Origin of the sequence: Kribbella sancticallisti (assembly GCF_039530625.1) — a bacterium.
Lineage (GTDB): Bacteria > Actinomycetota > Actinomycetes > Propionibacteriales > Kribbellaceae > Kribbella > Kribbella sancticallisti.
Genome location: NZ_BAAAOS010000018.1, coordinates 470,175 through 526,435 on the forward strand (window position 1 = coordinate 470,175; position 56,261 = coordinate 526,435).

The window sequence follows — 56,261 nt, forward strand, 5'->3', positions numbered from 1 at the left end:
CCTGGCTGTTGTTCCGCAGAGTGTTCAGCACGATCGTCACCCGGTCGGGAGCGTCGTTCCCGCGGCGTGAGTCGGAGGACTCGCCGTCGAAGTGGTCGCGGACCGACCCGCTGCCGAGCACGATCCCGGCACCGCTGATCCCGCCGACGTAGTTGTTCACGATCAGGTGGTCGTTGCCGTAGATCCTGATCCCGTTGCCGCCGGCCAGCAGATAGTTGCCTTCAACCCGGTTGTCGTTGCCGTGCCGCAGCACGATGCCGCCCGCGGACGAGCGGAGCGTGTTGTACCGGATCGTGTTGCCGGAGGCCTTCACCGAGATCGCCTCCGGGTCGCCGTCGACCCGCTCGAACAGGTTGTACTCGACGGTCGCGTCGGCGTCGCTGAGCGCGCGGCTGCTGACGCCGAGGCGGAGTGGCTCACCGCCGTTCGACCCGGAATAGCTGTGGTCGCGGAAGTGGTTGCGCAGGACATGCGTCCGCTGCGCCATCGCGTCGCCGGACGGCCCGTCGATCACCAGGTAGCAGCCGAGCGTCGACTTGTCGTGGAAGGCGTTACGGTCCACCTTCGCGTCGTCACCGCGGACCACCACCCAGTGCCCGGTCGCCGGCGCGAGCGCGAAATCGTTGCGGGTCAACCGGATCCGGGGGCAGTCGGCCGGGATCTCCAAGGTCGAGCTCTGCTTGAACACGAACCCGCTGATCACCACGTCCGACGAACCTGCCAGCACGAAACTGTGCGGACCGGTGAGCGTCACCCCGCCACGGCTCTCGGCGACGATCGTGATCGGCGCCGAACTGCTGCCGTGCCTGCCGGTGATCCGGATCGGCGAGCCCGACGGTACGGCGTACGAACCGTTGGCCAGCACGATCCTGCTGCCGGCCGTGGCACTGTTGATCGCCTGCTGGAGTGCTGACAGCGAGGTGACCGTGGCCGTCCTACCCGTCAGCCGGGCCACGGCGGCCCGCTGGCTGGTCCACGCGAGGGCGACGGCGGCGGCACCGACCGTGCCGCCGGTCAAGAAGGTACGACGATCCATGGCGAGACTCCTAGCTGTGGGGGCGGTACATCCTTCGGTACTCGCTGGGTGTCACAGAACTGACCTGGCGGAAGACCTTCGAGAAGTAGGACTGGTCCATCCCGACGGCCGCGGCGATCTCCTCCATCGGCCGGGAGGTCGCCGCGAGCTCGCGCTGGGCCCATTCGATCTTGGCCCGCTTGATGTACTGCTTCGGCGACAGCCCGAACTCCGTCCGGAAGTGCCGCATGAACCCGGCCAGGTCGTAGCCGAACTCGGCAGCCAACTCCTCCACGCTGAGCAGCGTGGCGAGGTTCTGCTGGATGTACTGGACGATCCCCGACTCGGTCGTCTGCTGGGGAGAGAGCCGGACCGAGCCGGGCGGTGCGCTGTCCAGGTAGTGCGCGAACAGTGCGGTCAGGGCCGAGCGCAACCTCAGCGGCGTCGCAAGACCGGGCGGATCGCGGTCAGCCGCGCCGACCTGCTCGAACAGCGCCGCCGCTTCCTCGGGCGCCTTGCTGCGGACGATGTACGGCAGCGTCAGCACCTCGCCGATGTCCCGTTCGCCGATCAGCGCGGAGAAGTGCAGCCAGTGCTTGCGGAACGTGTTGTCACTGATCGCCTCGTACGAGACCGGAACCTCGGCCGGCAGGTAGCAAAGATCACCGGACTCCGGGTACAGCTCCTGATCCCGTACTACGAGCCGGCCCTCGCCCTCGAGGATCAGATACAGCCGGGAGAACGGGTCCGGCTGCAGCGGACGGGCCCACTCGCGGTGGACCTTGGTGATCCGGGCGGCGACGACGAGGTCCAGGCGAAGCCGATCGAGATGGGTCCGGATGATCTCCTCGTCCCGCCGGGTCGTATCGCCATCCGGCGCGGTCGTCTGCCCGGTCGTCGTCTGCCCGGCTGTCGTCAGCCCGGTCTTCCGGGTGGTCTTTCGCGCGGCCTTCTGGGCTGTCTTCTGGGCCGTCTTCGGGGCCGTCGCGTTCTGAGGTGTCACGAGGCGTGCGGCCCGACCTCGGTCGCCGTCAAAGGGCGAAGTCTGGGGCGGCGGGTCGAGTACTCGTCCGCGCCGACATCCGCTCGGCGCGCGCGGGGCTGCCCGTCCAGATCGAGCCCGACGCCCGGGTACGAGCGGGTGGCCGCGTTGATGGCCGGACTGCCCGCGGTCAGGCGCCTGATCCCGTCCGGCCCGGCGGCCAGCCTCGGATCGACGCGGGTGGCGGCCGGTGCGTTGCCGTCGGCTGCCTGTCCCCAGTGGATGTTGCCCGACCAGCCGATGCCGTCCTGGAACGGCATGTTCACCAATTGCCCACTGTCTGCCATCAACAGATTGTCTGTCACCGTGCAAGCCAGCGGTGGCAGGGTCCGGTGACTCTCGCCGCTGATCGCCGTCACGCAGTCGAGGACGGTGTTCAGCGCGATCTCCACCCGGTCCGGCGCGTCGTTGCCGCGGCGGGAGGCTGCCGACTCCCCCACGAAGTGGTCGCGGACGTTGCCGCTGCCGAGCACGATGCCGGAGCCACTGATCCGCTCGAGGTAGTTGTTCACGATCCGGTGGTCGTCGCCGTAGATCCTGATCCCGTTCGAGCCCGACAGGACATAGTTGCCCTCGACCCGGTTGACGTTGCCGTGCCGGAGCACGATCCCGCCGAAGCTGTCGCGGATCGTGTTGTGCCGGATGGTGTTGCCCGACGACTTCACCGAGATCGCCTCGGGGTCGCCGTCAGCCCGCTCGAACAGGTTGAACTCGACCACGGCGCCGGCGGTCGTCAGCGCCCGCGGGCTGACCCCGAGCCGGATCGGCTCGCCGCCGTTGTCGCCGGGGAAGGTGTGGTCGCGGAAATGGTTCCGGGTGATGTGTACGCCTTGGGCCATCCCGTCGCTTCCGGCGCCTTCGATGCCGAGATAGATGCCCAGCGTGGACTTGCCGTGGAAGTCGTTGCGGTCGACCGTCGAGTGATCGGCCCGCACCATCAACCAGTGCAGCCCCTCGATGTCGGCGAGCTGGAAGTCGTTGCGGGTCAGCCGGATCCGCCGGCAGTCCGGCGGGATCTCGAGGGTGGTCCGCTGGCGGAAGGCGAAGCCGCTCAGGGTGAGGTCCGACGAGCCGGTCAGGACGAAGCTCTGCTCGCCGGTCAGCACCACTCCCCCGATCGTCTCCGCCCGGATGGTGATCGGGCGGTCCGGCGTACCCCGGAGGCCGGTGATCGCGATCGGCGCCCCCGCCGGTACGTCGTAGTTGCCGTCGGCAAGCGCGATGACGCTGCCGGGGGTTGCCCGTCCGATCGCCTCCCGCAACTCGCCCAACGACCGAACGAAAGTACAGCCGGAAGGCGCGCGGGATCCGGCGGGTGCTGTTCCCGCCGCCGGCCACTGCGCGGCGCCGGCCGCGGCCGGTCCGGCGACGCCCGCTGTTGCGGCGACGCCGCCTGCGGCGGCTGCGGCGAGGAAAGTACGACGATCCATGGTGTGTCCTCCGGATCAGGCGGATGGGTGCTCGATGACGGGTGTCGTCGGGATCAGGCGGATGGGGCGAGGAACAGTTCGATGACGGGTACCGCGGTTTCGGGGCGGCGGACCGGGAGCGCGAGGGTGAGAGTTCCAGCGGGCTGAGCACCGGGCTGGGTGTTCTCGGCGACCCGGTTCGGGTCGGCCTCCTCCAGCCGGATCTCGGAGGCGTCCGAGAGCAGTTGCGCGTAGCGGACCTTCCCTGCCAGTTCGGGCAGGTGCACATGCTTGAACGGCCAGCTGAACAAGTGCAGATAAAGCCGATCGCCGTTCTGCGTGTAGCGACAGTCCGCCGGCGCCACATACTCCGACGCGCCACACCCGCGGATCGACCGCTCATGCAGCCGCATCCACTCACCGATCGCCGCTAACCGCGTCTCGGCCTCGGGATCGATCTGCCCTCGCCCGGTCGGTCCGACGTTGAGGAGCAGGTTGCCGTCCTTGGACACTCCGTCCACCAGCATCCGCACCAGCAGTTCCGGACTTTTGTAGTCGAAGTTGTCCCGGTCATACCCCCAACTCCCGTTGAGCGTCTGGCACGCCTCCCACGCCGTACCCATCGGACCGGACGGCTGGTACTGCTCCGGGGTGACGAAGTCGCCCGGGATCCCGGCCCGGTCGTTGACCAGGATGTCCGGCTGCAGCTCGCGAACCATCGCCAGCAGTTCCTCCGCACCCCAGTCCTCCGCCCCCTTCCCACCCCATGTGTGCGAAGTACCGGGATAGGAGAAATCGAAGAACAGATAGTCGATGGTCCCGTACCGCGTGAGCAACTCCCTCACCTGCCCATGCAAATACTCCCGGTACTGCGAGATGTCGCGCGGCGCCGCTTTCGCCTCCTCGTCGTCGCGCTGCGGATGGATTCCGTCGATCGGGAACGACGGGTGATGCCAGTCGATCAGCGAGTGGTAGAAGCCGACCTTCAACCCTTCGTCCCGGCACGCCTCGACGAACGGCGCCAGCAGGTCCCGGCCATGCGGCGTGTTCGCCACCGTGTAGTCGGTCAACGCGCTGTCCCACAGGCAGAAGCCGTCGTGGTGCTTCGTGGTCAGGACGACGTACCGCATCCCCGCGGCGCGCGCCGAACGCGCCCACTCGCGCGGGTAGAACAGGTCCGGGTCGAACCGGTCGACGTACCGCTGGTACTCCGCGTCCGTCATCCGCTCGCGGCTCTTCACCCACTCGTGCCGGGCGGCCAGCGAGTACACGCCCCAATGGACGAACATCCCGAACCGGTCGCGCCGGAACCACTCTGTCGCAGTCATCAGCTCAGCCCTTCAGCGCACCCGAGGTCAGTCCCCGGGCGAACGAACGTTGGAAGAACAGGAACACCAGCACCGACGGCAGCAACGCCAGCAGTGACGCCGCCAGTACTACACCGGGCGTCACCACCGGGTCGATCCGCAGCGTCCGCAACGCGAGCGGCAGCGTGAACGCCGACGAGTTGGTGGCCACCAGCAACGGCAGCAGGTACTGGTCCCAGATCATCGTGAAGCCGAACACCCCGATCACGCCCAGCGCCGGCTTGCACAGCGGCAGGATGATCTGGGCGAAGATCCGCAACTCGCCGGCGCCGTCGATCCGGGCCGCCTCCTCGAGTTCGCGCGGCACGTCCTTCATGAACTCGGTCATCACCAGGATCGAGAACGCCCAGGCGCCGAGCGGCACGATCATCCCGGCCAGCGTGCCCATCAGGTTGACGTGCAGCAGCGGCAGATCGGCCAGCACCAAGGTCAGCGGCAGCGCCAGGACCTCCTCGGGCAGCATCATCGTGGCCAGGATGGCGACCATCACCAGCGTCATCAGCGGGAACACCTTGCGCGCCAGTGCGTACCCCGCGAGCACCGACACGGCGACCTGCAGCAGCAGGCCGAACCCGACCACGAAGAACGAGTTCAGCAGGTACCGCAGTACGCCGTGGTCGAAGGCGATCCGGAAGTTGTCGAGGGTCGGCCGGCTCGGTACCACGCTCAGCTGGGTCGGATCCGACACGTGGTTGAACGAGCTGACCAGGAGGGCCAGCAACGGCCCGGCGAAGACGACGAACAGGCCGGTGTAGACCACGAGCTTGCCCAGTCGGGCGCCGATCCCCTTGCTCTCGGTGAGACCGAGCGCGGTCTCGGTGGCGGCGCTCATGCGGTTCTCCTCCGTCGCAGCAACTGGACACACACGGTCAGGACGAGCGTGGCGGCGAAGAGCAGCACCGCGCCGGCCGAGCCGACGCCGAGCCGGTTCTGTTCCAGCCCCAGCTTGTAGATCAACGTCATCACGACTTCTGTGGAGCCGTTCGGCCCGCCGTTGGTCAGCAGGAACACCTCGGTGAAGCTCCGGAAACCGCGGACGGCGGCAAGGACGAAGAGGATCGCGAACACCGCCCGGAGCCCGGGCAGGGTGACGTGCAGGATCCGCTGCCGGGTCGAGGCGCCGTCCACCGTCGCGGCCTCGTACAGCCCGCGGTCGATGCCGGCCAGCCCGGCGAGGAAGATCATCATGTCGTACGGCGCGCCGCGCCAGATGCCGGTGACGACGATCGACGCGAGCGAGGTGTCGGGGTGGTTGATGAACCCCGACGGGCCGAGCCCGACCAGGCCGATCACCTGGTTCATCAGGCCGTCGCTGGTCGGGTGGTACATGATCCGCCACAGCTCGGCCACCACGGCCATCGGTACGACGACCGGGAGGAACGCCGCGGACCGGATGAAGCTCAGCTTCCGGGTCTGGCCCTCCACCAGCAGGGCCAGGCCGAACCCGAGTGCCATCGAGCCGAAGGTCGTCCCGATCGCCAGCACGATGGTGTTCCAGGTCGCGGACCGGAAGCCCTGCGAGCTCAGGATCTCGGTGTAGTTGGCCGTGCCCACCCAGGTGTTGCCGAGGTACGGCTGGACGTCCTGTACCGACATCACCATGGCCTGCGCCATCGGGATGAACTTGAAGTACAGGAAGAGGATCAGCGCGGGCGCCAGGAAGAGCCACGGCACCCACCACTGACCGCTCCGGGCCGCGCGCTTGCGCCCGCCGCCGCTGTGCACGGCCTGCCCGGCACTCCGCCGGCGCGGTTCGCCGTCGCTCACCGCCTCTTCCGACGCCGTCAGCGGCGCCTCCCGGATGCTCACGACGCGCCGATACCTTGCTGGCTGAGGGCTTCGGCGAGCTTGTGGTCGAGCTTCTTCAGTTCGGGCTCGACCTGCAGGCCGCAGTCGGCGATCAGGGCATTCACCGTGTCGGCCGTGCTCTGCCGGACCGCTGTCCAGTTCGGGATCGACGGCGCGTACCGGCCGTGCTCACGATAGGCGTCGGCGTACACCGTCCAGCGCGGGTCCTTGCGCACCGAGGCGATGTCGACGGTCTTGTTCACCGGCAACTGCACGATGAAGGCCTTCTCGCCCTCCATGCCGATCTTCTGACCGTCGGCGGAGATCGCGAACCCGGCGAACGCGTTCTGCCCGGCCTGGTTCTCCGACCCGGCCATCAGGTAGACGCTGCCGCCCTCGGCGAGCACCGTCGCGTCCTTCGGTCCGGTCGGCACGGGCACCACCTCGTACTTGTCCTTGCCCAGCGCGCCGTCGAAGCGCGGCAGCAGGTACGGACCGACGACGTACATGCCGGTCCGGCCGGCCTCGAACGTCTCGTTGGCGGGCGGAGTGTCCATGGTGGCCGCGCCGGGCTGGATCACCTTGGCCGTGCAGGCGAGATCGCGGAACCACTTGGTCGCGGCGACCGACTCCGGAGTCGACATCGCGGGCTTGAAGGTCCCGTCGGACTGCTTGGCGATGAAGTCGCCGCCACCGGCCCAGAGGAAGTTCGAGAAGTACCAGGACGCGTAGCCACGCTTGGTCGAGCCGGGAACGGCCAGACCGTACGTGTCGTTCTTACCGTTGCCGTCGGGGTCCTGGGTGGTGAAGGCCTTCGCCAGGGAGATCAGTTGATCCCAGTTCGTGGGTGCGGGCAGGCCGACCTTCTGCCGCCAGTCCTTGCGGATCAGCAGCGCGGTGGCCTGCGCGGAGTACGGGAGGCCGTAGGTCTTGCCGTCGCGAGCCTGGCCGGCGGCCAGCGCGGGCTCGAGCAGTTGGTCGCTGCCCTTCACCGCGGCCAGGTCGACCTCGCGCACGATGCCCTGGGTGACCATCGTGCCGAGCTGGGACGAGTCGTTCATCACGATGTCCGGCAGGTCCTTCTGCGCGGCGCGCTGGGACAACTTCGTCTCGAAGTCGTCGAAGATCGCCGTCACCTCGACCTTCTGGCCGGTGGCCGCCTGGAACGCGGCGGCGAGCTTCTTCATCCCCTTCTCGCCGTCGCCACCGGGCGTGGTGCGGGCCCACAACTCCAGCGGCGCCGACGGGTCCTGGGCGACCTCGCCGGCACCGCCGCCGGTACCGCAGGCCGCCATCGTCAGGGCCACGGCCGCACCGGCGGCGATCATCCTCAGGGACCCGGATCTGGACACGCTCATGCCATCTTCTCCTGTCGACGAAGAGGCGAATTTGTACTTTTTGCGCCTCATTTCGTCGGAAGATAGCGCTTTCCAAGCGTCAGAGTCAATGACTCATCGGATGTCTACCGCCGAAGTTCGCTCGCCGCCGCGATCTGGTTCTGCTCCGCGATCCGTACGTCGCGTTCGGCCGCTGCCGGGTCGATCGTCGCGATCGCCGCGCCCTTGGCGACCACCTGGCCGACCTTCACCAGGATCGTGGTCACCGTTCCCGGCGTCGCGAACTGCGGCGAGGCCGTCTGGCCGCTCTGCAACGTGCCGCTCGACGTGACGCTCGCGGTCACGTCGCCACGAGCCACCGCGACGCTCGGGCGGGTCGTACCGGCAGCTTCCGAGTCACTGCGGAAGAACAGCAGATAGGCGGTCACCGCGATGGCCAGAACGACGGCCACCAGGCTCACGTTGAGCAGGCTGAGGCCGCGGAGTTTGGAGCGTGGGAGGACCCTTGGGTTGATCACGGATGTGGACGCTAGAGGCGGTTGCTGAGGAATGGATGCCGGGTTCCTGGCAACTGGCTGTGAAGATGACGCGCCGAAGGCGTTGTGGTTTGCGACACACAGTGATTTGTGAATGGGTGATGACAGGGCGTGATGACGGTGCTGTCAGGTGCGTACCTGGGGCTCGGGCATGCCAAAATGGGAATGATCCGGGTCGGCCGACCGTTGGCACGGATGACGAATCTCGGAGGTTTGACATGTCTAATCGCGTTCTGCGTGGTTCGGGGCTGGGTGGGGTCAGCTTCGAGGATGACCGCGGCGTCGAGTTCGCGCCGCGCCAGATGATCACTTACGACTGCCCCCGCGGCCACGTGGTCGAGGTCACGATGGCGCACGACGCCGAAGTGCCCGCGATCTGGGAGTGCCCTCACTGCGGCAGCGAGGCCGCTCGGTCCACCGGTGAGAAGCCGGAGCCGAAGCAGGAGAAGCCGGCCCGCACGCACTGGGACATGCTGCGCGAGCGTCGCAGCATCTCGGAGCTCGAGGAGTTGCTGGCCGAGCGCGTCCAGCTGCTCCGGTCGGGCGAGATCGGCCCGGCACACCTGCACCGCACCCGCTCCACCGGCAAGCGCAGCGCCTGATCCACGACGAACGGGCCGTCACCGCACCCGCGGCGACGGCCCGTTCGCTGTGTCAGAAACCCTCAGACCACAGGCGGCCGGTCAGGAAGACTTCGGATTGTCTTGCGGCTGGTCGGGGTCGATGACCTCGCCTTGGATGACGTCGTCGGAGGCCGATTGGCGTTCGCGGTGGGCTCGGTCGGCGTCTTCGGCGGTGGGTGGGCGGTAGGTGCCGGGCATGAAGCCGGTGATCGGGTTGCCGCCGAGCTGGCCGGCGATGCGGCGGCTCAGGAACCCGGCCAGCACCTTGCGTGCCAGCGGCCGGGTGAACGGCAGCACGAAGAAGAACCCGAAGATGTCCGTGATGAACCCGGCCGTCAGCAGCAGCGTGCCGCCGACCAGTACGAGCGCCGCGTCGGCGAGCTCCTTGCCGGGCATCCGCGCCGTCTCGGTCGCGGTCCGCAGTGCGTTCCACGCCCGCCGGCCCTCGCGCTTGATCAGCCAGGCGCCGAGCGCGCTCTCCAGGATCAGCAGGCCGACCGTCGGCCAGCCGCCGATCACCTGTCCGATCTGGATGATCACGTAGATCTCGATGACCGGGACCACCAGCAACGCGACCGCCACGAACCAGGGCATGATCAGACCTTCTTACCCGTGACGAGACCACGCAGCTGCTGAGCCCGGTACGCCAGACCCCAGCGACCCACCCGCGCCATCGCCTCGATCACGATCGACTGCGACATCTTCGACTGCCCCCGCTCCCGCTCCACGAACGTGATCGGTACTTCGACCACCCGGAAGCCGGCCTTGATCGCGCGCCAAGCCAGGTCCACCTGGAAGCAGTACCCGGCGGAGGCGACCTGGTCCAGCCCGAGGCCCTCCAGCGTCTCCCGCCGGAACGCCCGGTATCCCCCGGTCGCGTCCTGCAGCGGGACACCCAGCGCGAGCCGGGTGTAGATGTTGCCGCCGCGGCTGAGGATCTCCCGCGACTTCGGCCAGTTCTGCACCTCGCCGCCCTTCACGTACCGCGAGCCCAGCACCAGATCCGCCGTACGCAGTGCCTCCAGCAGCCGGTGGAGCTGCTCGGGCTGGTGCGAGCCGTCCGCGTCGTGCTCGACCAGTACGCCGTAGCCGCGGTCCAGGCCCCAGTGGAAGCCCGCGATGTAGGCGGCGCCGAGTCCTTCCTTGCCGAGCCGGTGCAGGACGTGCACCTGGTCGTCGTTCGCGGCCAGCTTGTCGGCCAGCTCACCGGTACCGTCCGGCGAGTTGTCGTCGGCGACCAGGACGTGCGCCTCGGGCACCGCGGCCCGGATCCGCGTCACGATCGGTTCGACGTTCTCGGCCTCGTTGTACGTCGGGACGATGACCAGGATCCGGCCCAGGTCGGCGAATACCTGCTCGGCAGACCCCTTCTCGGCGGCACCCTGCTCGGACGGTCCTTCGGGCGTAGACACGGCTGTCGGTACTCCTAGCTCCAGTGCCTAGGCCGGCACTTTTTCGCGGCTTTCCGTCGCGGCCGGCGGGGTCCCGGGCTCAGCAGCGCGTGGCTTGCGCCGAGCCAGCAGGGCGAGCACTGCTCCCATGATGCCCAGACCGGTCAAGATCCACTGCGGCCAGCCACCCAGCGTGGTGGCCAGCGTCTTGGCATCGCGGACCGGCACCGAGGCGACGTACACGTCGGGCACGAACTGGCCCGACTTGTGCTCGATCTTGCCATCCGGGTGGATCACTCCGGAGATTCCGCTGGTGGACGCGACCAGCACCGTCCGGCCGGTCTCGATCGCCCGCATCCGGGTGATCGCGAACTGCTGCTCCGGCTGCCCGGTGCCGCCGTAGGTCGCGTTGTTCGTCTGCACCACCAGGATCTGCGCGCCACCCTTCATCACGTCCGAGACGATGTCGTCGTAGGCGACCTCGAAGCAGATCACGTCGCCGTAGTTGACGCCGTTGATCGGCAGCACGCCGACGGTCTTGCCGGGCGCGGTCTGCCGGCCGACCATCTCCAGCCGCTTGATGTAGGGCAGCAGTTGCTCGCGGAACGGGATGTACTCACCGAACGGCACCGGGTGCCGCTTGGCGTAGACATCGCCCGGACCGGTCTTCGGGTCCCAGACGATGCCGGTGGTCTGGCGCTCGTTCGGGCCGGGACCCTCGAGGACGGCGCCGACCAGGATCGGCACGCCGACCGCCTTCACGGCCTGCTCAATGTCCTGCCGCGTCGCGGCGTCCTTGTACGGATCGATGTCGGTCGAGTTCTCCGGCCAGATCACGATGTCGGGCTTGAGTTGCGCGCCGGCGTCGACGGCCTTCCGCAGGTCGAGAGTGGCCGTCAGGTGGTTGCGGGTCACCGTGCGGGCGCGGCCGAGGAACTCCAGTCCCTTGCCGGGGACGTTGCCCTGGACCATCGCCGCGGTCACGGTCTTGCCGTTCCCCTCGGTCGACAGCGTGACCAGTGAACTGACGCCGACGATCGCGATCCCGGCGACCAGCGCGACTGCCCGCAGGCTGAGGGCGCTGCGGCGCCGCAGTACGGCGAAGACCAGAACGCCGAGCAGGGCGATGACGAAGGTCAGGCCCGGTATGCCGACGAGCGAGGCGAGCTTGCCCAGCGGCAGGTCGGCGAACGCCCAGGCGAGCCGGCCCCAGGGGAAGCCGCCGAACGGTACCGAGGCAGTGGCGTACTCCGTGGCGACCCACAGGCAGGGCACCCAGAGGATCCAGAGTTTGTGCTTCAGGGCCTGGCTGGCGAACATCCCGAACACGCCGTAGAAGAGGCCCTCGAGGACCGCCAGCGCGATCGCGGCGTCGCCGCCGATGATGCTGAGCCACGGGACCAGGACCGCGTAGTACGTGATACCGAAGCCGGAGCCGATCAGGAAGCCGGCCTTCATCGAGACGCCGCTCAGCGCGGCAAGCAATAGCGGCACGGCGAGGAAGGCGAGCCAGGGGTGGTCGTGCGGTTCGAAGACCAGACCGAGCAACGCGCCTGCGCCGACCGCGACGATCAACCTCGGCAGGATGCGCCACAGCGCCCTCAACCGCTCCACTCGGGTACTCCCTCGCCTCACCGTCCCGGCAGGTGCCGGTCGCACGACGGTACAACGTTCGGGACGCCCGGATGTATCCGGTCAGTAGCCGGGAAGTGCCGGTCGGGAAATAGAAGACCGGCCGGACCAGAAAACAGGAGCGGAAAAGGCGAGGCCGGCTTTTCCGAGGGCGGGGTAAAGGAAAGAGGCTCGGCGCTCCTTCGGACCAACCGTCGACCCGCTGGTTGCGAGCCGGCCGGCTGTTGTCTACTGGGCGCCGAGCCTCTTCCACCTCTGCCCCGCGGGGGGCTAACCACCGCCGATCTCAGCCCCCGTCGACTCAAGCCTGGCACTGGCCTGGTCAGCGTCGCGGGATCATCCGGTGGCCGAACTTCTTTGATCCGTTGGAGAAACGGGATATGACGACTCCCAAAACGATGCTCGTTCGCGGGCGTGGTGTCAACCTCTCCGGCGCCTACTTGAAGCCGTTGTAACACTTTTGCCCGGCCTGCTAAGTCAAACGAGGCAACGGAGGCCGGATAACATTACAGAGCCGTCTCAGCACTCACCGTGCTCGTTACCATCGGCAACCAGTCCTTCACCCGATCGGTACGACGACCGTTCCGGTGGCGCGGGTGATCACCAGCGGCTCCGCCAGTACTTCGGCCGCCGACTCCGACCGGTCCGCGCGCCCGCGGCAGACCACCGTCGCGACGAACTCGATCTCCCGGCTCCGGTTTCCGACCCGGGTGATCGTTGCCGTCACCTCGACCACGTCGCCGGCCCGCAGCGGTTGCAGGAACTGCACGTCGGAGTAGGAAGCGAACAATCCTTCATCTTCGTCGGCCTGGATGCACACCTCGGTCGCGACGTCGCCGAACAGGCCGAGCACGTACGCGCCGTCGACCAGGTTGCCGGCGTAGTGCGCGTGGCTGTACGGCACGTAGCGTCGGTGGGTGACGGACAGGCCGATGGTTGCCTTGGTCATGCAGTTCTCCGAGCGGGGGTGGGCTTGCGACGGGTGACGAGGGCATCGACGAGATAGCTGGCCACCTCGCCGGGAGTGGTACCGCGGCCGAACACCCGGTCGACGCCGAGCTCGCCGGCCATCGCCTCGGTGAAACGGGGGCCGCCAGCAACTAAAACAGGACGGGCGTCCTCGGAGTAGGCCTCGCGGAAGGCGGCCGACATCTCCTTGGTGTTCAGCACATGCGCTTCTCGCTGGGTGACCACCTGCGAGACCAGGATCGCGTCCGCCTTCTCCGCCTTGGCCCGCCGGACCAGTTCCGGTACGGCGACCTGGGCGCCGAGGTTGACCACCTTCAGCTCCCGGTAGTACTCCAGGCCCTTCTCCCCCGCGAATCCCTTGATGTTCATGATCGCGTCGATCCCGACGGTGTGCGCGTCGGTCCCGATGCAGGCACCGACCACCGTCAGCCGGCGGCGCAGGCCCTTGCGGATGGCGAGGTTCGCGTCCTTCGGCGACAGCAGCGGGTAGTCCCGCTCGATCACCTCGACCTTGCTGGTGTCGACCAGGTGGCTCACCGGCCCGTAGACGACGAAGAAGGTGAAGTCCGGGCCCATCGGCTTGGCGTGTACGACCAGCGCCGGGTCCATCCCCATCTTGTTGGCCAGCTGGATCGCCGCCCCCTCGGCCCGCTTGTCGTGCGGGACCGGCAACGTGAACGACATCTGCACCATGCCGTCACCGGTGGTGTCGCCATACGGCCGGATGATGCTCACTGCGCCTCCTCGAGGAGTTCGATCGCCGGGTTGTAGTACGCGGCGGACCGCTTGGCGACGCCGTCCAGGCCGCGGCCGGCGTCCTGCGGGCGCTTCATCAGACCGAAGGTGCCGTCGCCGATCGCGTTCAGCAGGCCGTCGTCGACGATCCGCTCCAGCAGCTCGACGGACTCCCCCAGCACCTGCCGGGCGCGCTGCGCGATGAAGCCGTCCGGTGCCGGGTGGAAGTCCTCATGAAGGTTGCCTGCGGCACCCAATACGTAGCGCACGTTCTGCAGCGCCAGGTCGCGGTCGGAGATCCACGGCGTCACCACCGCCTCGGTCATCATCCCGACCAGCAGGATGCCCTGACCCGTCATCGCCCCGACCAGGTTGAAGAAGCCGTCCAGCAGATAGCCGCGGAACACGTCGCCGGTCATGTGCCGGGTCGGCGGCATCCACTTCAGCGGCGCGTCCGGGAAGAGCTGCCGGGCCAGCATCGCGTGCGCCAGTTCCATCCGGAACGAGTCCGGGATCTCCGGGGTGATCTCGAAGGCGTGCCCCAGACCGAGCTGCCAGTCCTCGAGCCCTGCCTCCTTGGCGAAGTACTCGTTCAGCAACTGCGACACCGTCACCGTGTGCGCGGCCTCGACCGCGTCGGCGGTGGTCAGGTAGTTGTCCTCGCCGGTGTTGATGATGATCCCGGCGCGGGCGTGGATCTGCCGGCTGAACCGCTGGTCCACGAAGGTCCGGATCGGGTTGATGTCGCGGAACAGGATCCCGTACATCGAGTCGTTCAGCATCATGTCGAGCCGCTGCAGCCCCGCCAGCGTCGCGATCTCCGGCATGCACAACCCGGACGCGTAGTTGGTCAGCCGGATGTAGCGGCCGAGCTCCTTCGACGACTCGTCGAGCGCGGCGCGCATCAGCCGGAAGTTCTCCTGCGTGGCATACGTTCCGGCGAAACCCTCGCGGGTCGCCCCTTCGGGCACGTAGTCGAGCAGCGACTGGCCGGTGGACCGGATCACCGCGATGATGTCCGCGCCCGCTCGTGCGGCCGCCTGGGCCTGCGGGATGTCCTCGTAGATGTCGCCGGTGGCAACGATCAGGTAGATCCACGGCCGCTGCTCGGGATCGCCGTGCCGCTTGATCAACCGGTCCCGCTCACGCCGGCGTCCGTCGACCAGCTTCATCCCAGCCGCTGCCGACTTCCGCGCCGCCGCCCGAGCCCGTACTGCGTCGCGCCCCTCCGGCAGGCGGAACGTGACCGAGCCCGACGCGGCCTTCTGCGCCAGCACGGACAGGTCCTCGGCTTCACCCCTGAGCAACGCGTCCCACACCGGCAGGGCCAGGCCGTGCTCCAGGCCGACGTCGGCGCGCACGGTGTCGGCGAGCCGGTTCACCCACGGAATGCCTTCGGTGTCGGCGCCGGCCAGCCCCGCCAGGCGCAGTACGGCTCGCTCGACGGAGACGGTCGTGTGCTGCTTGGCGATGTTCACGATCGGGCGCCCGGCCTTGCGGGCCAGGCTGCGCGCCTTGCGCACCGTGACTGGATCCAGGTCCAGCTTTTTCACTGCACGGGTCACGAGGACCATCCTTCAGAGTCGTACACGATGCGGCCGCTGACCACGGTCCGCCGACAAACAGGCACAGGTGCCTCATCACTCAGGTCCGGCAGCACCGGTACGCCGGCGCGCGGGTCGGTCGACCAGGCCGCGACCCGCTGGTCGGGCGTCTGCACGACCAGTTCCGCGTCGCTCTCCCAGACCGCGTACGTCGCTGCCGAGCCGGGCGCGAGTACTCCGGCGTCGTCGATCCCGGCAGCTCGCCAGCCACCGCGGGTGTGCGCCGCGAACGCTGCCCGGACGGTGATGCGCTGGGAGGGCTCGTGGTGGAACGCGGCCGCGCGAACGGCTTCCCAGGCGCCGAGCTCAGTCACGGGTGCGTCGGAGCCGAAGGCGAGGACGACCCCGGAACGGGCGAGCGAACCGAACGGGTTCATGCCCGTCCAACGGTCACCCACGCGCTCGGCGTACATGTCGCTCGGTCCGCCCCACAAGCGGTCGAACATGGGCTGGACGCTCGCGACGACGCCACAGCGGGCGAGGGTCGCGATGGCCGCGTCGTCGACCATCTCGACGTGCTCCAGCCGGTGCCGCGCGGCGACGAGCGCCTGGACTCCGACCTTCTCGGCCGCCAACTCGAAGCCACGCGCGATGTTGTCGAGGGCTGCGTCGCCGATGCAGTGGAAGCCTGCCTGCACTGAGTTGGACTCCTTCCCCGCCCCACCGCCCCGGACTGGACGTTCGGTGCAGGCGACCACGTGCTCGGCGATCTGCTCGGCAGTGAGGTAAGCGTGACCGCGGTGGTCCGCGCGGTCGGAGTACGGGTCGCGGAGCGCGGCGGTGCGTGAGCCGAGTGCGCCGTCAGCATTGAGGTCGCCGGCCAGACCCGCGAGGCCGAACTCGTCGACGCGGTCGAACACGCCGGGCTCACCCCAGTACAGGGTGGCCGACAGCCCTAGCTCCTCGGCGGCCTGGCGAACGAGCGGGAGCTCCCACAGCGGCCCGATGTGCGGCGCCGCCATCTCGTGGAACGCCCCGATGCCACGCTCGGCCATCGCCTTCACAGCGGCTCGCGCGGCGGCCAGACGCTGGTCAGGCCCGAGCAACTCGCTGAGCGCGTCCCGGACGGCGTGGTGAGCGTCGCGCTCGACCCGGCCGTTCGGGTCGAAGCCTTCCTGCGCCGCCAGGCCTTCGACCGCGGCGATCAGCGAGGACGAGATGACGCCGGAGTGACCGTCGACCCGGGAAAGGTAGACGCGACGTCCGTCCGCCGCCCGGTCCAGCTCCGCGTTCGTGGGTGGGCGGCCTTCGGACCAGCTGGTCTCGTCCCAGCCCGAGCCGTCGATAAGCTCGTCCGGGCCGAGCTTCGCGGCGAAGGCGGCCAGGCGATCGAGGCACTCGGTCAGGCTGGCCGTGCCGGTCAGGTCGAGACCGGTCAGCAGCGCACCGGTCTGGGCGGCGTGCACGTGCGCGTCGACGAAGGCGGGCGCGACGAGCTTGCCCCGCAGGTCGATCACCTCGTCCGCGCCGGTCGCGTAGGAGGCCGCGCTGCTGTCATCGCCCAGCCAGGTGACGACACCGTCGTCGAAGGCGATCGCGGTCGCATGCGGGTCAGCGGGTGAGTAGACGGAACCGTTCGTCAGAAGTGTGCGCACAGGGCTAATCCTGCCCCTCCGCCTGCAGCCTGCCCTCGAAGAGGCCACGGACACCCGGCTCGGAGCGCAGCAGGTCGATCGCGTAGTCGGCGTGGCCGGGCACGAATCCGTTGCCCACCAGCATGGTGACGTCCGCGGCCAGTCCTTCGGCGCCGAGCGCCGCGGCCGAGAACGAGGTCGCCATCGAGAAGAAGATCACCGTGCCGCCGGCGGCCGTCGACAGTACCGCGCCGTGCTCGCACCCGGGCACGTCCACGCAGACGACGGTGATGTCCGCCGGTCCCCCGGCCTCCTCGACGGCCTTCGCCAGCGCGACCGGATCGCGAGCGTCCGCGAGGGCGACGACATCCGCCAGGCCGGCCGCGGTCAGCCGCTCGGCCTCGGCGTCGACCGGCACGATGCCGATGGTGCGCGCGGCTCCGGCCCGGCGGGCGGCGGCCAGCGAGAGCGAGCCGCTTTTACCTGCGCCGCCAATTACTGACACGACAGGCTTTATGCCTTTGTCGACATACTGGCGCACCACCCGCGCGGTCAGCGCCGGCGCACCGCAGACGTCCATCACCGCCAGCGACAACTCGGGAACCAGGTCGTCCGGAAGCTTCGCCACGATCGAGCGGGCGAACAGAATCGCGTGCCCCTGCGCCGGGACCTGCTCGCCGCGGCCGTCCCACTTCTCCAGTCCGTCGGTGATCCGCAGCGGCGTGAGCGTCAGCGACACCAGCGTCGCGACCCGATCGCCCTTCCGTACTCCGAGGGGCGACGCGGGGCCGACCTCGTCCACCACGCCGACGAGCATCCCGCCGGAGCCGGTGACGGGGTTCTGCATCTTCCCCCGGCTCCGGATGATCTCCAGCACCGCCGCCCGGACCGCGTCGCCGTCGCCGCCGTGCGCCTCGGCGAGTTGCCGGTAGGAGGCGGCGTCCAGGTTCAGCCGCTCGACGGAGATCCGGATCTCGTCCGGCCACAGCCCGGGTGACGCGTCGAGCCGCTGCGCGGCCTGCGGGAGGACCCCGGCGGGCTCGAGTACGCGGTGCAGTCCGACGGGTGAACCTGCTGTGTCCGGCACGGGGCCTCCTTCAAGAGAAATCTTGCGGTGTTCTAATGGATCTACCATAAGTTCTATCGCTATCCTTCCATGAGACCGACGTTGTCGTGGAGCCCCCCAGGAGGACTCGTGACCGATCTGATCAGCCCGGAGCTTGCTGCTGCCGAACTGAACGGCCAGCCGTACGCCTATCACCGGGCCGACCTAGTCGAGCCCGATTGGACCCGCATCCCCGGCTTCAAGGACGTCACCGCCGAGGAGTGGCGGTCCGTGCAGTGGCAGCGCTCACACTGCGTGAAGAACGTCAAGCAACTGCGCGACGTGATGGGCGACCTGCTCGAGGAGCGGGTCTACGAGGATCTGGCCCGCGACCAGGCCGAGCGCGCGACGATGTCGATGCTGCTGCCGCCCCAGATGCTCAACACGATCGTCCCGGCCGGCGCGTCCGCCGGCCAGGACTACACCGAGGCGTTCTACGCCGATCCGGTGCGCCGCTACATGCTGCCGATGTTCAGCGACCGCCGCGCTGACTGGCCGTCCCACCCGCACGCGACGAGGGACTCACTGCATGAGCACGAGATGTGGGCCACGGAGGGGTTGACCCACCGATACCCGACCAAGGTCCTGGCGGAGATCCTGCCGACGTGCCCGCAGTACTGCGGGCACTGCACGCGGATGGACCTGGTCGGGAACTCGACCCCGGTGATCGACAAGCTCAAATTCACCATCAAACCGCAGCAGCGCCTGGACGACATGCTCGACTACCTGCGCCGCAACCCCGGGGTGCGCGATGTCGTCGTGTCCGGTGGCGATGTGGCGAACATGCCCTGGCCGCGGCTGGAGGCGTTCCTCACCAGCCTGCTGGAGATCGAGAACATCCGCGACATCCGGCTGGCCACCAAGGCGCTGATGGGGATGCCGCAGCACTGGCTGTCCGACGACGTCCGGTCCGGCGTCGAGCGGGTCGCGTCGATCGCCCGCCGGCGTGGCGTGATGGTTGCCATGCACACCCATGTGAACGCCGCCCAGTCGGTGACTCCCCTGGTGGCCGAGGCGACCAAGGCGATGTTCGAGGCCGGCCTGCGCGACGTGCGGAACCAGGGCGTGCTGATGCGCGGCGTGAACGACTCGGTGCCGCAACTGCTCGATCTCTGCTTCGCGCTGCTCGACGGAGCCACCATCACGCCGTACTACTTCTACATGTGCGACATGATCCCGTTCTCCGAGCACTGGCGGGTGTCGGTCAAGGACGCGCAGCACCTGCAGCACGGCATCCTCGGCTACCTCCCCGGCTTCGCGACACCGCGGATCGTGTGCGACGTCCCGTACGTCGGCAAGCGGTGGGTCCACCAGTTGTCGGAGTACGACGAGGTCCGCGGCATCTCGTACTGGAAGAAGAACTACCGCACCGGGATCGAGCAGCAGGACCCGGACGCGCTCAACCGCACCTACGAGTACTACGACCCGATCGACACGCTGCCCGTCGAGGGTCAGGACTGGTGGAAGCAGCACGCGGGCGACTCCCTCGCCGAGGCCGAGAAGCGCGCCGCCGCCTCCCGGCAGGCCGCGGAGTCCCAGAAGCTCATTCAGATCAGCTGATCCAGTCCCCGGTGCCGCCCGCAGGGGACGGCACCGGGGGCTATTTCCCGCTACTGTCGTCGGAAGGGGACTAGCGGGGATGGTGGGTGGGATGGGCTGGTACAGCGTCAGGTGCATCTTCCAGCTGAACGAGATCAGGCCGGGCGAGTCTCCCTACGAGGAGCGCATCACGATGTGGCGCGCCGACGACTTCGACTCCGCGATCGAACTGGCCGAGGCCGAGGCGCTCGACTACATCGAGGAGACCGAGTTCGCCTACCTCGGGCTGGCCCAGTGCTTCTACCTGGGTGACGACATCCACCAGATCCACCCGGGCACCGAGGTCTACTCGCTGATCCGCAGCAGCGACCTCACGCCCGACCAGTACCTCGACACCTTCTTCGACACCGGCACCGAGCACCAGCGCAGTACGGACGAGTTGGACTAGAGCGCCGGTGGGCGCCGCTCGTACGGCGTACTGAGGACGATCGTGGTCGTGGTGGCGACGTTCGCCTTGGCCCGGATCACGGCCAGCAGGTTCTCCAGCGCGGCCGGAGTGGCGACGCGGACGATCAGGACGTAGCTGGAGTCGCCGGCGACCGAGTAGCAGGACTCGATCTCCCGGACCTCGCGCAGCCGCTCCGGCGAGTCGTCCGGCTGGGACGGATCGATCGGCCGGATCGAGATCAGCGCGGTCAGCGGCAGGTCGAGCGCGGTGTGGTCGATCGTTGCCGCGTATCCCTGGATGATCCCGCGCTGCTCCAGCCGCTTCACCCGCTGGTGCACCGCCGACGTGGACAGGCCGGTCGCCTTGCCCAGGTCGGTGAAGCTCATCCGCCCGTCGGACGCGAGCAACGCGACGATCTTGCGATCCAGGTCCTCCATGCGTTGACCATACTCTGAGAAACCGTTCCCCAGCATCTGGACTTGCAACGGTGGACAGGCAGGGGCGTGGGAATGGTCGGTGTCTTGTGAAAGCATCACCCGCATGGCTGAGACCACCGAGCAGCGGTTGATGTTGCTGGACACCGCGTCGCTGTACTTCCGCGCCTTCTTCGGAGTGCCCGACACGATGAAGGCGGCCGACGGTACGCCGACGAACGCGATCCGCGGGTTGCTCGACTTCATCGCGCGGCTGGTGGAGAACCACCGGCCGACGCACCTGGTCGCCTGCTGGGACGACAACTGGCGGCCGTCGTGGCGGGTGGCGCTGATTCCGTCGTACAAGGCGCAGCGGGTCGAGTTCGTCGCCACCGGGGGTGAGCAGATCGAGGACGTGCCGGACCGGCTGGAGGTCCAGGTGCCGTACATCCGGGCCGCGCTCGAGGCGCTGGGGATCGCGATCGTCGGCGCGGCGGACCACGAGGCCGACGACGTGATCGGCACCCTGTCGCACCAGGCGACGATGCCGGTCGACGTGGTCACCGGCGACCGGGACCTGTTCCAGTTGATCGACGACTCCCGCGGCATCCGGATCGTCTACACCGCGGCCAAGGGCGTCGGCCGGGCGGACGTGTACGACGAGAAGGCGCTGCTGGCGAAGTACGAGATCCCCGCCAACCGGTACGCCGACTACGCCACGCTGCGCGGCGACGCCTCCGACGGACTGCCCGGGGTGAAGGGCATCGGGGAGAAGACGGCCGCCTCACTGATCAGCGCGTACGGCGGGCTGGACGACATCCGGAAGGCGGCGGCCGACCCGAGTACGCCGATGTCGCCGGCCGTGAAGCGCAAGATCCTCGACGCGAGCGACTACCTCGACGTGGCACCGAAGGTGGTTGCCGTCGCCAAGGACGCGCCGGTCGGGACCTTCGACGCGACGCTTCCTTCCGAGGTGCACGACCCGGAGCGGTGGCTCGATCTGGTCGAGCTGCTCGAGCTCGGCGGGAGCGCGCAGCGGGTGATGTCCGCTCTCAACCTCGGCCCTCGGTCTTGATGTTGTTGCTGTCGTGATGTCTTGATTTCTTGAGGTCGAACGAAGGAGACGCGTGATCACCACCCTCGAGCTCGCCGCCCGTCATGGCGCTGACGTGATCGCCCTGCGCCGAGCGCTGCACCAGGTTCCGGAGTACGACCTCGAACTGCCGAAGACGCAGGCGCTGATCCTCGAAGCCCTGGAAGGTCTCGACCTGGAGATCACCCTGGGCAAGGAGCTCTCCTCGGTCACCGCCGTACTGCGCGGCGGCGCCGGCCCCGGGCCGGTCGTGCTGCTGCGCGGCGACATGGACGCGCTTCCCGTCACCGAGCGGGTGGACGTGCCGTTCGCGTCGACCCATCCCGGCCTGATGCATGCCTGCGGCCACGATCTCCACGTCGCGGGCCTGGTCGGCGCGGTCAAGATCCTGCACGACCTGCGCGACCAGCTCGCCGGGGACGTGGTGTTCATGTTCCAGCCGGGTGAGGAGACCAGTGGCGGCGCCCCGATCATGATCCGTGAGGGACTGCTCGACGTGGCCGGCCGGCGGGTCGATTCGGCGTACTGCCTGCATGTGCAGTCGGCGGGCGATCCACTCGGGGTGTGGAGCAGCAAGGCGGGCCCGCTGATGGCAGCCGCCGACCAGTTGCACGTGCGGGTCGTCGGCGAGGGCGCCCACGGGTCGGAACCGTTCAACGGCAAGGACCCGATCCCGGTGCTGTGCGAGATCGTGGTCGCGCTGCAGACGATGGTGACGCGGCAGTTCGACGTGTTCGACCCGGTCGTGCTCACCGTCGGCCGGATCGCCGGCGGCACCAAGGAGAACATCATCCCGGACGACGCGTTCTTCGACGCCACCGTCCGTACCTTCTCCGCCGAGTCGCAGGCGAGGATCCAGGAATCCAGCGTCCGGCTGATCGAGCACCTGGCCGCGGCCCACGGCCTCACCGCCGAGGTCGAGTACCGCGTCGGCTACCCCGTCACGGTGAACGACGAGCAGGAGTACCTCTTCGCCCGCGAGACGATCACCGACCTCTTCGGCCCCACCCGCTTCCGCGAACGAGCCCACGCCGAATGCGGCGCCGAAGACATGTCGTACGTCCTGAACGAGGTCCCCGGCGCCTACGTGAACCTCAGCGCCTGCCCGTCCCCCGACCACCACCGCGCCGCCGACAACCACTCCCCCTTGGCCAACTTCGACGACTCGATCCTCCCCGACGCCTCCGCCCTACTGGCCGAACTAGCCCTCCGCCGCCTGACCCGCGGCTGAGCAGGCGGAGCCAGGTCTGAGCAGGTGTGAACCCGGGTACCGGGCTGGTGCCCCCGGTCGGCCGCTCGCACGTACGGCCGGGGGTCTGTCTAGCAGCTTGGAGGGCTGATGATGAGTACCGGCCAGGTCAACCCCATGCCGTTCGAGGACCCCGACAACCCGTCGCAGAACGACCCTGAGACGGCGCCTTCCGACAAGACTCGCGCGGAGGCCGAAGATCCGCTGTACGAGAGCGGTGAGCCCGACCCGGACGAAGCGCCCGTCGAGGAAGACCCCAACGATCAACTTCCTCGAGAATAGGTACGAAGCGGTCAGCCTCCCGAGTGATCAGTTGACCGGACGCAGTTGAGCGCCTGCCGCGCGATCTCCCATTCCTCGTCGGTGGGGATCACCAGTACTGCGACCGGGCTGTCCGCGGCGGACACCGCACGACCTTCGTCAGCAGACGCGGTGTTGCGCGACTCGTCGATCTGGATGCCGAGCCGTTCGAGGCCCGCCAGCGAGGTCGCTCGCATCTCCGCGGAGTTCTGGCCCACTCCTGCCGTGAAGACGATCGCGTCGACGGTGCCGAGCACGGCGTAGTACGCGCCGACGTACTTCTTGATCCGGTAGCAGTAGACATCGAACGCCAGTTGAGCCCGTACGTCGCCGGCGGCCCGCCGACGGGAGAGTTCGCGGAAGTCGTTCTCCCCCGCCAATCCCTTCAGGCCCGACTCGAAGTTCAGCGCGTGGTCGATCTCGTCCATGCTCCAGCCGAGTTCGCGGACCAGGTGCGCGTGGACCGCCGGGTCCAAATCACCCGACCGCGTGCCCATCACCAGGCCTTCGAGCGGCGTCATCCCCATCGAGGTGTCGACCGACTCCCCACCACGCACCGCCGCCGCTGAGCAGCCGTTCCCGAGGTGGAGCACGATCAGGTTCAGCTCAGCCAGGTCCCGCCCGAGCAGCCGCGCTGCCTGCTCGGAGGCGAACGCGTACGAGGTGCCGTGGAAGCCGTACCGGCGGATCCCGTGATCCTTCAGCCACTCCGCAGGAACCGCGTAGGTGTAGGCATGCGGTTCAAGGGTTTGGTGGAAGGCCGTGTCGAACACCGCGACCTGCGGAAGGTCGGGAAACAGCCGACGGGCCACTGTGATGCCCTCGAGATTGGCCGGATTGTGCAACGGCGCCAGCGGTACGAGGTCGGTGACCGCGGCAACCAACTCGTCGTCGACGAGGGCCGGGTCAGCGAACCGGGACCCGCCATGGACGACGCGGTGGCCGACGGCGGCGATCTCGACGTCGTCGAGGGACGGACCCTGCGTCTCGAAGGCATCCACTGCCGCGCGCAGCGCGTCCTCGTGGGACGCGAACCTCCGCGTGGTCTGCTTCTCACCCTGCGGGCCGCGGTGACGATGGTGACCTTCCGGCTCGCCGATCCGCTCGACCAGGCCGGACGCGGCGGCCTTTCCGGAGGCAGCGTCGACCAGGCTGTACTTCAGCGACGACGAGCCCGTGTTGATCACCAGCACGTGATCGCTCATCGGCCGCTCCCCTCATCGGAAACCAGGGCGCCTTGCTGCGCTTGGATGGCGGTGATCGCCACGGTGTTGATGATGTCCCGCACGGTCGCTCCTCGGGAAAGGTCGTTCACAGGCTTCTTCAGGCCCTGCAGCACCGGCCCGACAGCGACCGCGTTCGCCGAGCGCTGCACTGCCTTGTAGGTGTTGTTGCCCGTGTTGAGGTCGGGGAAGATGAACACCGTCGCCCGGCCCGCTACCGCCGAATCCGGCAGTTTCGTCTTGGCCACGGCACTGTCGATCGCGGCGTCGTACTGGATCGGCCCTTCAACCAGAAGTTCGGGCGTCCGCTCGCGCACGATCGCCGTTGCCTTCGACACCTTTTCCACGTCGGATCCCGTGCCGGACGTACCGGTCGAGTACGACAGCATCGCGACCCGCGGCTCGACGCCGAAGGCCGCCGCGGTCGCGGCCGAGGAGATCGCGATGTCGGCGAGTTGCTCGGCCGTCGGATCGGGGTTGACCGCGCAGTCGCCGTACACGAGGACCTGGTTCTCCAGGCACATGAAGAACACCGAGGAGACCACGGACACGCCTGGCCACGTCTTGACGACCTCGAGCGCCGGCCGAATCGTATGCGCGGTGGTGTGGATGGCGCCCGACACCATCCCGTCGGCCAGACCGAGCTGCACCATCATGGTGCCAAAGTACGAGACGTCCTTGATCAGGTCGCGGGCCCGGTCGAGGTCAACACCCCGGTGCTGGCGCAGCCGGTGGTACTCCACTGCGAACCGCTCCCCCAGTTCCTCGTCGTCGGCGGGATTGACGATCCGCGCCGCCGAGATGTCCACGCCCAGGCCGGCCGCCTTCGCACTGATCACGACCGGGTCGCCGAGCAGGGACAGTCGCGCCACCCCGCGGCGCAGCAGTACGTCGGCCGCCCGCAGGATCCGCTCCTCCTCGCCCTCCGGCAACACGATGTGCTTGCGATCGGCAACCGCCACGTCGATCAGCTGATGCTCGAACATCAGCGGAGTCACCGCGCTGCTGCGCGCCACCGCGAGCCGATCCAGCAGCGCGGATCCGTCGACATGCTGGTCGAACAACGCGAGCGCCGTGTCCACCTTCCGCGGGGTGCTCTTCGTGACCCGGCCCCGTACTGCGGTCAGCGCGGTGGAGGTCGCGTGCGTACCGAGCCCGGTCTCGATGATCGGCATGGTGCTCCCGATCCCCTCGATCAGCCGCAGCACCTGTTCCGGCAGCGCGAACCCGCCGTTGAGGAAGATCGCCGAGACCTGCGGGAAGTTCTGCGAGGCGTTCGCCATCAGTACGCCGACGACGACCTCGGGCCGGTCCGCCGCGGTGATCACGGCCGCCCCCTCGAACAGCCGATCGAGCACGTTCGGCATGGTCATCCCGGCGACCACCAGGCCGCTCACCTCGCGGGACAGTAGCCGCGGGTCGCCGCTGAGCACCTGCCCGTCAACCGCGCTCATCAGATCCGCCACGGCGGGCGCACTCAGCAGTGCCTCCTCCGGAATCGCGTACGCCGGTACGTCGGCGCTCGCCAGCGCGGCAACCGTTGGGGCGAGCTGATCCTGGTCCACCCGGTTCGCGATCACCGCGAACAGGGAGCCGTGATTGGCCGCGAGCTCCCCACCGGCCATGTCGGCCAGCGTCCGCAGATCCTCGGGGCTACGCCCGTGACCATTGAGCACGAGCAGCACAGGCGCGCCCAGATTGGCGGCGATCCTCGCGTTGTAGGAGAACTCAGTCGGCGTACCCACGTCGGTGTAGTCGCTCCCGACGATGAGCACGGGATCTCCCCGCTCAGCCACATCGCGATACCGCTGCACGATCCGATCCAGCGCGGCATTGGGGTCCTGGTGCACCTCGTCATAGGTGACGCCCACGCACTCCTCGTACGGCAACTCGACCGCCTCGTGCGAGGTCAGAAGATCCAGCACGTAGTCGCGCCCGCCGTACAGCGCGGTGTCCGGCCGCACGATCGGCCGAAACACCGCCACCCGCTCCACCCGCCGCGACAACTGCTCCAGCACCCCCAGAGCCACCGTCGACTTCCCGGTATACCCCTCCACCGACGCGACGTACACGCTGCTTCCCATGCACGAACCCTAATCACACCCCGACCGGAGAATCCCTTCGGACGCGCTCCGGACCGCTGGCCGGCTGATGAGAGAGCGGGGTGGGTGCTGATACCCGCTAGGGCGAAATCCAGCCCGTCAGGACGGCGACTCCGGCGGCGAGCTGGAGGACAAGGCGGAACGGATGCGCCGGCGCCGGGCGGACGACGAAGAAGCCGAGGTCGTCGATCTCCGCAGTACCGGCATCTTCGGCGTCGGTCGAGAGTCTCACCGTGCCGCCCTGTGGGGGGCTGATCTGTCCGAGCACTTCGTGCGGCGTCAACTCCAGCTCGATGGTCAACACATCGGAGGAGAAGGTGAGCGTGCGCAGCGTCGCGTTCTCCGCGCGGGTGAGGGCGAGCTCCGCGGTGTCCCACTCGGAGTCGTACGTCAGCGCCGCGAGCTCGGCGTCGATCGTGCGCCACGCGTACGCAGCCTTCCCCGTCTCCACGAAACCGGCCGGAACCGCCCGTGCGGTGGTCAGCGCGTCGCGCAGTACCTCCAGCAGCCGATCGTCATCTGTCCACCACTGGCTGGTCATGCCGCTCACCTTCTTCCGGCTTGAGGGCGGGGTCGTTCCGGATTCCGATCAGCGCGGCGAGAGCCGGCGCACGGCGCAATCGGTCCAGGCACCGGGCCCGGTTGGGGCCGATGCTTCCGACCGGCATGTGCAGCTTCTGGCTGATCTCGGAGTACGGCGCCGGCGGGTCCTGCACGATCATCGACAGCAACGACTGGCAGCGAGGCGACAGTTGCCCGAAGGCGGCCCTGACGACCTCGCGCCGCTCGTGCGCCAGCAGTTCCTCGTCGACCGGGCGCACACCGTCCGCACCCCCAGGGTCGACATCCGCCGGATCGACCGGCTCGGTCCGCCGTCCGACCCGCACCAGGCGCAAGCACTCGCGTTGGGTCGTGGTGACGATCCAGCCCGGCAAGGCGGCCGGATCACGCAGGCCGGGCAGGTGCTCGACCAGCGACAACCACACGCTCTGACCGACGTCGTCGACATCTTCCGCGGACAGCCGGAACCGTCGGCTGACCGTCCAGACCAGCGGTGCGTACCGCTCCACCAAGTCGTCCCAGGCACTCTTGTCGCCGCTCCGGGCGGCCGCGACCATTCGGATCACGGTCGGGTCATCGCGCATACCGTGTCTCCTTCGCGGGTGGAAGCGCTTTACTGGGACGGAGGCGGGCACGGAGGCGCTGATACATACGGCTTCACACTCCGAGCACCACGAACGAAGAAGCCGTGGCGACAGCGACCGGATCGTCACCGCATCCCGCTCGGGCCTTGGTGAGCGACTCGGCGAGCGAATGTCCGGCGTGCAGGTTGTCGTGCACCGCGGTCATCACCGGTACTGCGGCCCGGTCGTTCACCGGCACCACGCTCGCCAAGATCCCCGCGGCCCCGAGCGGCACCAGGCTGGTGGTGAGCCCGAGCAACTCGTCCGCACCAACGGGTTTCGCGAGCCCGGACTCGCAACTGGACATGACGATCCGGTACGGCGCCTGCCGCAACTGCTCGAAGTCGTACACGGTGAGCGGTCCGTCGGCCAGCCGGAGTGACGAGAACAGCGGGCTGTCCGACCGGAAGGTCCCGTGCGCGGCGATGTGCGCGAGCCAGGCGCCGTCGAGGGCGCGAAGTACACGTTCAGCCGTCGCGGCTCGCCCGTCGAGCACCGTCGCCGCCGGGTACCGCTCGGCCAGCCGCGGTATCTCGGAACCGGCGGTCAGCCCGGGGCCGAGGACCAACGCCACCCTCTGGTCGGTCGGCGGCCGCAACCGGCGGGCCCACAACCACAGCGCTGTGGACGGCGCCACGCTCACGGCCCGATCGGCCAGCGGCGGAAGCAGATGCCACGGCAGCGCCTGCAGCCGACCAGGCGGAACGATCACCACCGGCCCGTCGCCCAGGTCCTTCGCGGCGTCGCCAAGGAGCGCCGCCGACAGTCGCGCACCGATGATGTCGAGCCCCGGCCCGTTCGAGAGTCGGCCCCGAGCCAGCCACCGCAGCTGGAACCGGGCACGCTCCACCTCGAGCGCGGCGGCGGCCAGCGGGCCGATGGCGTGCAACTTGATCCGTCGATCGCGGACCACGACCGCGTACAAGGTGTCATCGACCTCGACCATCTCGACCAGAGTGGTCTCACCTTGGTCCGCAAGCAGTTGGTCGAGATCGAATGGCGCTGTGGATCGCGAGGCACCACCTCGCGTCTCCAGCGTGCGTGAACGGACGGCATGCTCGAGACGCCGGCGCTCGCGCTCGAGCGCAGTACCCGCGGAGGTGTCTGGGGCGACGCGCTCCGCTCGGCGGACGACCTCCCGCAGCGCGGCCAGATCGGCGACCAACTGGCCGTCTCCAGGCGGACGGATCGGAGACTCCGCCAGAGCGGTCGCCCGCCACCGCTCACTGCGGGTCAAGAGCCGCCGGGGGTCGTTGCGCTGTACGGCGTCACGCAGCGCGAGCCTGGCCAACTCTGCCCCGTGGGCGGTGGCCCTGGCTCGTAGCTCGGTCGCACCCATCATCAGGCGATGCTCGTCCAACGCGTCGAGACCGCGGGCGCAGGCAGCCAGCATCCCGCGCGTGTCCCCCTTGGCCTCGGACTGGAGTGCCTTGGCGAGCAGCGCTGTCGCCCGGGCGACTGGTGGTGCTCCGCGCCGCGGCCGCGCCGCCTGCGCCAACTGACGGTCAGCTGCCACCTGGCGTCCCTCGGAGAGCGCGAGTCGGCCGGCGAGCAGATGAGCGGCGGGAGCCTCCGCGGCCCCGAGTCGGTCGAGCTTGGCCGCTGTGTCCACCAGCCTGCGCAGCAATTGTGGCCCGCGCTCGCCCGCCTGATGGCGGGCCTCGAGCTGAACCAAGGTCGCCCGGGCCGACCACCATGGCCGACGCTGAGCGGCAAAGAGCCGGCGCGCTTCCTCGGCTCGTTCGCGGGCGGTCAGCGGCTCGGCCGCGGCCAACGCCGTCGTCGCGGCCGCGAACAACAACTCGGCCCGTTTCGTCGGCTGGCCGCCGTCCTTGTCCATCTGGTCGACCGCCCGCTGGGCCTCTTCGTGCGCCTCGATGCTCAATCCGGCGGCGAGCAGCACCCCGCAGCGATCGATCGCCAGTTCGGGCCAGGTGACGCCCAGCGCCTCGAAACGCTGCCCGGCCGCGCCGAGAAATTCCAGCGCGAGCGGCAGGTCTCCTCGCGCGAACGCGGCCAATCCCCGGTTCTGGCGTGCTTCCGCGAACTCGAATGCCTGACCTGCGTCGGAGTAGAGGCGTTCGGCCACCGCGAAGTCCGCGTCGGCCTGGCGAGTCCGGCCGAGGGTGAGATTGACGAAACCGCGGTAGTTCCGCGAGCGCGCCTCCCACACCTGATCACCGGCCCGGCGCAAGCGACTCACCGCGCTGCGAAGATCCTCCAGCGCCTCTTCGTGCCGCCCGAGGACCAGCAGTACGTCGGCGCGCCGGATGAGCACCCGGCCGGCGAACGCTCCTTTGCTGTGCCCGACAGCACGGTCGAGACAAGCAAGCCCTTGCTTGCCATGGCCGGCGCGTCCCAGCGTGGCGCCCAAAGTGGCCAGGGCGTCGAGTTCACGCTGCAGGCTCCCGGACTGCTCGGCCAGCCGCAGCGCGACCCGCAACTCACGGATCGCCGTATCGACGTCGCCCAACTGGCGCAGGCCGATACCGCTGGCTTGGTGGGCGATCGACGCGGTGAACTGTTCCGGACCGGTCGCGAGCAACCGCTGCGCACCCGAGATCGCATCGTGCGGACGCGACAAGGCGAGGGTCAGCAGATCCTCCGGCGCCGTCGTCACCCTCGACACACCTCCCGGTTGTCGGCACAGTGAAAGGCTAGCTGGCCGAATACCTCGCAGCGGCCACCTGGGGAGGAAAGAAAATGGCAGAGAACAAGACACCCGACGATCAAGACGGCCCGCCGTACGACGACCAACGGGGAAAATTCGAGGACCAGGTCGACCTCATTATCCAGGAATTCGGCGACGAGATCGAGATCGAGCCGGAGGACTGGCGCACCGCGGGCGTCGACTATCTCCACCGGGCCGGCAGCGTTCTGGTCCGCGACGAAGACCTGCCCAGAGTCCTCGAACTCTTCGGCGGGGGCACCGAGCACGACGGCGGAATCGGCGGCGTCACCCGCCTCGACCTGCCACGCAGCGTCCCTGAGGACGCACCGCCGGCGCGTACCGACACCCAACGCTTCCTCCTGTACGCCGACCAGCGGCTCGGGCGCGGCGTGGTCACCCCGATGCACCTCTTCTTCGTCGCGGGCAGCGTCAGCCCATGTCCCGCGACGGAGCCCGAGGATGTACCTCCAGACGCCCAGCCAGAGCCCTTCCTGACTGACGTCGGTGAGGCTGACGGCCGCTGCGCCAAGGTCGTCGTGCTGGACGTCGGCTGGACGCAAACCGGTGCGTCGTGGCTGGAGGGAGTCACCGGTGACGACGAGATCAGATACGACCCGAGCACCAACTACATCCGCCCGTACGCCGGTCACGGCACCTTCATCGCCGGCGTACTGCGCTCCATCGCACCCAAGACCGAGATCGTCGTGAAGAGCTACTTCGACCGGGCCGGCGCGATGTGGGAGATCGATCTGGCCCAGCGCCTGGACGAGGTCCTGGCCGAGTCACCCGACATCATCAGTCTCTCGGCCGGCACCAAGACGCGTTTCAACCTCCCGTCGGTGGGCCTCGACGTGTTCATTCGAACGCGGCTCAATCGCATCAACGGCCTGGTGCTCGTGGCCGCCGCCGGGAATGACGGCGACCGTCAGTATTTCTGGCCGGCGGCGTTTCCGGAGACGGTCTCGGTCGGTGCCCTGGCCGAGGACGGGCAGCACCGCGCGTCGTTCAGCAACTTCGGTACCTGGGTCGATGTCTACGCACCCGGCGAGAATCTCGTCAACGCTTATCTGACCGGCACTTACCAATGCACCGAACGACCGAACAAAGGGGAGCTACGGAAGTTTTCCGGCATGGCCCGCTGGAGCGGTACGTCGTTCGCGACGCCGCTGGTGGCCGGATTGATCGCGGCGAGGATGTGCGTCACCGGTCAGAGCGCCAGGCAGGCCGCCGACAGTCTGCTCGCCCACAGCCTGACCCAGAGCATTCCAGGCGTCGGCGCGATCCTGCGGCCAGGTGACGCGTTGGCTTAAAGGCAGCCGCTGACGCGGCACGTGCTCCCCCCTGCCCTGCACGTACCGCGTCAGCCTCCCCCCGGCTGGGAACCGGCCGCCCCACATCCGGTCCTCATCAGGTCGGAGTCGCGAGCGAGGTCGTTGATACATGCCGATCGCGTGTATTCCCCGACGAGCCCGCGCCTCCGCCTGAATGAAAGGGGGCCACGACATGACGAGCACACTCGGCCCAGCCAAACGACACCGGAGGCGGAGCACCCGGCCGAAGCGATCCACCCGGCGGCTGATCGTCGCGATCAACATCGCCGAGGCCGCCATCAGCCTGCCCTGTCTCATCTGGGCGTACGGCCTGGCCGAACATCTGGTCGCGGCCCAGGAGGCCGAAGGTCCGAAGCAGGTGGCCAGCCGGGTCATCAACTGGTGGCCGGCGGACTTCGCGGTCACCCTGAACATGAGTCTGCTCATCGTCGGCGCGGCCGCCGGCGTGGTCGGGAGCGTCATCCATCAGAGCATCGCGTTCACCCGCAACTCCGGACCCGGCGATCACCACTTCGTCTGGTGGCATCTCCTGCGTCCGCCGGGGTCCGCACTGCTCGGTTCGGTGTCGGTCATCGCCGTCAACACGGGCCTGGTCAGCATCGGAGACGCGACGACCTCCAGCGCCGGCGTAGCCGTCCTGGTCCTGACCGGCTGCCTGGCCGGCCTGTTCACCGACCAGGTGCTCCAACGCCTCCGGAACCGCCTGGACGGATCCTCTCGCCGCACCCCTCCGGCCTCGGCCTGACCGGCGCGCACGAGCCTGCCCGAGGGCGGGTCGTGGGCCGGTCACGCATTAAGGTGAGCGAGCGCGATCACCCTTGGGAGTCGCCGTGGTCGAGCCCAGTACGCCGTCTGCCGTCCGGCCGCCACGGTGAGCGCCCGAAGTGGTTCGCCACGTAGCTAGCCAGATGCCCTACGGGCGGAGAGGAACCCTGTGGCTGACCACACCCGCAGACCGCGCGTGCTCGACGTTCTCGACGCCGACCAACCCTGGGAAGTGCCGGACGAGTGGTTGGCCGGTATTCGCGGCCGGCTTCGCGCCTGGGCCGACGCCCCGAACACGCTGCGGCCCCAGCGGCCGGGGGCCTTCCCGGATTTTGTCGACGGCACGCCCGCGGCGGTGTGGTTCACCCATCAGGTTGCCCCGCTGCTCACCGGCTGGATCCCGGTGCTCCATGGTGAGTACGCCGACATCGCTGCCGTGCTGACCCGGGACTTTCACCGCCCGTCGGTCCGGTTCGGCGGCGCTGGACACGTGGTCCGGGTCGCGGCTGACGACTGGCCGCTGCAGGCGGTGGCCGGCGCGCAGCACTTCCACGAAGAGGGCCGCAGGCAAGCGCTGCAACTGTCCCGCGACGTGGTGAGCCTGTTCGTCGATGCCCCTCCGATGGCAGTCCGCGCGCAGGCGCTGACGACGGCGTACGACCGGGTGCTCGCCGACCGCGAGGTCACCCGGATGCACGTCGTGGCCGACTACGAGACGATCGCCCAGTTCTGGCGAACCGCCGTACTCAGCGAGGCTGAGCGCGCAGTACTGCCGGAACTGGCCGGGCCTGCGTCGGCTTTGCGGTACTCGCTGGACACGCTGCGGGACGCGCACACCAAGCTGTCGGCGGCGATCGCGGACGACGACGGCCTGGACTTCTCGCGGTTGCTGGCGCGACTGATCCGGACCACCGGCCTCGCCGGCCAACCGCCGGCGGTCGGGCAGATCCTGGGCGTCTCCGGCTGGGACGTCGAGCACGCGCTCGCCGACCTCCGGAAGGGCTTCGACCCTGGCGCCTGGCTGAGCCGAAACACCGACTGGCTGGCCCGCGCAATAGCCCAGGACCAGCAGGTACTCGCGCGGTCCTGGGCCGCCGCGGCCACCCGGGTGTCGGTCCACTTGGCCGGCGTCCTGGAGAAGGGCCCGTGGCCGGACCCGGAGGTCCCAGACCTGACCGCGCTCTTCCAGCTCCTCGACCACGAGCGCTCCGCCCCACTCGACGCCGACGCTGCATCCGGCGCGCCTGACCAGCCAGCACCAACGAGCCCGCTCACGCTCGTTTGGGGCACCGCCCAACCCGAGGCTCCGGCCGATCCCCTCCCCAGGGCCGAGCCCCCTGCCCCCGACGAACCAAAGTCAGCGAGCGCCCTCACCGACCTACCCGAGCCAGCGACTGAGGCAGCGCCCGCCGCCGCGACCGAAGTACCGCCTGAGACCGACGAGCCGGCGGTCTCAGAGCCGGTGGCCGGCGAACCGGTGGTCTCAGAGCCGGTGGCCGGCGAACCGGTGGTCGAGGGGCCGCTTGCCGAGTTGGAAGCGCTGGTCGGGCTGGAGTCGGTCAAAGAGTCGGTCCGCCGGATGGTGGCTGAGATCAAGACCAACCAGCGCCGCAAGGAGCTCGGGCTGCCGACTCAGGAACGCGCCCGGCACATGGTGTTCGTCGGCAAGCCCGGTACCGCCAAGACCACCATCGCCCGGTTGCTCGCCCGGATCTACCAGCAGTTGGGAGTGCTCGAGACGGGCCACGTGATCGAGGTCGACCGGTCCGATCTGGTCGGTCCCAGCGTCGGCACCACCGCGCCGATGACCGCGGCGAAGTTCCGCGAGGCGATCGGCGGGGTGCTGTTCGTCGACGAGGCCTACACGCTGGTCCCGGAGAACATCCCGGGTGACTTCGGCCTCGAAGCCGTCGCCACGCTGCTGAAGTTGATGGAGGACCACCGCGACGACTGCGTCGTGATCGTCGCCGGCTACCACCGCGAGATGCAGCGCTTCATGGAGTCGAACACCGGCCTGTCGTCGCGGTTCCAGAAGCTCCTGTCCTTCAGCGAGTACGACACCGAACAACTCGTCGCCATCTTCGAGCTCCAGGCCCGCCAGAAGGGAATGATCTACACCGACGACGTACTGACCGCAGTACGCCGGGTCATCCCACCTGCCCCTCGCAGCCACAACTTCGGCAACGGCCGCTTCATCCGCAACGTGCTCGAGGAAGCCATCTCCAACCAGGCCACCCGCCTCGCCCTCCACGACCCGGACACCCTGACCGAGCGCGACCTGCGCCAGCTAATCCCCGACGACATCAAGCCGGCCGCCTCGATGCGAGCCGAGGACTACCTCTTCCAAAAGCCAGGCACCTAAGCCGTCATTGGAGGTAGCGCTCGACCTGTCCGGTGGGCCGAGCTGTCGCCTTCTCGGGGTCTCCGCCGGCCGCGCGCAACGCGCGGCGCTGGCGCAGCAGGTCCCAGCATTGGTCAAGCTCGACCTCCAATTCCTGCAAACGTTGTCCCCTCGTCGCCAGCGCATCGACACGCTGAGCACGGTTCGCGCGCAGTACGTGCTCCTCGTCGACAAGGCGCCGGATGGCCTCCTGGACCGATTCATCGGTTGGCATGACATCTCCTGATCTTTCAGCCGAACAGTTGCCGGAATCCCTCTTGCCAGGACGGGTAGGCCAGGGTCCACCCCAGCTCGGCCTTGACCTTGGCGTTGCTCGCGGCGGGAAGCTGGTTGCCGTAGTACGCCGACTGAACCCCGAACCGCTCGACAGCCTGCTTCTCCGAGATGTGTCCCGGCGCGGGGGCGCTGAGGATCTCGGCCAGGTACGGCAGCCAAACTGCCTGCGGCGCGGGCTCGTCGTCGGTGACGTTGTAGACGCCGGGAATTCCCTTCTCGACCGCTAGCACGGTGGCCGAGGTCGCGTCCTGGACGTGGATGAACGGGTAGTGGCCGGCGCCGTCGCCGACGATCGGCATGTCGCCCGCCTCGACCGCCGTCGCGATGTCCCCGCCGGGGCCGATCGCGGTGCCGTGACCGTACAGAAAGCCGTAGCGGAGTACGAGGCCTTCGATCCCCGGCGTCTCGAGCACCAGGCTCTCTGCTGCGATGTTCGCCTGAACATGCACTCCGATCGGCCCTGGACCGTTCAAGTACGGAGGTGCCGACTCGTCTGTGGGGCCAGGCCCAGGCTGAGTCATGAAGCTTGCGCTCTGAGCCACGACGCGGCGCGTACCGGCTTCGGCGGCCGCGCTCATCAAGGTCTTCGTGCCCTCAGTCCGCAGCCGGTTCGTCACCTCCAGCCAGCTGCCGTAGTCACTGGCGGGCGCCGACAGCGCAGTCGTCTGATTGACGATCACCTCTGGTTCGGCCTCGAGAATCACGTCCCGCACCGCGCCTTGGTCGAGCCCGTCCATCAAGACCGGCCGGGCCCCGAGTACCTCCACCACAGCGAGGTTCTCCGGCCGCCTGCTGCTGGCCGTGACCTCATGGCCGCCGGCCAGCAACGCTTCGATGAGCGGCTGCCCCACGACGCCCGTACCCCCTGCGATGAATACCCGCATCGCCGTCTCCTCGTCGTCGTCTCTGATACAGATGCCCTGGCTGCCGAGTGCGAACGGCAACCGCGGGCCGAGAAGGTAGCCATCGCGCGATCCTCCAAATCCTTCCAGAGCAGCCCCGGTCGATTGACTGCTCCTTCACGATCCCTCCGCCGCGACCTCACTCGCACCCGGGTGACCCCCTGGCCGCACCCCGGTCACCACCCGGCTGAACCCGCCCTGCTCACCGCCCATCGCTGAGCGATTTGCGGGCGAAATCGACCGCCTCGGCGAGCAGACCGCGCCAGAGCTCTGGATCGACGGTGGGTATCGACACCCACTCCCGGAAGACCTTGCCCGCGGGCGCGAACGGGTCGCCAGTACCGGTCTCGACGAGCTGGGTGACTCGCTCGCGGGGCAGTTTCACGACGAGGGTTCCGGACTTGTCGTCGTACGACGCGAGGAACCGCCCGGCAAGCCGCACGCACGGGTAGCCCATCATCGTGGCGCGGCCGATGGCCGGGTCGTAGAGCAGGTCGTCGGTGAGTTCGTCGTACAGGTCGCGAGCGGCCTCCCCGCCGGAATGCTCCGACGGGGATGCGCCCTGCGTTCGTTTGGCCATCAGGCCGCCGGTGGGGTGAAGACCCCGAACTGGTTGCCCGCCGGGTCGCGCAGGTAGGCGAACTTCGGGGCGCCAGGGCCGGGGTCGAGGTGCTTGCTGAGGACCGAACCGCCGAGTTGCTCGGCGTCGGCGCAGGTGGCCTCGACGTCGGCCACGAGGATGTAGAACACGGCGTGGTTGGGCACCTGACCGCCGGTGCCGAAGATGCCGCCCATCGGGCCGTCAGCGCCCGAGGCCTTGATGTTGCGGTAGTCCATGCCGCCGGACGCAGCGGGGCCGTCGGCCTCGAACGTCCAGTCGAAGAGGCTGCCGTAGAACTTCGCGGCGGTGTCGGGGTCGCTGGTGGCGACCTCGAACCAGGCCAAGGTACCGGGAGCGGGGGTGTTCATGTCTGTCTCCATCTGCTCGGATCACCCGCCGGAGCGACGGGTTGCACCCACCGTTCCAGTCGTTCGCGACAGCCCTATGTCGGTGTTTGGCAAAGAATCTTCGGGCCGAAACGCCGACGCCGGCAGTCTGGTCTCGTGGCCGTCGACGAGCGGCTCGGGGATGACCGGCCGCGGCCGCGGGAGGCGCGGCGTACGCTCGGCTGCGGTGATGCGGTCCATCCGGAACACCCGGTCGTCCTCCCGCAGGTGGCACCAGGCGGTGAGGTAGGAGCCGTTGGGGCCGACCACCACGTGCTGCGGCTCGACCTCACGCTCGGTCTCGACGCCTCCGACGTCGATGTAGTGGATGCGCAGCACCCGGTTGTCGCGCACGGCGCGCCAGATGGTCTCGGCGACCTCGGCGTCCGGATCCGGCACCGGCTGCACAAGCAGTCGCACCTTCGCCGCAGTACTGCGCGCCTCTGCCAGCGCCCAGTCCGGCATCGCCGCCACGATCTTCTGCAGCGCACTGCGGGCGTCCTTCTTGAAGAGCACATGCTCGTTCCGGCTCAACGCCACGGCCACGGCCGCCGCCTCGCGCGGCGTGAAGTTGAGCGGCGGCAGGCTCATCGACCGGTCGAGCGTGAACCCGCCGCCTCTCCCCTGCTTGGTGGCGAGCGGGACGCCGGCCTGCCCGATCGCGCTCAGGTCGCGCTCGATGGTGCGAACGCTCACCTCGAAGTGCGCGGCCAGCTGCCCCGCCGTACGCCCGCGCTGTCCGGCCGCGCGCAACTCCTCCACCAGGGCGTAGAGGCGGTCCATACGGTTCATGTTCGGAGCGTAGACCCGGGCGGGGACAGTACTGAGATCCTCTCTTCAAGGGTGTCCTGATCGAGCGCCGCCCATTCGTCAGTAGGTCAAAGCGGGACAGTCCCGCGGAAACGAGGAGTCGAGATGAACCAGTACCTGCTGTCGGTCTATGAGGTGGAGGGCCAGGTCGAAGGCGCGCCGTCCACGCCCGAGGACATGCAGGCCTTCATGAGCCGGGTGATCGCGCTCGAGGAGGAGCTGGACCGGGCCGGCGCGTTCGTGTTCGGCGGCGCCCTGCACGGCCCCGACGCGACCACGGTGGTGAGCGGGGGCACCGGCCTGGACAAGGTGACCACAGACGGACCCTTCGCGGAGGCGAAGGAGCACATCGGCGGCTTCTACGTCATCAACGCCGAGAACCTCGACGAGGCGCTGGCGTGGGCGGAGAAGGTCGTCGAGGCCATCAACCACGCGATCGAGGTCCGACCGTTCCGGGCGACCGGACGGGTACAGGCAGGCCACTGACGAGCCGGCAGATGGACGACAGCAGCACGAGCAGCGCCACCGGGCCGGGCATCATCGAGCGGGCGTTCCGTGAGGCCCACGGTCAGGCTGTCGCCACCCTGACCCGCGTCTTCGGCGACATCTCACTCGCCGAAGACGCCGTCCAGGACGCGTTCGTGACGGCAGTCCAGCGGTGGCCGCGCGACGGCGTACCCGACAATCCGGCCGGCTGGATCATCACGACCGCCCGCAACCGCGCCGTCGACGTCGTACGCCGCACCCGGCGCGGCCGCGAACTCACCGAGCAGGCCGCCCTCGACCGACTGCGGGCGGAATCGGAGGAGGCACAGCTCATGCACGACGACCAGTTACGACTCATCTTCACCTGCTGCCACCCCGCCATCCGCGTCGAGCATCAGGTGGCGCTCACCCTCCGCCTGATCGCCGGACTCACCCCGGCCGAGGTCGCCTCGGCGTTCCTGGTGAGTGAGGAAACCATGGCGAAGCGCCTAGTCCGCGCGAAGTACAAGATCCGCTCCGCGCATATCCCCTACCGAGTCCCCGAGGCCGCCGAGCTGCCAACTCGCCTGCGAGCGGTGCTCCAGGTCCTCTACCTGATCTACAACACTGGCGCCGATGACCCGCGAAACCGCCACGACCTGCGCGCCGAGGCGATCCATCTGGGCCGAGTGCTGACGGCGCTGATCCCCGACGAGCCGGAGACGCTCGGCCTGCTGGCCCTGATGCTCCTCAACGAGTCCAGAATGCCGGCCCGCGGCACAGCCGACGACGTGATCCTCCTGAAGCACCAAGATCGCTCCCGCTGGGACAGCTCCCTGATCACCGAAGGCCACAACCTCGTCCTCACCTGCCTCCGCAGCCACCGCCCGGGCCCATTTCAACTCCAAGCCGCGATCCAGGCCATCCACTGCGCCGCCCCACGCTACGAGGACACCGACTGGCAAGCGATCACCCGCTTCTACGACCGCCTGCTAGCAGTCATGCCGACGCCGGTGGTAGCGCTCAACCGCGCGGTAGCCCTGGCAGAGACCCAAGGCCCGGCCACCGCCCTTTCCCTCCTGGACCAACTCGCCGACGACCTCCCCGAGTACCACCTGCTACACGCCTCCCGCGCCTCCATGCTCGAACGCCTCGGCCGACGCCAGGAGGCATCGCAGGCGTACGCCCGTGCGGCGGAGCTGGCAAGAACCGAATCCGAGATCCAGTTCCTCCGCTACCAGAGCGAACGCGACCAGAGGTTTCGCGGGTAGTCACCCGCTCTCAGGCCGGAAAGTTGTTGTCACCAGCAAGCAAGTGACCGAAGAGCCTGGCCGCGAGCTCCTCGGCGCCGGCCTGGTCGAGTACCTGCCCGGGAACGTCCGGATGGTTGCCCACCCAGGCCTCGGCGGCCGCGCGGTCGGCGAAGAAGTTCAGGTAGTCGCAGCAACAGTCCGCCGACGGACCGCCACCGGCATCAGCGCCGACGAAGACCACTGCCCCGCCGGGCTCCCAGGTACGCCGCGCGTCCCGCGTCACCACCCTGATCGAACGGCCTGACGTGACATCCACAGACTCGATCGTCGAGTCCTCCCCGACCATCGGCGAGATACCAAGGGCGTCGATCGCGCACATCGCGTAGAGCTCGACCCGGTCGGCGATCCGGACCCGGTGCCTGGTCGGCGTGGCAGAGAACGGGTAGGCCACCGCGATCCCGCCGTCCGACATCAGTCGGATCGCGTCGAGTTCGTGCAGAACGCGCAGTACGTCCGCAGTACTGCGTCCGCTGTAGGCAGTCAGCTCGTCAAGATCCGCCGGAGCCGGCGGCCTTCCGGTGGACGCGAATCTGCGCAAGATCGCCCGGTGCACCTCCTGCTCGCAGGCGTCCAGAGGCAAGGCGCGACGGCGCCACGCACTCAGCACCTCAGCGGGTCCGGACTGCCCGAGGACGGCCCGCAACTCATCCACCGGCGGAACAGCGACCATCCGGCCTTCCTCGTCCCGGTAAATCCGACAAGACACACTGCATTCACCCGAATCCCCGAAAGGATCGACGCCGTCCACCAGCAGCGTGGGCGACCCCGCCATCCCAAACCGCTCGGCGGCGGCATCGGTCTCAATCACCCGAGTCGTAACAGGAATATCTGTCACCTCAGCCAACCGCTCCAGCAACGGCGTCAGATTCGGACAGTCCGGCACGTGCAGAACCTCAAGCCTCATCGGATCGCCTCCAGCAACGCACACCTACGATCGTCCCGAGGCAGATCACAAGACGCCACCAACTCGGCCAACGAGTCATGCATCCGCTGCAGATCCCGGATCCGAGCCGCCAAATCATCCCGCCGGTACTCCGCCAGCGTCCGCGCCGCATCGCAACTCTCCGGCCCACCGCCGTCGAGGTGAACCAACTCCTCCACCTCATCCAACGTGAACCCAAGCTCCTGCGCCCGCTTCACGAACCTCAACAACCGCACCGCCGACGCCGGATAGTCCCGATACCCACCCGCCGTCCGCGGCGGCTCCGCCAGCAACCCCCGCCGCTCGTAGTACCGCAGCGTCTCCGCATGAACCCCAGCCCGCCCAGCCAGCTCGCTAGTCCGCATACCAACATCCTGAACCCCGTACCCCGCTACAGAGTCAACCCCTTTGCATCAGCGGTGGATCCACACGAACGAGTGACCGTGGTTGCCGTCATCTCCGGTTAGCAGCGGAATGCGCACGCGGGTACGGCCGGTCAGCTCGATTGCCGTCAGCAACCGGTCCGGCGGGGCACTAGCTCGACCTCTCGTGCAGGTCCAGTCCGTGGCCGAACGGGAAGAGTGGGTCGTCGTATCCGGGGACGTCTTCGTCGTGCCGGCGTACCTGGTCCATCGAGCGCGGCAGGTCGAACGGCAGCCTGCCCTGCGGGGCGATGGTGCCTGTCAGCGCGTCTAGCAGCGCCTCGTCGCTGGTCCCGTAGCTCCCGACCACCGCACTCGCGAACCGCAGCAGCGGCGTCAGTACTGCGGGCCGGTCGAGCACCACGTCGATGACGAGAGGGCAGGTGGCGGCGATGCGCTCGAGTCGTGCGACCAGGCCGGGTGGGAAGTCGAGTGAGCCCTGGTGGAACCACGTCTCGAGGAAGAGGTCCGATCGTGGCTCGAACGGCGCCATCAACCGCACGATGGCGACGTCGGCGTCCTGGGGTCGGTCGACGAGCTTGCCGTGCTCGAGGATCGCCGCGGTCGACAGGTTCTCGGCGTAAATGCTGAGGCCATCGCCTAGCGGCAGCACTGTGGTGCCGTCCGCCGTCGCGCGGTCGGGAACGCCGTTGACGAGCACCGTGACCGACTTGGCCTGGGCTGCGTACCCCGCCGCTCGGAAGTCGGCACGGCCGACGGTGGTCGCGGCGAGGTCCTCGTCGAGGTATGGGTTGTCGAAGAGACCGAGCCGGAACTTCACGGCGAGAAGACGGCGAGCGGAGGCGTCGATGCGCTCCTGGGTGACACGGCCCTGGGTGACGAGGTCGAGCAGGATCTCGACGCACTCCTCCCCGCCGAACTGGTCCGCCCCTGCCTGCAGGATGCGTTCCATCCGCCCGTGCGGGTCGAGGTGCTCGACACCCCAGGCGCGGGCCGGCAGCACCTGGTCGCCGACGTGGTTGTCGTTGACGAGTTCCCAGTCGGTGACGACGACACCGTCGTACCCGAGCTTGTCGCGGAGCAGCCCCGTGACGACCTGCTTGTTGTAGCCGAAGCCCACGGGTTCGATCGGCTCCCCGTCGATCTCGAGGTCGATGGGCAGGCCGTAGTACGGCATGATCGCGGCGGTGCCGGCCTCGATGATCGGGGGGAACGACTTCAGGTGGTCGGCGAAACGGCCGCCCGGGTAGACCTGCTCGCGACCGTAGGGGAAGTGGGCATCCTCCCCATCCTTCTGCGGGCCGCCGCCCGGGAAGTGCTTGCTCGTGCAGGCCACACTGCCCGGCCCGAGCGAATCGCCCTGGAAACCCTTCAGATACGCCACACCCAGCTCGGTCACGAGGTCCGGGTCCTGGCCGAAGGTGCCGGCCTGCCGCGCCCAGCGCGGCTCGGTCGCCAGGTCGAGCGTTGGGTGCAGCGCGGCCCGGATCCCGACGGCGACGTACTCCTGGCGTGCGATGTCGGCGAACCGGCGTACCGCGCCGGCGTCTCGCAGGGCCGCGAGCCCGAGCGGCTCGGGCCATTGCGAGAACGCCTTGGCCGTGAACGAAACGCCGGCGTTCTCGATGAACGCGTGCCGCGGGTCGGTCGAGATCGTCACCGGGATGCCGTGCGGCGTCGTCTCCGCGATCGCCTGCAGGTTGTTCTGCCAGCGCGCCGCCATCCGCGCGTCCTCGAGTGCGTGCACGTTGAAGTGCGAGAGGTGCTTCTCGGTCACGACGACACTTGTCGGCGACTTCGAGATCCGCCCGGGTCGTTCGAGCACCGAGCCGTCCGTCCCCGCCTCGATGACGGTCTGGAACATCAGACCCACCTTCTCCTCGAGGGAAAGGCGCCCGAGGAGGTCGTCGACCCGGGTCGGGACGTCCAGCCGGGGGTCCTCGTACGGATCCAGCCGGCCGTTGCCGTTGAGGTCGCGGTACTCCACACCGTCGGCACTCGTGAGTCTCGCCGCACGCATCAGGGCAGATTCTCCTTTTCAGGAATCAGTGGTGTTGAGGGTGTCCTGGAGGACCGGCGCCGGACCGGGCGACCCCAACTGCTGACTGTCCCGGTTCTGGTCGAGCATCGTCACCCATGGGATGTACCCAGTCGACGAACTGCCCAAGTACCGCGCGATCCGCTGGCTCGACTCAGGCGAGGCAACGGCCGTTACCGGGCGCAGACGCGCGGGAGGTTGCGACCGGCGACGGCGACGCGGATCAGACTGGCTGGCACCGCCAACGCCGCCGCCCACGTCAACGCCGGCGCGGCGGTCGCGACCGCCGCCAGCATGCCGAGATCTAGCAAGATCAGAGCCACCGTGGCGGGCCCGACGAGTCGTGCGGTGGCCGGATTGTTGCTCTTGGCGACGATCCCCAGAGTCGTCGCCACGGCAAGCAGGGTGACGCCGAAGGCGAGTGCCGCGGCGGGAGGGATCTGCCAGTTCCAGGCCTGCGCGGTGATCAGCGTTGTCCCCCAGAGGCCGGCGTATACCGGAGCGGTGACCAGTAAGGCGACCGCGGTGTGCCGGCCCGCGGACTGGCGAGCGAAAGCTGCTGTGACCTGTGCCGGTCGGCCGAACTCGGCGATGGCCGCGTGCGCTGCCTCTGTCGGGGACAGGCCACGCAGCAGTTGATGCTGGAAGGTCTCATCCAAGCCGTCGGCGAGTTCCTCGACGGCCTCGGAGGGGAGGCGCCCAGCTATCTCGGCGAGGTACCCGTCAATCAGGTCGTGGTCGGCCATGGGCCCGGTTCCAAGAGCGTCGTGACCGCCGTGGCGAACTCGCGCCAGTTGGCGCGCTCCCCCGTCAGTTTCTTGTGCCCCTCGGCGGTGAGTTGGTAGCTGCGCCGACGGCGTCCGTCGACCACTGACCAGGACCCGGTGATGAGCCCGGCGCGCTCGAGCCGGTGCAGCGCTGGATAGACGGTGCCCGTGGGCAGGTCGAACCGGCCACCACTGCCTTCGCGCAGAGCTTCCTTGATCGCGTACCCGTGCTGGGGTCCGTCGTTCAAGGTGGCCAGCAGCAGGACATCAAGGTGACCCTTCAACGCTTGCGCATCCGCCCTCATAGGTAGTTATCCTACTACAAGCGAATAGGTAGCAATCCTAGCTATGGGTAGTGGCGTGATGACCGAGCCCGCGATCGTGGCCGAAGGACTCGTGAAGCGGTTCGGAGCGGTCGAGGCACTGGGCGGCGTGGACCTGGAGATTCCGGCCAGACAGGTGCTGGGACTGCTCGGCCCGAACGGCGCGGGTAAGACCACCCTGGTCCGGATTCTCACCACGCTGCTGCAGCCTGACGCCGGTAGCGCGCGAGTCGCGGGCTTGGACGTGGTCAGGCAAGCGACGGCCGTGCGGCGGCAGATCGGTCTGTCGGGTCAGTACGCGGCCGTCGACCCGTATCTGACCGGCCGGGAGAACCTGCGGATGATCGGTCGGCTGTCCGGCCTGGGCCGTTCCCGGGCCCGCCTTCGCGCGAGCGAATTGCTGGACACCTTCGACCTGGCCAGCGCGGCGGATCGGGTTCTGCGTGGCTATTCCGGCGGGATGCGGCGGCGCCTGGATGTCGCAGCCAGCCTGGTGACCCAGCCGTCGGTGTTGTTCCTGGACGAGCCGACCACCGGCCTGGATCCAAGGGGACGGATCGGGTTGTGGCAGACGATTTCGGCGCTGACTGCGCAGGGCACGACGGTGCTGCTCACCACGCAGTACCTGGAAGAGGCCGACCGGCTTGCCGACCGAATCGTGGTCATCGACGCCGGCCGGGTGATCGCGATCGGAACGTCGGACGAACTGAAGGCGCAGGTGGGCGGAGACAGGCTTGAGTTGAAAGCGGCGCCGGGCGTGGACACGGCCGCCCTGGCGGCAGTCGTCGCCGAGCTCGGCTCGGGCCCACCGCTCGTCGACACCGCGGACGGGCGGGTAGTGCTGCCGGTCACGGACGGTCCCGGCGTGCTTGGCGAAGCAGTAGCCCGACTGGCGGCAAGTGGCCTGCGGGTGACCGACGTGGCGCTGCGTCGGCCGTCACTGGACGATGCGTTCTTGACCCTCACCGGCAAATCACCGACCGCTGGCTCAAGTCTTGCCGAGACCTCGAGCCCGCGATGACAACCAAGCCTGCGACGTCTGGCACCGGACCTACCGATTCCGTGGCGACGGCAGGCCTCGGGACGTCTCGAGGGCTGCGGTGGCTGCTCAGTGACCTGTCCGTGATTACCGCCCGGAACCTGCGGCGGCTGGTACGGGTGCCGACCATGATCGCGTTCGCCACGGTCCAGCCAGTGCTATTCGTATTGCTGTTCACCTACGTGTTCGGCGGAGCGATCCGCCCGCCAGGGGTGGACAAGTACGTCGACTTCCTGCTGCCGGGAATCTTCGTACTCGCGATCGCGTTCGGCGCTTCCCAGACCGGCGTGGCGATCGCCGACGATCTGGCCACCGGAATGATCGACCGGTTCCGAGCGCTGCCCATGACCCGTTCCGCAGTACTGGCGGGGCGGACCGCAGCCGACGCGGTGCGAAACCTGTTCGTCTTGCTCCTGATGACCGGGGTGGGACATGCGATCGGGTTCCGCTTCCACGCCGGGATCCCGGCGGCAACCGGCGCCCTGGGGTTGGCGTTGCTGATCGGTGTTGCGTTCTCCTGGATCAACGCCCTGGTGGGCCTGCTGGTCCGCGATGCCGAGGCGGCGGGGCTGGTCGGCCTGATGCCGGTGATTGTCCTGGTCTTCACCAGTTCCACCTTCGTCCCCGTCGCGACCATGCCTGGCTGGCTGCAGGCGTTCGCGAAGATCAACCCGGTCACCGTCACAGTGGACGCGCTGCGGGCCCTGGTACTCGGCGGCCCGACGGCCGACCACGTGTGGCAGGCACTCGCCTGGATCACCGGCCTGCTTTTGGTCACCGTCCCGACCGCGGTACTCCGCTACCGCCACACCACCGCCGCTTGATGCGACTCGTCGGCGAAGGTTGCTCAGCCTTCCGAGTGGGGCCCGGGAGCACTCAGCAGCAGTTCTTCAGGTAGGTCTGGAGGTCGGCGAGGGCGGTGGCGCTGCCGTCACGGTCGGCTCGGTACAGGACGGTTTTGCCTTCGCGGCGGGAGGTGACGACGGCTCCGCGGCGGAGGAGGTCGAGTTGCTGGGAGGCGGTGGATTGGCCGATGCCGGCTTGTTCGGCGACCTCGTTGACCGATAGTTCGGCGCCTCGGGCGAACAGGAGCATGATGCGTTGCCGGGTCGGGCTGGCCAGGGCCTTGAGAAAGTCATGGGTGGCAGCGCTCAGGGCGACGGGCTCCCTGGGAGCACAGACGGATGTCGCCTGCTGCTCGGCCGCGCCTTGCTGCTGTGCCATGCCACTCCCCTCTCGCTGAGACCAGCCTAGTCAGTATCGTCATTTCGTCATATTGCAATATGACGATACATTGTCCCCATGACTCACTCACCTGACTCTGTCGTGATCATCGGCGGCGGCCAGTCCGGGCTCGCCGGAGCGCGGGCGGTCCGTGATGCCGGGATGCGTCCGGTGCTGTTGGAGGCGGGCGACCGGACGGTCGGATCCTGGCCGGGCTACTACGACAGCCTGACGCTGTTCTCCCCCGCTCGCTACAGCGCGTTCCCCGGTACGCCGTTCCCCGGCGACCCCGATCGCTATCCGACCCGCGACGAGGTCGTCGCCTACCTAGAGCGGTACGCGGCCACCCTCGGCGCCGACATCCGTACCAACACACCGGCAATCACGGTCGAGTCGGTCGACCGCGGATTCGTCGTCCGGGCCGGCACCGGAGAGAGCTTCCCCGCGGCCGGGATCATCGCGGCCAGCGGCTCTTTCGCCAACCCCCACGTTCCAGCCATTCCCGGCCAGGAGACCTTCACCGGCACGGTTCTGCATGTCGCGGACTATCGGGGGCCGAAGGAGTACGCCGGTCAGCGGGTCGTGGTTGTCGGCGCCGGCAACTCCGCCGTACAGGTCGGCTACGAACTCGCAGAACTGGCCACGACCACGTTGGCGGTTCGTGCGCCGGTGCAGTTCCTGCCGCAGGTTCGGGGCGGGCGAGACATGCACTACTGGCTGCACCTCCTTCGCCTGGACCTGCTTCCGCCCGCAGTGTTGTCGCGCATCATCCGAGGTACCCCCGTGTTCGACAACGGCATTTACCAGGCCGCGCTCGAATCCGGACAACTGACGCAACAGCCGATGTTCAAGGCATTTGACGGCGACCGGATCGTCTGGGCCGACGGCAAGCGCGAGCACGTCGATGCCGTGGTCTTCGCGACCGGCTACCGACCGAACCTGGCCTACCTTCAGGACCTCGGCGCCCTGGATCAGGCGGGCCTGCCGCTGCACAAGCGAGGCATCTCGTTGACCCATCCCGGCCTGGCCTACCTCGGCGTGGAGTTCCAGCGATCCTTCTCGTCCAACACCTTGCGCGGCGTGAACCGCGACGCCGACTTCGTCGCGAAGGCGCTCTCAACTCACCTGCGGTCCTAGCGAAAAATCAGGACCCCGGCTGCAGGAAGGTCGGCCCCGGCAGCAGTCTGCGAAGGGTTTCCAGCTGGTCCGGGACCACGGAGTACCAGGACCACAGGCCGCGCTTCTCGCGGGCGAGGATGCCTGCGGACACAAGGATCTTGAGGTGGTGACTGATGGTGGGCTGGCTGAGTTCGAGCGGTTCGGTCAGGTCGGCTACGCACGCTTCACTGTCCGGGCTGGCCTCGATCATGGCCAGGAGTTGAAGGCGGGTCGGGTCCGACAGCGCCTTCAGGACCGTGGCGAGACGTTCCGCCTCGTCGCGCTCGATCGCGACGCCGGTGACCTGAGGGGTGAACTCGTCGGCTGCAGCACCGGCTTTGGCCGCGGCGCTTGGACGGTTGTTCACTTCTGCAGTCTAGGTCGCTGCCGTCACCGGAACCGGACCGCCCTGCGGTTTGTTCATCCAACGGCTACATGATGTGAGGCGACCCTTCACAGAACCGCCCCGCCGCCCGGTGGGGCGGCGGGGCAGGGTGACAACGAAGGTCAGGCGCCGATCTCGCCGCCGTCGGGACGCCAGGTGACGATCACGGCCGGACGGGCGAAGTCGCCGTCAGGCCAGGTGCTGGCCGGCTTGTCGACGGTCGCACCGGTGATCTCGCCGGGATGCTGGACGGACACCACGACCGACCGGTTGTCGGGAAGGACGGCGGCAGAAGCCTGCTCAGCCCCACGGGGCACGGAGAGGAACTGCTTGACCTTGCCGCGGTCCTCGCCCTCGACCGCGACCGCGAACAGTCCGTCGTGGTAGTTCGTGCCCGAGGGGTCGGTCAGCGCGTTGCCGTCGGTGGAGATCCACAGGTTGCCGTGGGCGTCGAAGTCGAGATTGTCGGGGCACGAGATCGGCGAGACCTTGGTCTTGTCGTAGCCCGCGAAGTACGTCGACGGGTCGGCGGGGTCACCGCAGACGATCGGCAGCGACCACTTGAACGTCTCGCTGTCGTGGTCACCGTCCTCGATCAACTCGAGGACCTGGCCGTGCTTGTTGCTGTTGCGCGGGGCGGCCTCGTCGGCTGGGGCCTGGCCGGCGGTGCCGCGGTTGGAGTTGTTGGTCAGGGCGACGTACACCTTGCTGACCTCGATGTCCTCGGGCCGGTCCATCTTGGTGGCGCCGGCCCTGTCGGCCGCGAGCCTGGTGTGGACGAGTACCTCGTCGATGGCCATGCCTGCGATCAGCGACTTCCCACCCCGGGTCAGCGGGATCCAGCGGCCGGTTCCGTTGAAGGCGCCGTCGCTGGGCAACTTGCCGCTGCCGTCGATCTCACTCGCACTCGTGAAGCCGAGCTTGGCGACGTACAGCGTGCCGGATTCCAGCAGGTGCCGGTTGCTCTCGCGGTCGGACTTGCTGTTTCCGCTGCTGAGTGTGCGGTCGGAGACGAACTTGTACATGTAGTCGAAGCGCTCGTCGTCGCCCATGTAGGCCACGACCTTGCCGGAGTCGGCCACGACGACGGCGGCGCCTTCGTGCTTGAACCGACCCAGAGCGGTGTGCTTCACCGGCGTGGAGTCAGGGTCGTACGGGTCGACCTCCATGATCCAGCCGAAGCGGTTGGCCTCGTTCGGGTTCTTGGTCAGGTCGAACCGGGCGTCGGCCTTGTCCCAGTAACGGCTGCCGGACGGGTAGCGCTTGGAGATGTCGATGCCGTACCGCGCCAGGGCCGGCTTGGCAGCAGCGGGCGCTCCCTCGGCGCCGACGAAGTACTGGTTGAAGTTCTCCTCCCCTGACAGCACCGTGCCCCACGGAGTCAAGCCGCCGGAACAGTTGTTCAGAGACCCAAGCACCCGTACGCCGCGCGGGTCGGCCTGTGTCCGCAGCAGTGGCGATCCGGCAGCAGGGCCGGTGAAGCTCATCGGTGTCGTGGCGGTGAGCCGGCGGTTGTAGCGGCGACGGCCCCGGGTCACCACTTGCCACTCGCCGGTGCCGTCGACGCGCTCCACCTCCACCACACTCATGCCGTGAGCCTGCAGAGCGACGCGCATCTGCTCCACGGTCGCGGCCGCTCCCCCGGGGTACCCGCGGAACATCAGTTCTTCGTTGGTGTACTCGTGATTCACTACGAGCAGGCCCCGGCTGAGGCGGCGATCCAGTGGCACCACGACGAGGTAGTCGTTGTTGTAGCCGAACTGGCGAGCCTGGGCCGAGGCGCTCTGCCGGTCGATGTCGAACTCCGGCGCTCCCGGCAGGATCGGATCGCCCCAGCGAATCAAGACCTTGTCCTCGTAGCCGTTCGGGACGATCACCGTGTCCAGGTGGTTCGGCGGGATCGGCTTGAAGGTCAGCCCGGCACCGGACGACGGCTTGGCAGAAACAGCGACCGAGCCCCGACCGGACGAGGCGGCGGCTGCCGGCGTGGCGCCTACAGCGCCTGCGCCGATGACGAGCGCACCGACTGCGCCGGCTTTGAAGATTCCGCGCCGCGACACCTCGGCGGTGACGGCGTCGCCGAGGTACGCGTTGTCGGAGGAGTTCGGAGCGGGGTGAGCGCAGGCGTTGCCGCAGCGGTACAGGCACGTCATGGAACTGCGGCCGCCGTGGCCATCGGCCAGCGGCAGGAATCGGCGAGGCTCGTTGGCAAGCGTCATCGCGAGGTATCCCCCTCAAGGAGAACGGTTTCTGTGCGGTCGCGGCGACGCTAACAACTACATAGCCACTCATCTATGTAGTTGGCAGTGACAAGTCGGTGGCCATCGGGTGAACGACGGGCCCGACGGTCACCGAGCAGAGGCATGTCGTCACTCCAACGAGAAGCTACATCGACATTCGTCTATATGAAGGCGCCCGATCACCTGTCGTTCACCTGGCGTTTACATCGAACTTCTTCGATTTAGTTGTTACGTGAACGCGTGACGAGTCACTGCGTCCCGACGGTGTCGGGGCCCAACTCTGGAGGGTTGCCCGGTGGTCATCCGCCCGGTCAAACACATGCGTTACCTCGCCGTCTCGGCAGCTGCCCTACTCGCGTTGTCCGCGTGTGGCGGCAACAACAACGACACGCCTGCCGGAGGTGACAGTAGCGGCGAAGCCCTTTCCGGGCAGGTGGTCGTCGACGGCTCCAGCACCGTCGAGCCGCTCACCGCTGCCGCGGGCGAGTTGTTCAAGGAGGAGCAGAAGGGCGTCGACGTCGCCGTCGGCACCTCCGGCACCGGTGGTGGTTTCAAGAAGTTCTGCGCCGGCGAAACCGACATCTCCAACGCGTCTCGGCCGATCAAGGACGAGGAGAAGAAGCTTTGCACTGAGAAGGGTGTGAAGTTCACCGAACTCCAGGTCGCCAACGACGCCCTTACCGTAGTGGTGAACAAGGAGAACGACTGGGTCGACTGCCTCACGGTGGCTCAGCTGAAGAAGATCTGGGAGCCGAATTCGACGGTGAAGACCTGGGACCAGGTCGATCCGAAGTTCCCGAAGGAGGCGCTGCCGCTGTACGGCGCGGGTTCGGACTCGGGCACCTTCGACTACTTCACCGACGAGATCAACGGCAAGGAAGGCGAAAGCCGCACCGACTACAACCCGACCGAGGACGACAACGTCACGGTGCAGGGTGTTTCCGGTGCCAAGGGTGCTCTGGGCTACTTCGGGTTCTCCTACTTCGAGGAGAACGCCGAGAAGCTGAAGGCGGTCAAGATCGATGGTGGCAAGGGCTGCGTCGAGCCGTCAGTCGCCGCGGCACAAGACGGTAGCTACACGCCGCTGGCGCGGCCGCTGTTCATCTACCCCTCCGACAAGGGGCTTGCCAAGAAGCAGGTGCTGAGCTTCGTCGAGTTCTACCTGGAGAAGAACCAGGAGATCGTCGAGGCCGCGAAGTTCGTGCCGCTGACGGACGAGCAGAAGACCAAGGCGAAGGCCGAACTGGACAAGCTGAAGGCCCAGGCGGCCGGTTCGTGACCATGCCGGACTCGACGGCGACTGCTGCGACGGGTGGTTCCTCCGCGAGGAGGGGCCGCCCGTCCGCCTGGCGGGGTCCCGCGGTCGACCTCGGACAGCAACACCCCCGTCACGGTGAACGCGTCATCAAGGTGTTGCTGATCGCAGCCGCGTGGGCTTCGGTCGCGGTGACAATCGGGATCGTGGTGTCGCTGCTGGCACCGACGGTCACGTTCTTCACCCACGTAGGACTGGGCGACTTCCTGTTCGGCACCGAGTGGACCGGCGGCTTCGGGGACAAGTTCACCTGGGACGACAAGTCATGGGGTGTGCTGCCACTGGTCGTGGCCACCTTCATCATCACCGTCATCGCGCTGCTGGTCGCCGTCCCGCTAGGCCTGGGTGCGGCCATTTACCTGAGCGAGTACGCCTCCGAACGGGTCCGCAAGGTGCTCAAGCCCGTCCTCGAGGTGCTCGCCGGAATCCCGACGGTCGTCTACGGTTTCATGGCGCTGACCGTGTTCACGCCGATCCTGGCGCATCTGGTGCAGTTCAACACCATCCACAACATGCTCTCGCCCGGCATCGTCATGGGCTTCATGATCGTGCCCACCGTCGCTTCGTTGAGCCAGGACGCGATGTCCGCGGTGCCGCTGGCGCTGCGTCAGGGGTCGTACGCGCTGGGCGCGAACCGGATGAAGACGACTTTGCGGGTGGTATTCCCGGCCGCGCTGTCCGGCATCGTCGCGGCGATCGTGCTCGGGATCTCGCGGGCTGTCGGCGAAACGATGATCGTCACCATCGCGGCCGGCAGCAGGGCCCACCTGACCTTCGACCCACGGGAAGGTTCGCAGACGATGACCGGGTTCATCGCCCAGATCGCCAGCGGGGACGCGCCCCAGGGCTCGCCCGTCTACTACTCGCTGTTCGCGGTCGGGGCGCTGCTGTTCGCGATCACCCTGTTGATCAACCTGGTCAGCATCCGAATGGTGCGCAAGTACAGGCAGGCCTACTGATGACCACAACCACGACGACACCCCAAGCCGCTGCCGCCGCAGAATCCCTGCGTGGCAAGCATGGCCGCGACGGGATCACCTCGGCCGTGTTCGCCGCCGTGCTGTGGCTGTGCCTGGCGCTGATCTGCGTGTTCCTCTTCTTCATCTTGGCGGTCATCGTCCAGAAGGGCGTCGCCCGGCTCGATCTCAACCTGATCACCAACCAGCCGTCAAAGATCCGCGCCGAAACGGCCGGCGTCCAGTCCGCACTGTTCGGCACGCTGTGGGTCGGCGCCATCACGGGACTGATCGCGATGCCGCTGGGGATCGCCGCCGCGGTGTATCTGGAGGAGTACGCCAACCCGCTGAAGTGGTGGAACCGCGCGATCGAGCTCAACATCCAGAACCTCGCCGCCGTTCCCGCGGTGATCTACGGAATCCTCACCCTCGGCTTCGTCGTCCGCGGTCCGGTGTCCATCGGCGCGGTCGTGCTGGCCGGTGGTATCGCGCTGGCTCTGCTGATCCTGCCGGTTGTCATCATCACCACCCGGGAGGCATTGCGATCAGTACCGCAAGAGATCCGGGACGGTTCCCTTGCGCTCGGTGCAACACAATGGCAAACCACCTGGCGGCAAGTTCTGCCCGCCGCCGTGCCCGGTATCGCGACGGGTTCGATCCTGGCGATGTCACGGGCGATCGGCGAGGCGGCCCCGCTGATCCTGGTCGGGGCCACGACCTTCGTCACCTTCAACCCCGACGGCTTGCTGTCGAGGTACACGACACTGCCCGTGCAGATCTACAACCTCGTTCCCCAGGACCGTGACGCGTTCCGCGACCTCGCCTACTCCGCGATCTTGTTGCTCATCGTCGTCTTGCTGGCCATGAACGCCGTCGCGATCTGGCTGCGCAACCGCTACCAGCGCAGCTGGTGAGCGTGGACACCTCAGGAGACCACCACATGACGCACGTCGAACCAGACCTGGCCACCGTCCCCGAGACCGTCGGCGTACCAGGCGCACCCCACGGAATCCGGGTCGACCTCGGTGGACGCGAGGACCGAACCCCCGCCGGAGAACCTGACGGCGTGATCGAGTTGCGGAACCTCGAGGTCTTCTACGACAAGTTCCGTGCGGTGTCGGGAGTCGACCTGCTGTTCGGCAGCCAGGAGATCACCGCCCTTATCGGCCCGTCCGGCTGCGGCAAGTCGACCGTACTGCGGTGCCTCAACCGGATGAACGACCTGGTCCCCGGCGCCCATGTCTTCGGTGACGTGACGTTCCACGGCGCCGACATGTACGCGCCCGAGGTGGACGTGATCGAGGTACGGCGGCGGATCGGGATGGTCTTCCAGAAGCCGAACCCGTTTCCCAAGTCGATCTACGACAATGTTGCCTACGGCCCCCGTGTCACCGGGATGAAGACCGGCAACATGGACGACGTGGTCGAGCAGGCACTACGTGGCGCGGCTCTGTGGGACGAGGTCAAGGACAAGCTCAAGCAGAGCGCCTTCGGCCTGTCCGGTGGGCAGCAGCAACGGCTGTGCATCGCCCGGACGATCGCCACCAGCCCCGAGGTCATCCTGATGGACGAGCCGTGCTCGGCACTGGACCCGATCGCGACGGCCAAGATCGAAGACCTGATGGTCGAGCTGGCCAAGACCTACACGATCATCATCGTCACCCACAACATGCAGCAGGCCGCCCGCGTCTCGCACCGAACCGCGTTCTTCACCGCCGCGGCTGACGAACACGGACAGCGCACCGGCAGGCTGGTCGAGTACGAGCTCACCGGCAAGATCTTTGGCAACCCGGCCGACAAACGCACCGAGGCCTACATCACCGGCCGATTCGGGTAGAGGATGACGAGTTCGATGGTGAACGCGTGGGAGTCGGACAACTCCCAGTTCCACGCCCGGCGGCGGGCGTGCCTGTCCGGAGCCGACAAGGTCCATCACCGAGTCGCGGTCCTGCTCGTCGACAACGGCGAAGAAGTCGCCCAGTTCGTCGAGGCGATCGCAGGTCAACCGGTCGAGCTGCACGTCTGCGCGGAGCCCGCCGAGGCTCTCCTGTACGTCGGCAGGCTGTGTCCCGACGTGGTCATTCTCGGTCCGGGCGGTGGGCTGCTGGACCCGATCGACTTCCTCAACATCGTTCGCACCGACGATCCGCAACTTCCTGTCGTGGTCGGCGCCGGCGCCGACAGTGCCGACTTCACTGTGCGCGCCCACCACGCCGGAGCCAGCGCAGTGATACCGCGGCCCTACCGGGTGCGCGAACTGCTCGCGTTGGTCAACTCGCTGTCCCCGGCCGCACACCAGGTCGAGCTCAGGCCGTTGGCGATCGACCTCGGCCGCCTCCGGGTCGACGGAGCCGTCCCGCAGATGTGGCTGGACGGGAAGCTGATCGACCTACCGCCGATGGAGTTCCTGCTCCTGCGGTTCTTCGCCGAACGACTGGGCGCGCTCATCACCCGCCAAGAGGTCCTCGACGCCGTTTGGGGGCAAGGGTCATCGGTCCGCAGTAACACGCTCAACGTCCACATCATGCGGTTGCGCAAACGACTCGGCGACGACGATCAGAATCCCCGCTGGATCCGGTCCGTCCGTGGCCTCGGTTTCCAGTTCAGCGTCCCCGAACCCGATCCGGTGGCGAGCCCCGATGCGGCTGACGCGGCATCGGGCGTCAGCGAAGAGTTCGCCGGATGATGATGCCAAAGGCCACCAGCATTCGATCCGGCCTGGTGGCCTGGCCTGATCCGGCATGGTCGCCGGGCCGAGACGACGGGAGCTGAGGTCTGTGCGGGTACTGGTGATCGGCGGTAGTGACGCCGGCGTGAGCGCAGCCCTGCGGGTGCGGGAGCGCTCGCCCGAGACCGATGTCACGATGCTGGTCGCGGACGTCTATCCGAACTTCTCGATCTGCGGAATCCCCTACCACCTGTCCGGCGAGGTGCCCGCCTGGCAGGACCTGGCACACCGCACCAGCGCCGAGATCGAAGCGACTGGCATCGACCTGCGCACCAACCATCGGGCCACCGTCATTGATCCTGTGGCGAGGCTCGTCACCGCGGCCACCGACAACGGATCGGTGGAGCTGAGCTACGACCGGTTGGTGATCGGTACCGGCGCAAAGCCGCTACGGCCGCCCATCGCAGGCCTCGACAGCCTGGGACCTGACGATGGAGTGCACTTGCTCCACACCATCGACGACGCCCGCCGGCTCGACGCCGACCTGGTACGCCGTTCAACTCGCCGCGCAGGCCTGGCTCGCCGCGCGCTAACCCACCCAGTCAGCGGAGGCAGACACTATGCGCGAGACCTATCACGAGCAGCTCGACCAAATCCTGGTCGAGCTCGAACGCATGACCCGCAGCGTGTCGACGGCGGTACGGCGTTCGACCAGCGCGCTGCTGACCGCCGACCTCGGAACCGCCGAAGAGGTGATCGCCGCAGACGCCCAACTCGACATCAGCGGTGAGGGCGTCGAGGCGAAGGTGTTCGACCTGATGGCCCGCCAGGCCCCGGTCGCCAACGAGCTGCGCATGCTGGTCGCCGCACTGCGGATGGTCGCCGACCTGGAGCGGATGGGCGACCTGGCCGCCCACGTCTCCAAGATCGCCCGCCTCCGCTACCCAGCACCGGCGATCCCGGCCGAACTCCAAAGCGTGGTCGCGGACATGGGACGGGTCGCCGAGCGAATGGTCAACCAGGCCGGGGACGTAATCCAAACCCGCGACGTGGGCGCCGCCTACCGGCTGGAATCCACCGACGACGAGATGGACAAGCTCCGCAGCAACCAGTTCCGCCTGATGATGGACGACTCCTGGCCGCACGGCGTCGAGGTCGCCGTCGACATCGCCCTACTCGGCCGGTACTACGAACGCATCGCCGACCACGCCGTCTCCATGGCCCGACGCGTCATCTTCCTCGTC

General features: G+C 68.1%; 55 protein-coding genes and 1 pseudogene (2 of these 56 cut by a window edge). 21 read left to right on the forward strand and 35 right to left on the reverse strand.

All coding sequences use genetic code 11. The annotated features are described in order from the left end of the window. The 8 genes from ABD255_RS12550 to ABD255_RS12585 form a co-directional block, all read right to left on the reverse strand. Window positions 1-1,036: the 5' portion of a polysaccharide lyase 6 family protein gene (locus ABD255_RS12550; protein ID WP_344213177.1), read on the reverse strand. Its footprint begins 404 nt before the window's first position; only the first 1,036 of its 1,440 coding nucleotides appear in the window; it begins with the start codon at window positions 1,034-1,036; its stop codon lies off the left edge, out of view. 10 nt (window positions 1,037-1,046) lie between these two features. After that, the gene (locus tag ABD255_RS12555; protein ID WP_344213179.1) at window positions 1,047-2,018 is read right to left on the reverse strand and encodes an AraC family transcriptional regulator; all 972 of its coding nucleotides are present in this window, start codon (window positions 2,016-2,018) and stop codon (window positions 1,047-1,049) included. Further along, window positions 2,015-3,487, reverse strand: a complete 1,473-nt coding sequence (locus ABD255_RS12560; RefSeq protein WP_344213182.1) for a polysaccharide lyase 6 family protein — start codon at window positions 3,485-3,487, stop codon at window positions 2,015-2,017. The genes ABD255_RS12555 and ABD255_RS12560 overlap by 4 nt, the downstream gene beginning before the upstream one ends. A gap of 53 nt (window positions 3,488-3,540) precedes the next feature. Beyond that, window positions 3,541-4,794, reverse strand: a complete 1,254-nt coding sequence (locus ABD255_RS12565) for an alpha-L-fucosidase (RefSeq protein ID WP_344213184.1) — start codon at window positions 4,792-4,794, stop codon at window positions 3,541-3,543. 4 nt (window positions 4,795-4,798) lie between these two features. Next, window positions 4,799-5,665: a carbohydrate ABC transporter permease gene (locus tag ABD255_RS12570; RefSeq protein ID WP_344213187.1), complete on the reverse strand. Its 867-nt coding sequence runs from the start codon at window positions 5,663-5,665 to the stop codon at window positions 4,799-4,801. Next, a complete protein-coding gene (locus ABD255_RS12575; RefSeq protein WP_344213189.1) occupies window positions 5,662-6,642 on the reverse strand; it encodes a carbohydrate ABC transporter permease in 981 nt (326 codons plus the stop codon). The genes ABD255_RS12570 and ABD255_RS12575 overlap by 4 nt, the downstream gene beginning before the upstream one ends. After that, window positions 6,639-7,979, reverse strand: coding sequence for a sugar ABC transporter substrate-binding protein (locus ABD255_RS12580; RefSeq protein WP_344213191.1), 1,341 nt, complete (start codon window positions 7,977-7,979; stop codon window positions 6,639-6,641). The genes ABD255_RS12575 and ABD255_RS12580 overlap by 4 nt, the downstream gene beginning before the upstream one ends. A 104-nt stretch (window positions 7,980-8,083) precedes the next feature. Next, a complete protein-coding gene (locus ABD255_RS12585; protein WP_344213193.1) occupies window positions 8,084-8,476 on the reverse strand; it encodes an efflux RND transporter periplasmic adaptor subunit in 393 nt (130 codons plus the stop codon). 236 nt (window positions 8,477-8,712) lie between these two features. On the opposite strand from ABD255_RS12585, the gene ABD255_RS12590 reads away from it, so the two are divergent. After that, on the forward strand, window positions 8,713-9,096 hold the full coding sequence (locus ABD255_RS12590; RefSeq protein WP_344213195.1) for an RNA polymerase-binding protein RbpA: 384 nt from the start codon (window positions 8,713-8,715) through the stop codon (window positions 9,094-9,096). A gap of 81 nt (window positions 9,097-9,177) precedes the next feature. On the opposite strand, the gene ABD255_RS12595 is transcribed toward ABD255_RS12590, so the two are convergent. The 8 genes from ABD255_RS12595 to kdd form a co-directional block, all read right to left on the reverse strand. Continuing rightward, complete coding sequence (locus ABD255_RS12595) at window positions 9,178-9,711, reverse strand: FxsA family protein (protein ID WP_344213197.1); 534 nt, start codon at window positions 9,709-9,711, stop codon at window positions 9,178-9,180. Window positions 9,712-9,713: 2 nt separating this feature from the next. After that, window positions 9,714-10,529, reverse strand: a complete 816-nt coding sequence (locus tag ABD255_RS12600) for a polyprenol monophosphomannose synthase (protein ID WP_425554406.1) — start codon at window positions 10,527-10,529, stop codon at window positions 9,714-9,716. Between the two features lie 27 nt (window positions 10,530-10,556). Then, window positions 10,557-12,122 carry an apolipoprotein N-acyltransferase gene (gene lnt, locus ABD255_RS12605; RefSeq protein ID WP_344213199.1) on the reverse strand — a complete coding sequence of 522 codons (1,566 nt, stop codon included), beginning with the start codon at window positions 12,120-12,122 and terminating at the stop codon, window positions 10,557-10,559. 577 nt (window positions 12,123-12,699) lie between these two features. Next, complete coding sequence (gene kal / locus ABD255_RS12610; RefSeq protein ID WP_344213201.1) at window positions 12,700-13,089, reverse strand: 3-aminobutyryl-CoA ammonia lyase; 390 nt, start codon at window positions 13,087-13,089, stop codon at window positions 12,700-12,702. Next, the gene (gene kamE, locus ABD255_RS12615) at window positions 13,086-13,844 is read right to left on the reverse strand and encodes a lysine 5,6-aminomutase subunit beta (RefSeq protein WP_344213203.1); all 759 of its coding nucleotides are present in this window, start codon (window positions 13,842-13,844) and stop codon (window positions 13,086-13,088) included. Before kamE ends, kal begins: the two co-directional genes overlap by 4 nt. Next, window positions 13,841-15,409 carry a lysine 5,6-aminomutase subunit alpha gene (kamD, locus tag ABD255_RS12620; RefSeq protein WP_425554407.1) on the reverse strand — a complete coding sequence of 523 codons (1,569 nt, stop codon included), beginning with the start codon at window positions 15,407-15,409 and terminating at the stop codon, window positions 13,841-13,843. Before kamD ends, kamE begins: the two co-directional genes overlap by 4 nt. Further along, on the reverse strand, window positions 15,406-17,043 hold the full coding sequence (locus ABD255_RS12625; RefSeq protein WP_344213207.1) for an amidohydrolase: 1,638 nt from the start codon (window positions 17,041-17,043) through the stop codon (window positions 15,406-15,408). The genes kamD and ABD255_RS12625 overlap by 4 nt, the downstream gene beginning before the upstream one ends. Before the next feature lie 4 nt (window positions 17,044-17,047). Continuing rightward, window positions 17,048-18,109 (reverse strand): L-erythro-3,5-diaminohexanoate dehydrogenase, encoded by a 1,062-nt coding sequence (kdd, locus tag ABD255_RS12630; RefSeq protein WP_344213209.1) that lies wholly within the window; start codon window positions 18,107-18,109, stop codon window positions 17,048-17,050. Between the two features lie 108 nt (window positions 18,110-18,217). On the opposite strand from kdd, the gene ABD255_RS12635 reads away from it, so the two are divergent. Both ABD255_RS12635 and ABD255_RS12640 read left to right on the forward strand, forming a co-directional pair. Beyond that, the gene (locus ABD255_RS12635) at window positions 18,218-19,687 is read left to right on the forward strand and encodes a KamA family radical SAM protein (protein ID WP_344213211.1); all 1,470 of its coding nucleotides are present in this window, start codon (window positions 18,218-18,220) and stop codon (window positions 19,685-19,687) included. A 91-nt stretch (window positions 19,688-19,778) separates the two neighbouring features. Beyond that, entirely contained in the window at window positions 19,779-20,114 is a 336-nt protein-coding gene (locus ABD255_RS12640) for a hypothetical protein (RefSeq protein ID WP_344213213.1), read from the forward strand. Here ABD255_RS12640 and ABD255_RS12645 read toward each other — a convergent pair. Continuing rightward, a complete protein-coding gene (locus ABD255_RS12645; protein ID WP_344213215.1) occupies window positions 20,111-20,551 on the reverse strand; it encodes an Lrp/AsnC family transcriptional regulator in 441 nt (146 codons plus the stop codon). The genes ABD255_RS12640 and ABD255_RS12645 overlap by 4 nt on opposite strands. Window positions 20,552-20,681: 130 nt before the next feature. Between ABD255_RS12645 and ABD255_RS12650 the strand changes: the two genes are divergently transcribed. The 3 genes from ABD255_RS12650 (at window position 20,682) to ABD255_RS12660 (ending at window position 23,151) form a co-directional block, all read left to right on the forward strand. Then, window positions 20,682-21,602, forward strand: a complete 921-nt coding sequence (locus tag ABD255_RS12650; protein WP_344213865.1) for a 5'-3' exonuclease — start codon at window positions 20,682-20,684, stop codon at window positions 21,600-21,602. A 52-nt stretch (window positions 21,603-21,654) separates the two neighbouring features. After that, window positions 21,655-22,851 (forward strand): M20 metallopeptidase family protein, encoded by a 1,197-nt coding sequence (locus tag ABD255_RS12655; RefSeq protein WP_344213217.1) that lies wholly within the window; start codon window positions 21,655-21,657, stop codon window positions 22,849-22,851. 108 nt (window positions 22,852-22,959) lie between these two features. Next, entirely contained in the window at window positions 22,960-23,151 is a 192-nt protein-coding gene (locus ABD255_RS12660) for a hypothetical protein (RefSeq protein ID WP_344213219.1), read from the forward strand. Between the two features lie 11 nt (window positions 23,152-23,162). On the opposite strand, the gene ABD255_RS12665 is transcribed toward ABD255_RS12660, so the two are convergent. The 5 genes from ABD255_RS12665 to ABD255_RS12685 form a co-directional block, all read right to left on the reverse strand. Beyond that, on the reverse strand, window positions 23,163-24,374 hold the full coding sequence (locus tag ABD255_RS12665) for an acetate/propionate family kinase (protein WP_344213220.1): 1,212 nt from the start codon (window positions 24,372-24,374) through the stop codon (window positions 23,163-23,165). Next, the gene (gene pta, locus ABD255_RS12670) at window positions 24,371-26,476 is read right to left on the reverse strand and encodes a phosphate acetyltransferase (protein ID WP_344213222.1); all 2,106 of its coding nucleotides are present in this window, start codon (window positions 26,474-26,476) and stop codon (window positions 24,371-24,373) included. The genes ABD255_RS12665 and pta overlap by 4 nt, the downstream gene beginning before the upstream one ends. A gap of 97 nt (window positions 26,477-26,573) precedes the next feature. Beyond that, the gene (locus tag ABD255_RS12675; RefSeq protein ID WP_344213224.1) at window positions 26,574-27,035 is read right to left on the reverse strand and encodes a hypothetical protein; all 462 of its coding nucleotides are present in this window, start codon (window positions 27,033-27,035) and stop codon (window positions 26,574-26,576) included. Further along, on the reverse strand, window positions 27,010-27,639 hold the full coding sequence (locus tag ABD255_RS12680; protein WP_344213226.1) for an RNA polymerase sigma factor: 630 nt from the start codon (window positions 27,637-27,639) through the stop codon (window positions 27,010-27,012). Before ABD255_RS12680 ends, ABD255_RS12675 begins: the two co-directional genes overlap by 26 nt. 73 nt (window positions 27,640-27,712) lie before the next feature. After that, entirely contained in the window at window positions 27,713-30,298 is a 2,586-nt protein-coding gene (locus tag ABD255_RS12685; RefSeq protein ID WP_344213228.1) for a CHAT domain-containing protein, read from the reverse strand. A gap of 83 nt (window positions 30,299-30,381) precedes the next feature. Here ABD255_RS12685 and ABD255_RS12690 point away from each other — a divergent pair, with 83 nt between their 5' ends. The 3 genes from ABD255_RS12690 (at window position 30,382) to ABD255_RS12700 (ending at window position 34,807) form a co-directional block, all read left to right on the forward strand. Next, entirely contained in the window at window positions 30,382-31,659 is a 1,278-nt protein-coding gene (locus ABD255_RS12690; RefSeq protein ID WP_344213230.1) for a S8 family peptidase, read from the forward strand. A 193-nt stretch (window positions 31,660-31,852) separates the two neighbouring features. Beyond that, on the forward strand, window positions 31,853-32,425 hold the full coding sequence (locus ABD255_RS12695) for a hypothetical protein (RefSeq protein WP_344213232.1): 573 nt from the start codon (window positions 31,853-31,855) through the stop codon (window positions 32,423-32,425). Between the two features lie 189 nt (window positions 32,426-32,614). Then, window positions 32,615-34,807, forward strand: coding sequence for an AAA family ATPase (locus tag ABD255_RS12700; protein ID WP_344213234.1), 2,193 nt, complete (start codon window positions 32,615-32,617; stop codon window positions 34,805-34,807). Between the two features lie 4 nt (window positions 34,808-34,811). Here the strand turns inward: ABD255_RS12700 and ABD255_RS12705 are convergent, their stop codons facing one another. The 5 genes from ABD255_RS12705 to ABD255_RS12725 all read right to left on the reverse strand — a co-directional run bounded on the left by ABD255_RS12705 (window position 34,812) and on the right by ABD255_RS12725 (window position 37,803). Next, window positions 34,812-35,060 (reverse strand): DUF2630 family protein, encoded by a 249-nt coding sequence (locus ABD255_RS12705; RefSeq protein WP_344213236.1) that lies wholly within the window; start codon window positions 35,058-35,060, stop codon window positions 34,812-34,814. 16 nt (window positions 35,061-35,076) lie between these two features. Next, window positions 35,077-36,006: an NAD-dependent epimerase/dehydratase family protein gene (locus ABD255_RS12710; protein ID WP_344213238.1), complete on the reverse strand. Its 930-nt coding sequence runs from the start codon at window positions 36,004-36,006 to the stop codon at window positions 35,077-35,079. A gap of 220 nt (window positions 36,007-36,226) precedes the next feature. Next, window positions 36,227-36,604, reverse strand: coding sequence for a hypothetical protein (locus ABD255_RS12715; protein ID WP_344213240.1), 378 nt, complete (start codon window positions 36,602-36,604; stop codon window positions 36,227-36,229). Continuing rightward, window positions 36,604-36,993, reverse strand: coding sequence for a VOC family protein (locus tag ABD255_RS12720; RefSeq protein ID WP_344213242.1), 390 nt, complete (start codon window positions 36,991-36,993; stop codon window positions 36,604-36,606). The genes ABD255_RS12715 and ABD255_RS12720 overlap by 1 nt, the downstream gene beginning before the upstream one ends. Before the next feature lie 21 nt (window positions 36,994-37,014). After that, window positions 37,015-37,803 (reverse strand): helix-turn-helix transcriptional regulator, encoded by a 789-nt coding sequence (locus ABD255_RS12725; protein ID WP_344213244.1) that lies wholly within the window; start codon window positions 37,801-37,803, stop codon window positions 37,015-37,017. Window positions 37,804-37,926: 123 nt separating this feature from the next. Between ABD255_RS12725 and ABD255_RS12730 the strand changes: the two genes are divergently transcribed. Both ABD255_RS12730 and ABD255_RS12735 read left to right on the forward strand, forming a co-directional pair. Then, window positions 37,927-38,307: a YciI family protein gene (locus tag ABD255_RS12730; RefSeq protein ID WP_344213246.1), complete on the forward strand. Its 381-nt coding sequence runs from the start codon at window positions 37,927-37,929 to the stop codon at window positions 38,305-38,307. 11 nt (window positions 38,308-38,318) lie between these two features. Then, window positions 38,319-39,557, forward strand: coding sequence for an RNA polymerase sigma factor (locus ABD255_RS12735; protein WP_344213248.1), 1,239 nt, complete (start codon window positions 38,319-38,321; stop codon window positions 39,555-39,557). A 10-nt stretch (window positions 39,558-39,567) separates the two neighbouring features. Here ABD255_RS12735 and merB read toward each other — a convergent pair whose 3' ends face one another. From merB to ABD255_RS12760, 5 genes are all read right to left on the reverse strand, one after another. Continuing rightward, a complete protein-coding gene (gene merB / locus ABD255_RS12740) occupies window positions 39,568-40,269 on the reverse strand; it encodes an alkylmercury lyase family protein (RefSeq protein ID WP_344213250.1) in 702 nt (233 codons plus the stop codon). A 230-nt stretch (window positions 40,270-40,499) separates the two neighbouring features. Further along, the gene (locus ABD255_RS12745) at window positions 40,500-40,886 is read right to left on the reverse strand and encodes a MerR family transcriptional regulator (RefSeq protein ID WP_344213251.1); all 387 of its coding nucleotides are present in this window, start codon (window positions 40,884-40,886) and stop codon (window positions 40,500-40,502) included. Between the two features lie 169 nt (window positions 40,887-41,055). Then, window positions 41,056-42,924, reverse strand: coding sequence for a glycoside hydrolase family 3 protein (locus tag ABD255_RS12750; RefSeq protein WP_344213252.1), 1,869 nt, complete (start codon window positions 42,922-42,924; stop codon window positions 41,056-41,058). A gap of 191 nt (window positions 42,925-43,115) precedes the next feature. Further along, complete coding sequence (locus tag ABD255_RS12755; RefSeq protein WP_344213254.1) at window positions 43,116-43,688, reverse strand: permease prefix domain 1-containing protein; 573 nt, start codon at window positions 43,686-43,688, stop codon at window positions 43,116-43,118. Continuing rightward, entirely contained in the window at window positions 43,670-44,014 is a 345-nt protein-coding gene (locus ABD255_RS12760; protein ID WP_344213256.1) for a PadR family transcriptional regulator, read from the reverse strand. The genes ABD255_RS12755 and ABD255_RS12760 overlap by 19 nt, the downstream gene beginning before the upstream one ends. Before the next feature lie 58 nt (window positions 44,015-44,072). Between ABD255_RS12760 and ABD255_RS12765 the strand changes: the two genes are divergently transcribed. Continuing rightward, on the forward strand, window positions 44,073-45,053 hold the full coding sequence (locus tag ABD255_RS12765; RefSeq protein ID WP_344213258.1) for an ATP-binding cassette domain-containing protein: 981 nt from the start codon (window positions 44,073-44,075) through the stop codon (window positions 45,051-45,053). A gap of 101 nt (window positions 45,054-45,154) precedes the next feature. Then, window positions 45,155-45,895 (forward strand): ABC transporter permease, encoded by a 741-nt coding sequence (locus ABD255_RS12770; RefSeq protein ID WP_344213260.1) that lies wholly within the window; start codon window positions 45,155-45,157, stop codon window positions 45,893-45,895. Between the two features lie 52 nt (window positions 45,896-45,947). Here ABD255_RS12770 and ABD255_RS12775 read toward each other — a convergent pair whose 3' ends face one another. Next, window positions 45,948-46,295: an ArsR/SmtB family transcription factor gene (locus ABD255_RS12775; RefSeq protein WP_344213262.1), complete on the reverse strand. Its 348-nt coding sequence runs from the start codon at window positions 46,293-46,295 to the stop codon at window positions 45,948-45,950. 78 nt (window positions 46,296-46,373) lie between these two features. On the opposite strand from ABD255_RS12775, the gene ABD255_RS12780 reads away from it, so the two are divergent. Beyond that, on the forward strand, window positions 46,374-47,432 hold the full coding sequence (locus tag ABD255_RS12780) for a flavin-containing monooxygenase (RefSeq protein WP_344213264.1): 1,059 nt from the start codon (window positions 46,374-46,376) through the stop codon (window positions 47,430-47,432). 7 nt (window positions 47,433-47,439) lie between these two features. On the opposite strand, the gene ABD255_RS12785 is transcribed toward ABD255_RS12780, so the two are convergent. Both ABD255_RS12785 and ABD255_RS12790 read right to left on the reverse strand, forming a co-directional pair. Beyond that, a complete protein-coding gene (locus ABD255_RS12785) occupies window positions 47,440-47,820 on the reverse strand; it encodes an ArsR/SmtB family transcription factor (protein ID WP_344213266.1) in 381 nt (126 codons plus the stop codon). 140 nt (window positions 47,821-47,960) lie between these two features. Continuing rightward, on the reverse strand, window positions 47,961-50,057 hold the full coding sequence (locus ABD255_RS12790) for a PhoX family protein (protein ID WP_344213268.1): 2,097 nt from the start codon (window positions 50,055-50,057) through the stop codon (window positions 47,961-47,963). Window positions 50,058-50,373: 316 nt separating this feature from the next. Between ABD255_RS12790 and ABD255_RS12795 the strand changes: the two genes are divergently transcribed. The 7 genes and pseudogenes from ABD255_RS12795 to phoU form a co-directional block, all read left to right on the forward strand. Beyond that, a complete protein-coding gene (locus ABD255_RS12795; protein ID WP_344213270.1) occupies window positions 50,374-51,357 on the forward strand; it encodes a PstS family phosphate ABC transporter substrate-binding protein in 984 nt (327 codons plus the stop codon). Between the two features lie 2 nt (window positions 51,358-51,359). Next, the gene (gene pstC, locus ABD255_RS12800) at window positions 51,360-52,352 is read left to right on the forward strand and encodes a phosphate ABC transporter permease subunit PstC (protein WP_344213272.1); all 993 of its coding nucleotides are present in this window, start codon (window positions 51,360-51,362) and stop codon (window positions 52,350-52,352) included. Further along, window positions 52,352-53,263 (forward strand): phosphate ABC transporter permease PstA, encoded by a 912-nt coding sequence (gene pstA / locus ABD255_RS12805; protein WP_344213274.1) that lies wholly within the window; start codon window positions 52,352-52,354, stop codon window positions 53,261-53,263. The genes pstC and pstA overlap by 1 nt, the downstream gene beginning before the upstream one ends. A gap of 26 nt (window positions 53,264-53,289) precedes the next feature. After that, window positions 53,290-54,186: a phosphate ABC transporter ATP-binding protein PstB gene (gene pstB / locus ABD255_RS12810; RefSeq protein ID WP_344213276.1), complete on the forward strand. Its 897-nt coding sequence runs from the start codon at window positions 53,290-53,292 to the stop codon at window positions 54,184-54,186. A gap of 3 nt (window positions 54,187-54,189) precedes the next feature. Then, window positions 54,190-55,035, forward strand: coding sequence for a response regulator transcription factor (locus ABD255_RS12815; RefSeq protein ID WP_344213278.1), 846 nt, complete (start codon window positions 54,190-54,192; stop codon window positions 55,033-55,035). Between the two features lie 55 nt (window positions 55,036-55,090). Then, window positions 55,091-55,558, forward strand: a pseudogene (locus ABD255_RS12820) (FAD-dependent oxidoreductase); the annotation flags it as partial. A gap of 79 nt (window positions 55,559-55,637) precedes the next feature. Continuing rightward, a protein-coding gene (gene phoU, locus ABD255_RS12825) for a phosphate signaling complex protein PhoU (RefSeq protein WP_344213280.1) crosses the window boundary here: on the forward strand, window positions 55,638-56,261 show its 5' portion. Its footprint extends 27 nt past the window's final position; the window shows 624 of its 651 coding nt (coding positions 1-624); it begins with the start codon at window positions 55,638-55,640; its stop codon lies beyond the right edge, outside the window.

Bases quoted from the DNA above. Each gene is read 5' to 3' on its own strand.
- ABD255_RS12680 (WP_344213226.1), bottom strand. From the start codon at position 27,639: ATGCGCGATGACCCGACCGTGATCCGAATGGTCGCGGCCGCCCGGAGC.
- ABD255_RS12755 (WP_344213254.1), bottom strand. From the start codon at position 43,688: ATGGCCGACCACGACCTGATTGACGGGTACCTCGCCGAGATAGCTGGG.
- ABD255_RS12660 (WP_344213219.1), top strand. From the start codon at position 22,960: ATGATGAGTACCGGCCAGGTCAACCCCATGCCGTTCGAGGACCCCGAC.
- merB (WP_344213250.1), bottom strand. From the start codon at position 40,269: ATGGTCGCTGTTCCGCCGGTGGATGAGTTGCGGGCCGTCCTCGGGCAG.
- ABD255_RS12720 (WP_344213242.1), bottom strand. From the start codon at position 36,993: ATGAACACCCCCGCTCCCGGTACCTTGGCCTGGTTCGAGGTCGCCACC.
- ABD255_RS12745 (WP_344213251.1), bottom strand. From the start codon at position 40,886: ATGCGGACTAGCGAGCTGGCTGGGCGGGCTGGGGTTCATGCGGAGACG.
- ABD255_RS12565 (WP_344213184.1), bottom strand. From the start codon at position 4,794: ATGACTGCGACAGAGTGGTTCCGGCGCGACCGGTTCGGGATGTTCGTC.
- ABD255_RS12695 (WP_344213232.1), top strand. From the start codon at position 31,853: ATGACGAGCACACTCGGCCCAGCCAAACGACACCGGAGGCGGAGCACC.
- ABD255_RS12760 (WP_344213256.1), bottom strand. From the start codon at position 44,014: ATGAGGGCGGATGCGCAAGCGTTGAAGGGTCACCTTGATGTCCTGCTG.
- ABD255_RS12595 (WP_344213197.1), bottom strand. From the start codon at position 9,711: ATGCCCTGGTTCGTGGCGGTCGCGTTGCTGGTGGTCCCGGTCATCGAG.
- ABD255_RS12725 (WP_344213244.1), bottom strand. From the start codon at position 37,803: ATGAACCGTATGGACCGCCTCTACGCCCTGGTGGAGGAGTTGCGCGCG.
- ABD255_RS12675 (WP_344213224.1), bottom strand. From the start codon at position 27,035: ATGACCAGCCAGTGGTGGACAGATGACGATCGGCTGCTGGAGGTACTG.
- ABD255_RS12690 (WP_344213230.1), top strand. From the start codon at position 30,382: ATGGCAGAGAACAAGACACCCGACGATCAAGACGGCCCGCCGTACGAC.
- pstA (WP_344213274.1), top strand. From the start codon at position 52,352: ATGACCACAACCACGACGACACCCCAAGCCGCTGCCGCCGCAGAATCC.
- ABD255_RS12730 (WP_344213246.1), top strand. From the start codon at position 37,927: ATGAACCAGTACCTGCTGTCGGTCTATGAGGTGGAGGGCCAGGTCGAA.
- ABD255_RS12570 (WP_344213187.1), bottom strand. From the start codon at position 5,665: ATGAGCGCCGCCACCGAGACCGCGCTCGGTCTCACCGAGAGCAAGGGG.
- ABD255_RS12640 (WP_344213213.1), top strand. From the start codon at position 19,779: ATGGGCTGGTACAGCGTCAGGTGCATCTTCCAGCTGAACGAGATCAGG.
- kal (WP_344213201.1), bottom strand. From the start codon at position 13,089: ATGACCAAGGCAACCATCGGCCTGTCCGTCACCCACCGACGCTACGTG.
- ABD255_RS12780 (WP_344213264.1), top strand. From the start codon at position 46,374: ATGACTCACTCACCTGACTCTGTCGTGATCATCGGCGGCGGCCAGTCC.
- ABD255_RS12645 (WP_344213215.1), bottom strand. From the start codon at position 20,551: ATGGAGGACCTGGATCGCAAGATCGTCGCGTTGCTCGCGTCCGACGGG.
- ABD255_RS12775 (WP_344213262.1), bottom strand. From the start codon at position 46,295: ATGGCACAGCAGCAAGGCGCGGCCGAGCAGCAGGCGACATCCGTCTGT.
- ABD255_RS12705 (WP_344213236.1), bottom strand. From the start codon at position 35,060: ATGCCAACCGATGAATCGGTCCAGGAGGCCATCCGGCGCCTTGTCGAC.
- ABD255_RS12665 (WP_344213220.1), bottom strand. From the start codon at position 24,374: ATGAGCGATCACGTGCTGGTGATCAACACGGGCTCGTCGTCGCTGAAG.
- pstB (WP_344213276.1), top strand. From the start codon at position 53,290: ATGACGCACGTCGAACCAGACCTGGCCACCGTCCCCGAGACCGTCGGC.
- ABD255_RS12790 (WP_344213268.1), bottom strand. From the start codon at position 50,057: ATGACGCTTGCCAACGAGCCTCGCCGATTCCTGCCGCTGGCCGATGGC.
- ABD255_RS12560 (WP_344213182.1), bottom strand. From the start codon at position 3,487: ATGGATCGTCGTACTTTCCTCGCCGCAGCCGCCGCAGGCGGCGTCGCC.
- pta (WP_344213222.1), bottom strand. From the start codon at position 26,476: ATGGGAAGCAGCGTGTACGTCGCGTCGGTGGAGGGGTATACCGGGAAG.
- ABD255_RS12750 (WP_344213252.1), bottom strand. From the start codon at position 42,924: ATGCGTGCGGCGAGACTCACGAGTGCCGACGGTGTGGAGTACCGCGAC.
- ABD255_RS12715 (WP_344213240.1), bottom strand. From the start codon at position 36,604: ATGGCCAAACGAACGCAGGGCGCATCCCCGTCGGAGCATTCCGGCGGG.
- ABD255_RS12650 (WP_344213865.1), top strand. From the start codon at position 20,682: ATGTTGCTGGACACCGCGTCGCTGTACTTCCGCGCCTTCTTCGGAGTG.
- ABD255_RS12735 (WP_344213248.1), top strand. From the start codon at position 38,319: ATGGACGACAGCAGCACGAGCAGCGCCACCGGGCCGGGCATCATCGAG.
- pstC (WP_344213272.1), top strand. From the start codon at position 51,360: ATGCCGGACTCGACGGCGACTGCTGCGACGGGTGGTTCCTCCGCGAGG.
- ABD255_RS12815 (WP_344213278.1), top strand. From the start codon at position 54,190: ATGACGAGTTCGATGGTGAACGCGTGGGAGTCGGACAACTCCCAGTTC.
- ABD255_RS12765 (WP_344213258.1), top strand. From the start codon at position 44,073: ATGACCGAGCCCGCGATCGTGGCCGAAGGACTCGTGAAGCGGTTCGGA.
- ABD255_RS12710 (WP_344213238.1), bottom strand. From the start codon at position 36,006: ATGCGGGTATTCATCGCAGGGGGTACGGGCGTCGTGGGGCAGCCGCTC.
- ABD255_RS12590 (WP_344213195.1), top strand. From the start codon at position 8,713: ATGTCTAATCGCGTTCTGCGTGGTTCGGGGCTGGGTGGGGTCAGCTTC.
- ABD255_RS12580 (WP_344213191.1), bottom strand. From the start codon at position 7,979: ATGAGCGTGTCCAGATCCGGGTCCCTGAGGATGATCGCCGCCGGTGCG.